At 61.2% G+C, this 56948-nt stretch carries 53 protein-coding genes (1 of these 53 running past the window's edge); 32 read left to right on the top strand and 21 right to left on the bottom strand.

Annotation, left to right across the window (positions count from 1 at the left end):
- From ABI546_RS09120 to ABI546_RS09030, 19 genes are all read left to right on the top strand, one after another.
- Positions 1-1000, top strand: partial view of an STAS domain-containing protein gene (locus tag ABI546_RS09120; protein ID WP_348046261.1) — the 3' portion only. Its footprint begins 836 nt before the window's first position; 1000 of the gene's 1836 nt are visible here — the last part of the coding sequence; its start codon lies beyond the left edge, outside the window; its stop codon occupies positions 998-1000.
- A 458-nt stretch (positions 1001-1458) separates the two neighbouring features.
- Positions 1459-1887, top strand: coding sequence for a division/cell wall cluster transcriptional repressor MraZ (gene mraZ, locus ABI546_RS09115; RefSeq protein WP_348046338.1), 429 nt, complete (start codon positions 1459-1461; stop codon positions 1885-1887).
- A gap of 9 nt (positions 1888-1896) precedes the next feature.
- A complete protein-coding gene (rsmH, locus tag ABI546_RS09110; RefSeq protein ID WP_348046259.1) occupies positions 1897-2814 on the top strand; it encodes a 16S rRNA (cytosine(1402)-N(4))-methyltransferase RsmH in 918 nt (305 codons plus the stop codon).
- 265 nt (positions 2815-3079) lie between these two features.
- Complete coding sequence (gene ftsL, locus ABI546_RS09105) at positions 3080-3388, top strand: cell division protein FtsL (protein ID WP_348046257.1); 309 nt, start codon at positions 3080-3082, stop codon at positions 3386-3388.
- Entirely contained in the window at positions 3385-5118 is a 1734-nt protein-coding gene (locus ABI546_RS09100) for a penicillin-binding protein 2 (RefSeq protein ID WP_348046255.1), read from the top strand. Before ftsL ends, ABI546_RS09100 begins: the two co-directional genes overlap by 4 nt.
- The gene (locus ABI546_RS09095) at positions 5115-6614 is read left to right on the top strand and encodes a UDP-N-acetylmuramoyl-L-alanyl-D-glutamate--2,6-diaminopimelate ligase (protein WP_348046253.1); all 1500 of its coding nucleotides are present in this window, start codon (positions 5115-5117) and stop codon (positions 6612-6614) included. The genes ABI546_RS09100 and ABI546_RS09095 overlap by 4 nt, the downstream gene beginning before the upstream one ends.
- On the top strand, positions 6611-8020 hold the full coding sequence (gene murF / locus ABI546_RS09090) for a UDP-N-acetylmuramoyl-tripeptide--D-alanyl-D-alanine ligase (protein WP_348046251.1): 1410 nt from the start codon (positions 6611-6613) through the stop codon (positions 8018-8020). The genes ABI546_RS09095 and murF overlap by 4 nt, the downstream gene beginning before the upstream one ends.
- Positions 8010-9188: a phospho-N-acetylmuramoyl-pentapeptide-transferase gene (mraY, locus tag ABI546_RS09085; RefSeq protein ID WP_348046250.1), complete on the top strand. Its 1179-nt coding sequence runs from the start codon at positions 8010-8012 to the stop codon at positions 9186-9188. The genes murF and mraY overlap by 11 nt, the downstream gene beginning before the upstream one ends.
- A 5-nt stretch (positions 9189-9193) precedes the next feature.
- Positions 9194-10996 carry a UDP-N-acetylmuramoyl-L-alanine--D-glutamate ligase gene (gene murD, locus ABI546_RS09080; RefSeq protein WP_348046248.1) on the top strand — a complete coding sequence of 601 codons (1803 nt, stop codon included), beginning with the start codon at positions 9194-9196 and terminating at the stop codon, positions 10994-10996.
- Positions 10993-12249, top strand: a complete 1257-nt coding sequence (ftsW, locus tag ABI546_RS09075; RefSeq protein WP_348046246.1) for a putative lipid II flippase FtsW — start codon at positions 10993-10995, stop codon at positions 12247-12249. Before murD ends, ftsW begins: the two co-directional genes overlap by 4 nt.
- Positions 12246-13328: an undecaprenyldiphospho-muramoylpentapeptide beta-N-acetylglucosaminyltransferase gene (gene murG / locus ABI546_RS09070; RefSeq protein WP_348046244.1), complete on the top strand. Its 1083-nt coding sequence runs from the start codon at positions 12246-12248 to the stop codon at positions 13326-13328. The genes ftsW and murG overlap by 4 nt, the downstream gene beginning before the upstream one ends.
- On the top strand, positions 13325-14731 hold the full coding sequence (gene murC, locus ABI546_RS09065) for a UDP-N-acetylmuramate--L-alanine ligase (RefSeq protein WP_348046242.1): 1407 nt from the start codon (positions 13325-13327) through the stop codon (positions 14729-14731). Before murG ends, murC begins: the two co-directional genes overlap by 4 nt.
- On the top strand, positions 14728-15705 hold the full coding sequence (locus ABI546_RS09060) for a D-alanine--D-alanine ligase (RefSeq protein WP_348046240.1): 978 nt from the start codon (positions 14728-14730) through the stop codon (positions 15703-15705). The genes murC and ABI546_RS09060 overlap by 4 nt, the downstream gene beginning before the upstream one ends.
- Before the next feature lie 8 nt (positions 15706-15713).
- A complete protein-coding gene (locus ABI546_RS09055; RefSeq protein ID WP_348046337.1) occupies positions 15714-16505 on the top strand; it encodes a cell division protein FtsQ/DivIB in 792 nt (263 codons plus the stop codon).
- 4 nt (positions 16506-16509) lie between these two features.
- Positions 16510-17739 carry a cell division protein FtsA gene (gene ftsA / locus ABI546_RS09050; protein WP_348046238.1) on the top strand — a complete coding sequence of 410 codons (1230 nt, stop codon included), beginning with the start codon at positions 16510-16512 and terminating at the stop codon, positions 17737-17739.
- Between the two features lie 145 nt (positions 17740-17884).
- The gene (gene ftsZ / locus ABI546_RS09045) at positions 17885-19111 is read left to right on the top strand and encodes a cell division protein FtsZ (protein ID WP_348046236.1); all 1227 of its coding nucleotides are present in this window, start codon (positions 17885-17887) and stop codon (positions 19109-19111) included.
- A gap of 235 nt (positions 19112-19346) precedes the next feature.
- Positions 19347-20270 carry a UDP-3-O-acyl-N-acetylglucosamine deacetylase gene (gene lpxC / locus ABI546_RS09040; RefSeq protein ID WP_348046234.1) on the top strand — a complete coding sequence of 308 codons (924 nt, stop codon included), beginning with the start codon at positions 19347-19349 and terminating at the stop codon, positions 20268-20270.
- A gap of 21 nt (positions 20271-20291) precedes the next feature.
- Positions 20292-20468 carry a hypothetical protein gene (locus ABI546_RS09035; protein ID WP_348046232.1) on the top strand — a complete coding sequence of 59 codons (177 nt, stop codon included), beginning with the start codon at positions 20292-20294 and terminating at the stop codon, positions 20466-20468.
- A gap of 141 nt (positions 20469-20609) precedes the next feature.
- On the top strand, positions 20610-21032 hold the full coding sequence (locus ABI546_RS09030) for a hypothetical protein (RefSeq protein ID WP_348046230.1): 423 nt from the start codon (positions 20610-20612) through the stop codon (positions 21030-21032).
- 80 nt (positions 21033-21112) lie between these two features.
- Here the strand turns inward: ABI546_RS09030 and ruvC are convergent, their stop codons facing one another.
- From ruvC to ABI546_RS08990, 8 genes are all read right to left on the bottom strand, one after another.
- Complete coding sequence (ruvC, locus tag ABI546_RS09025) at positions 21113-21661, bottom strand: crossover junction endodeoxyribonuclease RuvC (RefSeq protein WP_348046228.1); 549 nt, start codon at positions 21659-21661, stop codon at positions 21113-21115.
- Positions 21662-21703: 42 nt separating this feature from the next.
- On the bottom strand, positions 21704-22684 hold the full coding sequence (locus ABI546_RS09020; RefSeq protein WP_348046226.1) for a phosphatidate cytidylyltransferase: 981 nt from the start codon (positions 22682-22684) through the stop codon (positions 21704-21706).
- A complete protein-coding gene (locus ABI546_RS09015; RefSeq protein WP_348046224.1) occupies positions 22684-23316 on the bottom strand; it encodes a lysophospholipid acyltransferase family protein in 633 nt (210 codons plus the stop codon). Before ABI546_RS09015 ends, ABI546_RS09020 begins: the two co-directional genes overlap by 1 nt.
- Before the next feature lie 25 nt (positions 23317-23341).
- Positions 23342-24091 (bottom strand): transglycosylase domain-containing protein, encoded by a 750-nt coding sequence (locus ABI546_RS09010; protein WP_348046222.1) that lies wholly within the window; start codon positions 24089-24091, stop codon positions 23342-23344.
- On the bottom strand, positions 24088-24927 hold the full coding sequence (aroE, locus tag ABI546_RS09005; protein WP_348046220.1) for a shikimate dehydrogenase: 840 nt from the start codon (positions 24925-24927) through the stop codon (positions 24088-24090). The genes ABI546_RS09010 and aroE overlap by 4 nt, the downstream gene beginning before the upstream one ends.
- A gap of 49 nt (positions 24928-24976) precedes the next feature.
- A complete protein-coding gene (locus ABI546_RS09000; RefSeq protein WP_348046218.1) occupies positions 24977-25825 on the bottom strand; it encodes a TonB family protein in 849 nt (282 codons plus the stop codon).
- 38 nt (positions 25826-25863) lie between these two features.
- Complete coding sequence (locus ABI546_RS08995; protein WP_348046216.1) at positions 25864-27924, bottom strand: RNB domain-containing ribonuclease; 2061 nt, start codon at positions 27922-27924, stop codon at positions 25864-25866.
- A 68-nt stretch (positions 27925-27992) separates the two neighbouring features.
- Positions 27993-28589 carry a YqiA/YcfP family alpha/beta fold hydrolase gene (locus ABI546_RS08990; RefSeq protein ID WP_348046214.1) on the bottom strand — a complete coding sequence of 199 codons (597 nt, stop codon included), beginning with the start codon at positions 28587-28589 and terminating at the stop codon, positions 27993-27995.
- 196 nt (positions 28590-28785) lie between these two features.
- On the opposite strand from ABI546_RS08990, the gene rodA reads away from it, so the two are divergent.
- The 4 genes from rodA to ABI546_RS08970 all read left to right on the top strand — a co-directional run bounded on the left by rodA (position 28786) and on the right by ABI546_RS08970 (position 33832).
- Positions 28786-29940 (top strand): rod shape-determining protein RodA, encoded by a 1155-nt coding sequence (rodA, locus tag ABI546_RS08985; protein WP_348046212.1) that lies wholly within the window; start codon positions 28786-28788, stop codon positions 29938-29940.
- 162 nt (positions 29941-30102) lie between these two features.
- Positions 30103-31626: a metalloprotease TldD gene (gene tldD / locus ABI546_RS08980; protein WP_348046210.1), complete on the top strand. Its 1524-nt coding sequence runs from the start codon at positions 30103-30105 to the stop codon at positions 31624-31626.
- 261 nt (positions 31627-31887) lie between these two features.
- Positions 31888-33012 (top strand): 3-deoxy-7-phosphoheptulonate synthase, encoded by a 1125-nt coding sequence (locus tag ABI546_RS08975; protein ID WP_348046208.1) that lies wholly within the window; start codon positions 31888-31890, stop codon positions 33010-33012.
- Positions 33013-33121: 109 nt separating this feature from the next.
- A complete protein-coding gene (locus tag ABI546_RS08970) occupies positions 33122-33832 on the top strand; it encodes a hypothetical protein (RefSeq protein ID WP_348046206.1) in 711 nt (236 codons plus the stop codon).
- Between the two features lie 3 nt (positions 33833-33835).
- Here ABI546_RS08970 and ABI546_RS08965 read toward each other — a convergent pair whose 3' ends face one another.
- The gene (locus ABI546_RS08965; protein WP_348046204.1) at positions 33836-34444 is read right to left on the bottom strand and encodes a hypothetical protein; all 609 of its coding nucleotides are present in this window, start codon (positions 34442-34444) and stop codon (positions 33836-33838) included.
- Between the two features lie 132 nt (positions 34445-34576).
- On the opposite strand from ABI546_RS08965, the gene ABI546_RS08960 reads away from it, so the two are divergent.
- Positions 34577-34888 (top strand): hypothetical protein, encoded by a 312-nt coding sequence (locus ABI546_RS08960; RefSeq protein WP_348046202.1) that lies wholly within the window; start codon positions 34577-34579, stop codon positions 34886-34888.
- A gap of 107 nt (positions 34889-34995) precedes the next feature.
- Here ABI546_RS08960 and mpl read toward each other — a convergent pair whose 3' ends face one another.
- Positions 34996-36423, bottom strand: coding sequence for a UDP-N-acetylmuramate:L-alanyl-gamma-D-glutamyl-meso-diaminopimelate ligase (mpl, locus tag ABI546_RS08955; protein ID WP_348046200.1), 1428 nt, complete (start codon positions 36421-36423; stop codon positions 34996-34998).
- 277 nt (positions 36424-36700) lie between these two features.
- On the opposite strand from mpl, the gene ABI546_RS08950 reads away from it, so the two are divergent.
- The 7 genes from ABI546_RS08950 (at position 36701) to ABI546_RS08920 (ending at position 43171) form a co-directional block, all read left to right on the top strand.
- Entirely contained in the window at positions 36701-37288 is a 588-nt protein-coding gene (locus ABI546_RS08950; protein WP_348046198.1) for a hypothetical protein, read from the top strand.
- A gap of 17 nt (positions 37289-37305) precedes the next feature.
- Positions 37306-37866, top strand: coding sequence for a TlpA disulfide reductase family protein (locus ABI546_RS08945; RefSeq protein WP_348046196.1), 561 nt, complete (start codon positions 37306-37308; stop codon positions 37864-37866).
- 329 nt (positions 37867-38195) lie between these two features.
- The gene (gene accB, locus ABI546_RS08940) at positions 38196-38642 is read left to right on the top strand and encodes an acetyl-CoA carboxylase biotin carboxyl carrier protein (protein ID WP_348046194.1); all 447 of its coding nucleotides are present in this window, start codon (positions 38196-38198) and stop codon (positions 38640-38642) included.
- A gap of 41 nt (positions 38643-38683) precedes the next feature.
- Positions 38684-40033, top strand: a complete 1350-nt coding sequence (gene accC, locus ABI546_RS08935; protein WP_348046192.1) for an acetyl-CoA carboxylase biotin carboxylase subunit — start codon at positions 38684-38686, stop codon at positions 40031-40033.
- A 155-nt stretch (positions 40034-40188) separates the two neighbouring features.
- Positions 40189-41079, top strand: a complete 891-nt coding sequence (prmA, locus tag ABI546_RS08930) for a 50S ribosomal protein L11 methyltransferase (protein ID WP_348046190.1) — start codon at positions 40189-40191, stop codon at positions 41077-41079.
- A gap of 73 nt (positions 41080-41152) precedes the next feature.
- Complete coding sequence (locus ABI546_RS08925; protein ID WP_348046188.1) at positions 41153-42250, top strand: DUF3426 domain-containing protein; 1098 nt, start codon at positions 41153-41155, stop codon at positions 42248-42250.
- A gap of 18 nt (positions 42251-42268) precedes the next feature.
- On the top strand, positions 42269-43171 hold the full coding sequence (locus tag ABI546_RS08920) for a carbohydrate kinase family protein (protein WP_348046186.1): 903 nt from the start codon (positions 42269-42271) through the stop codon (positions 43169-43171).
- A gap of 90 nt (positions 43172-43261) precedes the next feature.
- Here ABI546_RS08920 and ABI546_RS08915 read toward each other — a convergent pair whose 3' ends face one another.
- The 10 genes from ABI546_RS08915 to ccsA form a co-directional block, all read right to left on the bottom strand.
- A complete protein-coding gene (locus tag ABI546_RS08915) occupies positions 43262-43603 on the bottom strand; it encodes a DUF167 domain-containing protein (protein WP_348046184.1) in 342 nt (113 codons plus the stop codon).
- A 115-nt stretch (positions 43604-43718) separates the two neighbouring features.
- Positions 43719-44183, bottom strand: a complete 465-nt coding sequence (locus ABI546_RS08910; protein WP_348046182.1) for a histone H1-like DNA-binding protein — start codon at positions 44181-44183, stop codon at positions 43719-43721.
- A 14-nt stretch (positions 44184-44197) separates the two neighbouring features.
- On the bottom strand, positions 44198-44350 hold the full coding sequence (locus ABI546_RS08905; protein ID WP_348046180.1) for a hypothetical protein: 153 nt from the start codon (positions 44348-44350) through the stop codon (positions 44198-44200).
- Positions 44351-44381: 31 nt separating this feature from the next.
- Positions 44382-45605 (bottom strand): ribonucleotide-diphosphate reductase subunit beta, encoded by a 1224-nt coding sequence (locus tag ABI546_RS08900; RefSeq protein ID WP_348046178.1) that lies wholly within the window; start codon positions 45603-45605, stop codon positions 44382-44384.
- 157 nt (positions 45606-45762) lie between these two features.
- Entirely contained in the window at positions 45763-48672 is a 2910-nt protein-coding gene (locus ABI546_RS08895; protein WP_348046176.1) for a ribonucleoside-diphosphate reductase subunit alpha, read from the bottom strand.
- A 438-nt stretch (positions 48673-49110) separates the two neighbouring features.
- Positions 49111-49710, bottom strand: a complete 600-nt coding sequence (gene ampD / locus ABI546_RS08890; protein WP_348046174.1) for a 1,6-anhydro-N-acetylmuramyl-L-alanine amidase AmpD — start codon at positions 49708-49710, stop codon at positions 49111-49113.
- Positions 49697-51154: a sigma-54 dependent transcriptional regulator gene (locus ABI546_RS08885; protein ID WP_348046173.1), complete on the bottom strand. Its 1458-nt coding sequence runs from the start codon at positions 51152-51154 to the stop codon at positions 49697-49699. Before ABI546_RS08885 ends, ampD begins: the two co-directional genes overlap by 14 nt.
- Positions 51151-52872 carry an ATP-binding protein gene (locus ABI546_RS08880; protein ID WP_348046172.1) on the bottom strand — a complete coding sequence of 574 codons (1722 nt, stop codon included), beginning with the start codon at positions 52870-52872 and terminating at the stop codon, positions 51151-51153. The genes ABI546_RS08885 and ABI546_RS08880 overlap by 4 nt, the downstream gene beginning before the upstream one ends.
- Complete coding sequence (locus ABI546_RS08875; protein ID WP_348046170.1) at positions 52869-53114, bottom strand: PP0621 family protein; 246 nt, start codon at positions 53112-53114, stop codon at positions 52869-52871. Before ABI546_RS08875 ends, ABI546_RS08880 begins: the two co-directional genes overlap by 4 nt.
- Complete coding sequence (gene ccsA, locus ABI546_RS08870; protein ID WP_348046169.1) at positions 53111-53911, bottom strand: cytochrome c biogenesis protein CcsA; 801 nt, start codon at positions 53909-53911, stop codon at positions 53111-53113. Before ccsA ends, ABI546_RS08875 begins: the two co-directional genes overlap by 4 nt.
- A gap of 89 nt (positions 53912-54000) precedes the next feature.
- Between ccsA and ffh the strand changes: the two genes are divergently transcribed.
- Positions 54001-55359: a signal recognition particle protein gene (gene ffh / locus ABI546_RS08865; protein WP_348046167.1), complete on the top strand. Its 1359-nt coding sequence runs from the start codon at positions 54001-54003 to the stop codon at positions 55357-55359.
- Positions 55360-55486: 127 nt separating this feature from the next.
- Here ffh and mdoH read toward each other — a convergent pair.
- Positions 55487-56948 (bottom strand): glucans biosynthesis glucosyltransferase MdoH (gene mdoH, locus ABI546_RS08860; RefSeq protein ID WP_348046165.1); only part of this gene is annotated, 1462 nt, incomplete at its 5' end.

Raw genomic sequence — 56948 nt, 5'->3', positions numbered from 1 at the left:
GCGCACCGGCCACGCGGATACCTGGCTGACCCTGTTCGATCTTTATCGCGCCACAGCCCAGCAGGACAAGTTCGAAACTGCGGCCATCCAGTTTGTGGAGCGGTTTGACCGTTCGGCGCCCCAGTGGTTTTCCATGCCGGACATGGTGAAGATGCTCACCGCGCCGGCCGGCAAGGCGGCAACCAATGGACCCGCTGTCGACTGGGTTTGCCCATCCGTGCTTGGTATCCAGACCGTGGCAGCCCTCAAGGCAGCCACGGCAAAGGCGCCCATGCCATGGCGCCTGGACTGGAACAATCTCAAAACTATCGAACCGGCTGCGGTTGAAGCCCTGTACAAGGTTTTCGGCGGATGGGCGACTCAGCCTGTTCAACTGCGTTTCATGGGCGATGCGCAACTGCAGAAGGTGCTTCAGAACGCCACTCCGTCCGGCAGCCGCGACACCGAGCAGCACTGGTGGCTTTTGCGCATGGAGGCGCTGCGCGTGACGCATCGTCCCGATGATTTTGAGCTCGCGGCCCTCGACTTCTGCGTCACCTACGAAGTTTCTCCACCGGCATGGGACAGCGCGCGTTGCGAATACAAGCCAATCGACGCACAAGGTGGCGTCATGGGCGGGCAGGCCATCATTGGCGACGTATACCGTGATTCCGTATCCTCGAGCGTGAGCGCGCTGGAAGGAGACACCCAGATGGATGCACCCAGTTCGCAGTTGAGCAATGTGCTGTCGGTAGAGCTCTCAGGTCAGATTCAGGGTGACGCCATAGAGATGCTGGACAAGCTGGAAGTCAAGCTGATGGGCGCGGACACGATGCTGATTTCCTGCGCCAAACTCATCCGGGTGGACTTTTCAGCGGCGGGAACGCTGTTGAACTGGGTGTCGGCCCGCGAAGAGGAAAACCGGTCGGTGCAGTTCACGGAGGTCAATCGCCTCGTGGCCGCCTTCTTCAATGTGATCGGCATTACCGAACACGCCAGGGTGACCGTCCGCATCGATTGAGCCCTGTACCCGTGGACGCCGGGCTCGGTCTGGCAACTCATGCGTATAATTTCTCCGGCGTTGGTGTACGTCAAGCTTCTTTCGACTTTGAGCGGGCTTCTTCCTCTTAAAGTTCTGCAAACACACTCCCTGTAGTGGTTTTCGGCAGTTATCAGCGCCATCCAGCTGCGCTAGTCGCGTTGAAGATGATCGCTAACGCTGTACGGGAGGGGAATAGTTCCCTTTCTCTCGCGCTGGGTGTGCCGCAACGGCAAACCCTTAAAGCAATACTTTCACTGCATCTTCTAAGTGCTTAATTTAGAACAAGTTTTGAAATTGTGCTTCATCCACATGTCTTCCTAAGTCCTTGATTTCATTGAAAAAATTTGTTTCAAATCCCTTGCTTGCAAATGGTTTCCTGCTAAAGTGGGAAGAAGTGCAATTTAGTGGTGAAAAGTGTTCTCCAAGGGTTTGTAGCAGTGTTTCAAGGTGCCTCATCATTAGCTCTCGATACGAAAGGTCGGCTCTCTGTGCCGACCCGGCATCGTGACGTCCTGAGCGCCACCGCTTCCGGCCAACTCACCATCACCAAACACCCGCACGGGTGCCTCATGATTTTCCCTCGCAATGAGTGGGAGAAGTTTCGCGAGCGTATTGCCTCGCTTCCCATGCAGGCACAGTGGTGGAAACGAATTTTCCTGGGCAACGCGATGGACGTTGAGATGGACGCCACTGGCCGTGTGCTGGTATCGCCCGAATTGCGCGCAGCAGCCGGCATCAGCAAAGACACCGTGCTGCTTGGCATGGGAAGTTACTTTGAGCTGTGGGACGCCGCCACCTACGCAGCCCAGGAGGCGGAGCAGATGAAGGGCGAGATGCCCGACGTCTTCAGAGATTTCTCGTTCTGAAAGAAGACGGTGAACGGTACATGGACACACCGCACCGTCTTGTTGAACGAAGCCATTGCGGCGCTTCTTGTCAACCCGGACGGCCACTACATCGACGCGACTTTCGGGCGCGGTGGGCACTCCCGTCTGCTGCTCTCGCGTCTGTCGGCGCAGGGCCGGCTGACCGCCTTCGACAAGGACCTCGACGCCATCGCCGAAGCGCAAACCATCGCCGACCCGCGGTTTTCCATCCGCCACGAAGGCTTCATGCATCTTGGGCAACTGCCTGCCGCAAGCGCGGCCGGCGTGCTGATGGACCTGGGCGTGAGTTCACCGCAGATCGACAATCCGGTACGCGGTTTTTCCTTTCGGCAAGAGGGCCCGCTGGACATGCGCATGGACACCACGCGCGGCCAGAGCGTGGCCGAATGGCTGGCAGATGCATCCATAGAAACCATGGCGGAGGTGATTCGTGAATATGGCGAAGAACGGTTTGCTCAACAGATTGCAAAGGCGATTGATCGTCGCCGACAGGAACGGGGCCCTCTTCGAACCACCGCTGAGCTGGCCGAAGTCGTGGCTGGTGCGGTCAAAACCCGCGAGCCGGGCAAGGACCCTGCAACGCGCACATTTCAGGCTCTTCGGATTTTCATCAACGCCGAGCTTGAAGAGCTGCAACAGGCGTTAGCCGCGTCGCTGAAAGTTCTCCAACCGGGAGGCCGTCTGGTGGTGATCAGTTTTCACTCGCTCGAAGACCGCATCGTCAAGCAATTCATTGCCACGCATTCCCGCGAGGTGTTCGACCGCCGCGCGCCTTTCGCTGAGCCCAAACTCATGCAGCTCAAAGCTCTGGGCCGCACCATGCCCAGCGAAGAAGAAGTGGCCGGCAATCCGCGCTCCCGCAGCGCTGTGATGCGAATCGCCGAACGCACCGAGGTGACCGCATGAGCAAATCGATGCGCAAAAAAGGGGGGATTCCTTGCAAGCGAGGGCCGCGGAACCGGTTTTGCCGGGCCGCAGGCGCAGCGACAAGCGTGGGCGCCATGTTTTCCCGCCGGGCCGCCCCGAGGAAAAACGCGACCCCCTCGGGGGGCAGCGCAGTACGCGCAGCGACAAGCGTGGGGGCCATGTTTTCCCGCCGGGCCGCCCCAAGGAAAAACGCGACCCCCTCGGGGGGCAGCGCAGTACGCGCAGCGACAAGCGTGGGGGCCATATGGCTCGCCTGAACCTGCTGCTGCTCCTCGCCGTATTGGCCAGCGCGCTGTATCTGGTGCGCACCCAGTATGAGTCGCGCCGTCTCTATGTCGAGCTGGAGAAGGCTGCGGCCGAGAGCCGGAAACTCGAAACAGACAACGAGCGGCTGCAGGTGGAAAAGCGTGCCCAGGCGACGCCCCTCAAGGTGGAAAAACTGGCGAAGGAGCGATTGCAGATGCGTATGGTCACGCCGGCTATTACGCAATACGTGACCTACAAGGACGCCACGGCAACACCGGCGTCGGCGCCAGAGGGCGTCACGCCATGAGCCGCAGCGTTCTTTACTCATCCAGCCCCTTGCTGGCGAGCAAGACGCCCGTCTGGCGCAGCAAATTCATTGTGGCCGGGATTGCCCTGGCTTTTATCGGGCTGGCGGGGCGTGCCGCATACATCCAGATTTTCGGCAATGAGTTCTTTCAGCGGCAGGGCGAGGTGCGTTTTGCGCGCACGCTGGAGTTGCCTGCCAACCGAGGCCGTATCCTGGATCGCAACGGCCTGATCCTGGCGTCCAGCGTGCCAGCACCCAGTATCTGGGCCATTCCGGAGGATGTTGAGGCCAGCAAATCCCAGCTGGCGGAGTTGGCCCGGCTGCTGGAAATGCCGCAGACTGAGCTGAGCAAAAAACTCGGTGACGAAGACAAGACTTTCGTTTGGCTCAAGCGCCAGGTCGATGAACCGGTGGCCCAGAAAATTCATGCACTGGGCATCAAGGGCATCTACCAGCGCAAAGAGTACAAACGCCAGTACCCCGAAGGCGAAACCGTGGCCCACGTCGTGGGATTCACCAACGTCGAAGACCGTGGCCAGGAAGGCATTGAACTGACCTTCAACAAGGACCTGGCCGGCAAGGCCGGTTCGCGCCGCGTGATCAAAGACCGCCTGGGCCGTGTCGTCGAGGATGTCGGCGAGCAAGTGCATCCCGTTGAAGGCAAGGACATCCAGCTGAGTATCGACAGCAAGGTGCAATTCTTCGCGTACCAGAAGCTGCGTGACGCGGTCATCGCGCGCAAAGCCCGGGCCGGCAGCGTCGTTGTGCTGGACTCCACCACCGGCGAAGTACTGGCGCTGGTGAACTACCCCAGCTATGTGCCCGACAAACGAAAAAACCTCACCGGCGAGCAGCTGCGCAACCGGGCTCTCACCGACACCTTCGAGCCGGGTTCGACCATGAAGCCGATCACGGTGGCCATGGCGCTCGAGGCGGGGCGCATCAAGCCCCAAACCATCATCGAAACCGGGCCCGGGCGCTACAACATCGGTGGCTTCACCATCAGTGACACCCACAATTACGGCACGCTGACGGTTGAAGGCGTGATCCAGAAATCCAGCAACGTCGGGGCATTGAAGATTGCCCAAAAGATGACCCCGCAGGAAATGTGGGACACCTATACCGCGCTGGGTTATGGGCAAAAACCGCAGATCCAGTTTCCCGGCGCTGTCACGGGGCGCGTCCGCCCCTGGAAAACCTGGCGCCCTGTCGAGCAGGCGACGATGGCCTATGGCTACGGTCTGTCAGCTTCACTGTTCCAGATGGCGCACTCCTATACCGCCTTCGCACACGACGGCCAGATTATTCCGGTCACCATGCTCAAGAGCAGCGAGCCCGCGGTGGGCGTGCAGGTTTTTTCCGCGCAGAACGCGCACGCCGTTCGCCGGATGCTGCAGATGGCCGCTGCTCCGGGCGGCACGGGTCCTCTGGCGCAAACAGTCGGCTATTCGGTAGGCGGCAAGTCGGGTACGGCACACAAGCAGGTCGGTAAGGGTTATGCCACCAACAAATACCGAGCCTGGTTTACCGGCATGGCGCCCATCGAGGCGCCGCGCATCATTGTCGGCGTCATGATCGACGAACCGAGCGACGGCAACTACTTCGGCGGCGTGGCCGCTGCGCCTGTTTTCAGCGAAGTAGTGCAGCAGACGCTGCGCATGATGGGCGTGCAGCCCGACATGAGCGTCAAGCCGCAAATCACCACCCAGGCCGTGGAGGAGTCGTTTTGAGCGCGCAGCTTCACACCCCGGTCCAGGCTGCAAGCTGGCTGCGTGACCGCGTCACCGGCAAGCTATGGACGGACAGCCGCAAGGTAACCACGGGCGATGGCTTCATTGCATGGCCTGGCGCCGCGACAGACGGTCGTCAATTTGTTGGTGCTGCCCTCGCTGCCGGTGTTACCGCCTGCCTGGTTGAACAAGACGGCGCGGCGGCGTATGCCTTCCCGGACGGAAAAATTGCCGAATACGCCGGACTCAAAGCCGCGACCGGGCCGATTGCCGCCGCCTATTTCAACGAGCCCAGCCGGCAGTTGAGAATTTCCGCCGTCACTGGTACCAATGGAAAAACTTCCACGGCCTGGTGGTTGGCACAGGCACTGGGTCGCCTGGGCCGCAGATGCGGACTGATCGGAACGCTCGGCATTGGTGAGCCCGATGCCATGGAGTCCAACGGCCTGACGACGCCTGATCCGGTGCTGTTGCAGCAGGCGTTGCGGCGCTTTGCCGACGAAGGCTTTGCTGCCTGTGCGATCGAAGCCTCCTCAATCGGTCTGGTTGAACATCGCCTGGATGCCACCGCCATTGAAGTGGCCATTTTTACCAATTTCACCCAGGACCACCTTGACTACCACGCCTCCATGGAGGGCTACTGGGCGGCCAAAGCGTCACTGTTTGGCTGGCCTGGTCTCAAGGCTGCGGTCATCAATATCGACGATGCCAGAGGCGCCGAACTCCACGACTCGCTCGCCAGCAGTGGCCTTGATGTCTGGACGGTATCGTGCGCAGAGCCTGCGCGGCTGCTGGCGCGCGACATTGAACACGGAGCGGATGCTGTGAGCTTCGATGTGGTCGAGGGCGTTGAGCGCCACAAGGTTCGCGCGCAGGTGGTGGGCCAGTACAACGTTTCCAATTTGCTCGGAGTCCTGGCCGCGCTTCGCGCAATGGGTATTTCCCTGACCGAAGCGGTGGGAGCTTGCACGGGTTTGCTGCCGGTTCCTGGGCGTGCCGAGACCCTTGCCGTACCAGGGAAGCCGTTGGTGGTGGTTGACTATGCCCACACCCCCGACGCGATGGAAAAAATATTGCTGGCACTCAGGCCGGTAGCGTCGCACCGTGGCGGCCAGCTCTGGTGCGTATTTGGTTGCGGCGGAGACCGGGACGCCACCAAGCGCCCCCTGATGGCGGCAGTGGCTGAAAAGAATGCGGACCAAGTGGTCGTGACCAGCGACAACCCGCGCAGTGAAAACCCGTTGGCCATCATTTGCCAGGTCTTGCTGGGTTTGAGCCATAGGGATGCGGTCCATGTCCAGGCCGACAGGGCTGCAGCCATCGCGCATGCCTTGAGTTTGGCTCAACCGCAAGATGTGGTGTTGCTTGCAGGCAAGGGACATGAGAGTTTTCAAGAGGTGGCGGGTGTGAAACTGCGGTTTTCTGACCGAGCCCATGCACAGGCGCTGCTTGACACCACTGCGGTCGGACACACATCGGGAGGAGGCGCGGCATGATGACACTGCAGCAGGCTCTGGGCTGGCTGCCTTCTGCCCGGCTGGTGGGTGACGGCGGCGTGAACGCTTTGCGGGTGAACACCGACACGCGCAGCTTGCAGGGCGGAGATCTATTCATTGCGCTAAAAGGCGAGCGCTTCGACGCCCACGCGTTCCTCGCGCAGGCCAAGGCGCAGGGCGCGGTTGCGGCCATCGCCCACCAAGGCCTGGTCGAAGCGAATTTGCCAGGCCTTGAAGTACCCGACACCCGCCTGGCGCTGGGGCGGTTGGCCGCCGGCTGGCGATCACAATTTCGCCTGCCTCTCATAGCGGTGACGGGCAGCAACGGAAAAACCACCGTCACCCAAATGATCGCGGCCATCCTGCGAGCCTGGAAGGCTGACAAGGCGTTCTCGACCGAAGGAAATCTCAACAACGATATCGGCGTGCCACTCACCTTGTTGCGCCTGTCGGCGGCGCACGAGGCCGGCGTGGTTGAGCTGGGCATGAACCACCCCGGCGAAATCGCCTACCTCGCCGAGTTGGCCAAGCCCACGGTCGCGTTGGTCAACAACGCGCAGCGTGAACACCTGGAATTCATGGCAACGGTCGAGGCGGTAGCCCGCGAGAACGGCTCGGTGTTCCAGTCGCTGGAAGCGGCCGGGACAGCGGTCTTCCCTGCAGATGATGATTACACCCCTCTCTGGCGAAGCCTCGCGGGGTCACGCAAGGTCCTTACTTTTGCGCTGGCAGGTCTTGCCGACGTCACGGGCACGGCGCAATGGGATGGCGGTTGCTGGAAGGTGGCAGCCACCACGCCGGCAGGCACGGTCGATTTCTCTTTGCATATCGCCGGCCGGCATAACGTTAAGAATGCGCTGGCAGCCACTGCCAGCGTACTGGCTGCGGGGGCTCCGCTGTCTGCCATCTCCACAGGCCTGTCCGCCTTTGTTCCCGTCAAGGGCCGTTCACGCGCTATCGCAGTGCCTTTGTCCGGCCGCGTGTTGACATTGGTCGATGACACCTACAACGCCAATCCGGATTCCATGCATGCCGCTCTGGAGGTTCTCGCTGAACTGCCCGGGCCGCGTCTGATGGTGATGGGTGACATGGGTGAGGTCGGCGACCAGGGCCCGCAGTTCCACGACGAAGCCGGGCGGCACGCGCGCGCTTCAGGAATTGAAAAGCTGTTTACCTTGGGTGAGCTGTCCAGGACCGCTGCAGCCGCTTTTGGACAGGGCCAGGCCTTCGACGACGTGGACGCACTTATCGCTGCCGTACTGGCCGAACTCCCCATCACCGGTAGCCTGTTGGTGAAGGGTTCCCGTTTCATGAAGATGGAGCGTGTGGTCCAGGCCGTCGCGGCCCACGCGCAAGATCCAATCCAACAAAATCAAAGTCCAAAGGAAGAGCCCCATGCTGCTTAGTCTGGCCCAGTGGCTCCAGTCAATCTCCCCCGAGTTCGGGTTCTTTCGGGTGTTTCAGTATTTGACATTTCGCGCCGTTATGGCCGCGCTCACGGCGCTGCTGATCGGTCTGCTGGCCGGACCGTTCGTGATCAGGCGGCTCATTTCGCTCAAGATCGGTCAGCCCATCCGCCAGTACGCGATGCAGACGCACCTGAGCAAGAGCGGCACGCCCACTATGGGCGGTGTGTTGATCTTGCTGGCCATCGGCATTTCTACGCTGCTGTGGTTCGATCTCTCCAACCGCTTTGTCTGGATCGTGCTCATCGTCACGCTGGGCTTTGGTGCAATCGGCTGGGCGGACGACTGGCGCAAGGTTGTGCACAAAGATCCCGAAGGCATGCGCTCCCGCGAAAAATACCTCTGGCAGTCCGTCATCGGTCTGATCGCGGCGTTGTATCTGGTGTTTAGCATTTCTGAAAGTTCCAACATGCGCGTGCTGGAGCTGTTCTTCAGCTGGGTGCAGTCAGGCTTTGACGTGAACCTGCCGCCCAAGGCCGGCTTGCTGGTTCCCTTCGTCAAGGAAGTCAGCTATCCGCTTGGCGTCTTCGGTTTCGTGATCCTGACTTATCTGGTGATCGTCGGCTCCAGCAATGCCGTCAACCTGACGGACGGGCTGGATGGCTTGGCCATCATGCCCGTGGTCATGGTGGGTTCAGCGCTTGGCGTGTTTGCGTATGTCACCGGCAGCTCCGTGTATTCCAAATACCTTTTCTTCCCGCATATCCCCGGCTCGGGTGAGTTGCTGATTTTTTGCTCTGCCATGGCGGGTGCCGGCTTGGCCTTTTTGTGGTTCAACACGCACCCGGCCCAGGTCTTCATGGGCGATGTCGGCGCGTTGGCGCTCGGCGCCGCCCTGGGCACCATCGCGGTCATCGTGCGCCAGGAAATCGTACTGGCCATCATGGGCGGCATCTTCGTCGTCGAGGCTCTCTCCGTGATGATGCAGGTGACCTGGTTCAAGTACACCAAGAAACGTTATGGCGAAGGCCGCCGCATCCTCAAGATGGCGCCGCTGCACCACCACTTCGAGAAAAGCGGTTGGAAGGAAACGCAGGTGGTCGTGCGTTTCTGGATCATCACCATGCTGCTGTGCCTCATCGGCCTTTCCACCTTGAAGCTCAGGTAACAGGCATGCGGCATTTACAAGACCAAACCGTGTTGATCCTGGGCCTGGGTGCGTCCGGCCTGGCCATGGCGCGATGGTGCGTTCGCCATGGGGCACACGTGACGGTTGCCGACACACGCGAAGCGCCGCCTTTGCTCGCCACGCTGCGCGAGGAGTTGCCGGGAGTGGAATTTGTGGGCGGCGCCTTCACGCCGGAACTGGTGCAGGGCACGGCGGTGCGTGCCGTCTACCGCTCGCCTGGCTTGACGCCCGAGACCATCGCGCCCGTGGCCGACGCCGCGCGCGCCATGAGCCTGCCTGTGGGCGGGGAGCTGGACCTGTTCTCGCAGGCTCTGGCTGACTTGCGCGAGCCGCCGGCTGCCGAGGCGGCTGAAGAGTCCGCCGAAATCACGGCATCTTCCGGGTTGCCGATCGAATTGCCTTTGCTCGATGTATCGGATGCTAATGACACGACCGACACCACGGATGAAGCCGCGGTAACCGATGCGTCCGGTCCGCCTGAGGCTGAAATCGCTGCGATGGTCGAAACTTCCGGCGAACTGCCAAAGGCATCCACAGAGGAGTCGGTGGGTGGTGAACCTGGTCCCGACGAAGCCGGTGAAGATGCTGCGCTGCCCGCCGCGTTGCTAGCCCTGGTTCAGGCCGAACGGGCCCCGGGCTATCGCCCGGCGGTGCTGGCTATTACGGGAACCAACGGCAAAACCACGGTGACTTCACTCTTAGGTCAGCTGGTGCAGCGGGCCGGAAAAACCGTGGCTGTAGCTGGCAATATCGGCCCCACACTGCTCGATACGCTGTCGGCCCACATGGACGCGCAAACCCTGCCGCAGGTCTGGGTGCTGGAGCTGTCCAGCTTCCAGCTGGCCGACGTGCAAGGCTTTGAACCAACGGCCGCCGTGGTGCTCAACATCACGCAGGACCACCTCGACTGGCACAGCGACATGGACGCCTATGTCGCCGCGAAAGCCAAAGTATTCGGCAGTAGCACCTTCATGCTGCTCAACCGTGACGACGCCCGCGTGATGGCCATGCTGCCACCGCCCGTCAAGGTGCGCCTCAAGCCGCCGCAGCTGCGCCCTCATGCCACCTTCGGTGCCGGCGAGCCGCAGCGTCCCGGCGACTACGGCATTGAAACCGTCAACGGCATGCCCTGGCTGGTGCGTGCTGCCGAGGCCGACGAAACCGTCAAGCGCCGCAAGGACGAAGAGGTGGAGCTGCATGTGCAGCGCTTGATGCCGATTGAAGCCCTGCGCATACGCGGCCGGCATAACGCCACCAACGTCCTGGCGGCGCTGGGCCTGGCTGTGGCTGCGGGGTGCAACCTGGCGCCGATGTTGCATGGTCTGCGCGAATACCGTGGTGAACCGCACCGCGTGGAATCGGTGGCAATCGTCGACGATGTCGAGTATTTCGACGACAGCAAGGGCACCAATGTGGGCGCCACCGTGGCGGCGCTGACGGGGTTGGGCCTGGAGCGCAAGCTGGTGCTGATTCTGGGCGGCGAAGGCAAGGGACAGGACTTCTCTCCTCTGGCAGATCCCGTGCAGCGCCATGTTCGGGCAGTGGTGTTGATAGGGCGCGATGCACCCCTGATCAAGGAAGCCTTGCCGCGCAATATTCCGATGCTCGACGCCGCATCGATGGAAGAGGCTGTGACTTTGGCGGCGCAACAAGCGACGACAGGGGATGCCGTATTGATGTCGCCTGCGTGCGCCAGCTTTGACATGTTCGACAACTACGAGCACCGCGCTAAAGTATTTTGCGAAGCTGTCCAGGCGTTGGCGCAGGAAAAGGGGAGCGTGCTGTGACCGCTGCCACACGCTTCTTTGGCTGGTTCTCCGGGGTGGGAAAAGCCGCATCGGAAGTGCTTCCCGTTCAGCTCGGTGGCCACAGCCGATCGCAAACGCTGGCTGCGCCCCCTGTGAAGATGGCCGGTTTTGACCAGGCGCTTCTCTGGGTCACCGTGGCCTTGCTGATGTGGGGCCTGGTGATGGTGTACTCGGCCTCTGTGGCCATGCCGGACAACCCGAAGTTCGCGCGTTATGCGCATACGCATTTCCTGATGCGCCACGTCCTGTCGCTCGTGGTGGCATTTATCGTTGCTGTTCTGGCATTCCAGGTGCCGCTGGCCACGTGGGAAAAATTGGCCCCCTGGTTGTTTGTGCTGTCTCTGCTCCTGTTGATATTGGTGCTGGTGCCTTTCATCGGGAAAGGTGTTAATGGTGCGCGCCGCTGGATCTCGCTGGGCATCATGAACTTCCAGCCTTCCGAGCTGGCGAAATTTGCGGTCCTCCTTTATGCCGCGGATTACATGGTCCGCAAGATGGAAGTGAAGGAGCGCTTCTTCCGCGCCGTGATGCCCATGGCCGTCGCCATAGCAATTGTCGGATTGTTGTTGCTGGCTGAGCCCGACATGGGCGCCTTCATGGTGATCTCGGTCATCGCCATGGGCATTCTCTTTCTCGGTGGCGTCAATGCACGCATGTTCTTCGTGATTGCGGCCGTCGTGGTCGTCGCCTTCGGGCTGATGGTCATGCTCAGTGAATGGCGGCGGGAACGGATTTTTGCCTACCTCGACCCCTGGAGCGACAAATACTCCATGGGCAAGGGTTACCAGCTTTCGCACTCCCTGATTGCTTTTGGTCGGGGGGAGATTTTTGGCGTGGGACTGGGCGGCAGCATTGAAAAACTGCACTGGCTGCCTGAAGCGCACACCGACTTCCTGATGGCTGTGATCGGGGAAGAGTTTGGTCTGATCGGTGTGCTGACCGTGATCGGCATGTTCATGTGGATGACCCGACGCATCATGCATATCGGCCGGCAGTCGATCGCGCTGGACCGGCTGTTCGCCGGCCTGGTAGCACAGGGTGTCGGCATCTGGATGGGTTTTCAGACCTTCATCAACATCGGCGTCAACCTGGGCGCGTTGCCGACCAAAGGCTTGACCCTGCCACTGATGAGCTACGGCGGCTCGGCGATCCTGATGAACCTCATTTCCCTGGCCGTGGTGCTACGGATCGACTATGAGAACCGCCTGCTCATGAGAGGGAGACGTGCATGAGCAAGCAGCACTGCGCTCTCGTGATGGCCGGCGGAACGGGCGGGCACATCTTTCCGGGCCTGGCCGTGGCTGAAGCCCTGCGTGAACGCGGCTGGCGTGTGCACTGGCTGGGCGGACGCGGAAGCAGCCAACGCCCCAGCATGGAAAGCCAGCTGGTGCCGCCGCGCGGTTTCCCCTTTGAGTCCATTGATTTTTCTGGAGTGCGGGGCAAAGGCCCGGCCACGCTGGTGTTGCTTCCGATGCGTCTGCTCAAGGCGTTCTGGCAAAGCATTCAGGCGGTGCGTCGCGTCAAGCCCGATGTGGTGGTCGGTCTGGGTGGCTACATTAGCTTTCCGGCCGGAATGATGAGCGTGCTGTTGGGCAAGCCCCTGGTGTTGCATGAGCAAAATTCGGTGGCCGGCATGGTCAACAAAGTGCTGGCGAGCGTGGCGGACCGTGTCTTTACCGCGTTCCCGAATGTGCTGCCCAAAGCCGAGTGGATAGGCAACCCGCTGCGCCCCGCGTTCACCCGGCAACCTGGCCCGGAAGCCCGCTTCGCCGGGCGCAGTGGTCCCCTGAAGCTGTTGGTGGTCGGGGGCAGCCTGGGTGCCCGGAGCTTGAACGAACTTGTGCCTCAGGCTCTGGCCTTGATTCCTGAAGCGAACCGGCCGCAGGTGATCCATCAAAGTGGTGCCCTGCAGATCGAGGCGCTTCGTGCAAATTACGCGGCGGCCGGTGTGCAGGCTGAACTCACGCCTTTTATTGAAGACACTGCGCAGGCTTTTGCTGATGCCGATCTGGTCATTTGCCGCGCAGGTGCCAGCACGGTGACCGAAATCGCGGCCGTAGGTGCTGCGGCATTGTTTGTTCCATTTCCTGCCGCGGTCGATGACCACCAGACGGCCAACGCGAAGTTCCTGGTGGACCAGGGCGGTGGCTGGCTGATTCAACAACGCGATCTCAGCCCCGCGACCTTGGCGCAAATGCTACAAAAAACAGAGCGCCCTGCGCTCGTCCAGTGCGCCCTACAGGCCAAAAACATGCAAAAAACAGAAGCTACGGCCTGTGTGGTCGCCGCCTGCGAGGAGCTGGCAACATGAAACACGCCATCAAGAACATTCACTTCATTGGGCTGGGCGGCGCCGGCATGTCCGGCATTGCCGAAGTGCTACACAACCTGGGTTATGCCATCTCAGGCTCCGATCTGTCGGACAGCCCGACGCTGCGTCGCCTGGCCAAGCTCGGCATCAAAACCTTTGTGGGCCACACGGCCGGCAACCTTGCCAAGGTTGATGCGGTGGTGACCTCTACCGCCGTGCAGGCGGACAACCCCGAAGTGCTGGCGGCGCGTGAAAAGCGCATTCCTGTGGTCCCGCGCGCGTTGATGCTGGCCGAGTTGATGCGCCTGAAGCAGGGCATTGCTATCGCGGGAACGCACGGCAAGACCACCACCACCAGTCTGGTGGCCAGTGTGCTGGCAGAAGGCGGCCTGGACCCGACCTTTGTCATTGGTGGGCGGCTCAACAGTGCCGGCGCCAACGCCAAGCTCGGTTCGGGCGACTACATCGTGGTCGAGGCAGACGAGTCAGACGCTTCCTTCCTGAACCTGCTGCCTGTGATGGCGGTTGTTACCAATATCGACGCCGATCACATGGAAACCTACGGCCACGATTTCGGCAATCTCAAGAAGGCCTTTGTCGACTTCCTGCACCGCATGCCCTTTTATGGCACGGCGATTTTGTGCACCGACGACCCAGCCGTGCGCGACATCGTGCCGCAAGTTTCTTGCCCCATCACCAGCTATGGCTTTGGCGAAGACGCACAAGTGCGCGCCGTCAATGTGCGGCCGGTGGGCGCGCAGATGCATTTCACGGCGCAACGCCGCAATGGCGTGACCCTGCCTGACATGGACGTCGTACTCAATCTGGCCGGCGAGCACAACGTGCTCAATGCGCTGTCAGCGATTGCCATCGCGGTCGAACTCAACATACCCGACGCGGCAGTGCAAAAAGCGCTGGCTGAGTTCAGCGGTGTGGGCCGGCGCTTCCAGAGTTACGGCGATTTGCCTGCCAAAGGTGGCGGGCATTTCACCGTGATTGAAGACTACGGCCACCATCCTGTCGAGGTGGCTGCGACATTGGCGGCTGCGCGCGGCGCCTTCCCCGGACGCCGGCTGGTGCTGGCCTTCCAGCCGCACCGCTATACCCGCACGCGCGATTGTTTTGAGGATTTCGTCAAGGTGATCGGCAACGCCGATGCGGTGCTGCTGTCCGAGGTGTACGCCGCCGGCGAAGCGCCTATCGTGGCGGCCGACGGGCGTTCACTGGCGCGCGCGTTGCGTGTGACCGGCAAGGTGGAACCTGTTTTCGTTGACGAGATCGACGCCATGCCGCAAGCCATTCTGGACAACGCACTGGCCGGCGATGTCGTGATGTGCATGGGCGCTGGGTCGATTGGACAGGTGCCCGCCAAAGTGGTTGAGATGCTGGAGTCCGCCGCATGAAAGAGAACACGGTGAAATTCGGAAAAGTCGCCGTCCTGATGGGCGGCATGTCGGCGGAGCGAGACGTCTCGCTGATGTCGGGCAGCGGCGTGCTGAAGGCGCTCCGCTCTCGCGGCGTAGACGCCCATGCCTTCGATCCGGCTGAGCGTGACCTCAGCGAGCTGAAGAACGAAGGATTCGAGCGCTGCTTCATTGCATTGCACGGGCGCTTTGGGGAAGACGGCACTGTCCAAGGCGCACTCGAGTTGCTGGGCATTCCCTATACCGGTTCAGGTGTCATGGCTTCCAGCATGGCCATCGACAAGGTCATGACCAAGCGCGTGCTGATTTCCGAAGGGTTGCCAACACCGCAATACCGTCTGTTGCGCCGTGGCGCGTATGGCGCTGCCGACATCGCTGCCTTGCCGGATGCGCTCGGCCTGCCGCTGATCGTCAAGCCGGCGCGCGAAGGCTCTTCCATCGGTCTGACCAAGGTGACGGAACGTCTAGGCATGGCCGATGCCGTGGCGCAGGCCGAAAAACTCGACGCCGATATTCTCTGCGAACAGTTCATCAGCGGTGACGAAGTGACCTGTCCCGTGCTGGGCACAGGTGCTGAGGCGCGTGCGCTGCCTGTCATCCGCATCGTCGCGCCGGACGGCAACTACGACTACCAGAACAAGTACTTCACCGACAGCACGCAGTACCTGGTGCCTTGCGGCTTGCCGGAAGGCGAAGAGGCCGTCATCCAGCAACTGGTGCTGGACACCTTTCGCGTCCTTAACTGTCGTGGGTGGGGTCGCGCCGACGTGATGATCGACAAGGTCACGCGCAAGCCGTACCTGCTGGAGATCAACACCTCACCCGGCATGACCAGCCATTCCCTGGTGCCCATGTCCGCCCGCGCGGCCGGCATCTCTTATGAAGACCTTTGCGTGCTGGTGCTGAAGACAGCTTCGCTCGACCACCAAAAGCACGGAGGAGGCGCCACTTGAGCCGAACCATGCCCCTGCCCACGCCTTTGCCGCTGGACGTCAAGCTCATGAACACCTTCTCGGTGGTTCTGGGCCTGGCGTTTGCCGCCATGGTCGTGGCTTTGGGCGTGACCTGGCTGATGCGGCAGTCCCTGTTCAGCCTGAGCGCCATTCGCGTACAAGGCGACCTGCTTCACAACAACGCAGTGACCCTGCGCGCCAACGTAGCGCCCCGTCTGGCGGGCAATTTCTTCACGGTCGACCTGGGCGCCACGCGCGCGGTGTTCGAGTCAGTGCCCTGGGTGCGCCGGGCGGTGGTGCAACGCGAATTTCCCAACCGGTTGAGGGTGGTATTGCAGGAACACAAACCGGCGGCTATTTGGGGTGCAGAAGGTGATGCCCGGCTGGTCAATACTTTTGGCGAGGTGTTTGAAGCCAACCAGGGTGAGGTAGAGGCCGAAGACCTTCCCGTCCTCAGTGGTCCGCAGGGACAGGCGCAGCAAGTGCTGCAGGCTTATCAAACGCTGGCGCCGATGTTCGATGAAACGGATGCCACGCTGGAGCAATTGCAGATGACCGGTCAGGGCGGTTGGCGAGCCCAGCTGGACAGCGGCGCCGTCATCGAGCTTGGGCACGGCACGTTGGATGAAATAAAGGCGCGCACGAGCCGCTTTATCGCCACCGTGACGCAGGTCTCATCCCGCTACGGACGGGACCTGGAGTCCGCCGACCTGCGTTACGGCAACGGATACGCGATCAGGCTCCGGGGTGTCACCACGGGAAGCCCTGCAGACAAAGACGACGGAAAGAAAAAAAGGTAAACATATGGCCAAGGAATACAAAGATCTGGTGGTCGGGTTGGACATCGGAACCAGCAAGGTCATGGCGGTGGTGGCCGAGGTCATGCCGGGCGGCGAGCTCAAGCTTGCCGGCCTGGGCATCGCGTCGAGCAACGGGCTCAAGCGAGGAGTGGTTGTCAACATTGATGCCACGGTGCAAAGCATCCAGCAGGCGCTTAAAGAGGCTGAGTTGATGGCCGACTGCAAGATCGCGCGCGTCTACACCGGCATTACCGGCAGCCATATCCGCGGCATCAACTCCAGCGGCATGGTCGCGGTCAAGGACAAGGAGGTCACCCAGGCCGATGTGGCGCGCGTGATTGAAACGGCTAAGGCAATCAACATCTCTACCGACCAGCGATTGCTGTTGGTCGAGCCGCAGGAGTTCGTGATTGACGGCCAGGACGTGCGCGAACCCATCGGCATGAGCGGCATCCGCCTGGAGGCCAAGGTGCACATCGTGACGGGCGCGCAGAGCGCTGCCGAAAACATCATCAAATGCGTGCGGCGCTGCGGGCTTGAGGTCGACCAGCTCATGCTCAATCCGCTTGCTTCAAGCCTGGCGGTGCTGACGCAGGACGAGCAGGAGCTGGGTGTGGCAATGGTCGACATCGGCGCCGGCACCACCGATGTCGCCATTTTCACGGGCGGCGCTATCCGGCACACCGCGGTGATCCCGATTGCAGGTGACCTGATCACCAGCGACATCGCCATGGCGCTGCGTACACCCACCAAGGACGCCGAAGACATCAAGGTCGAAAGCGGCTATGCCAAGCAGCTGCTGGCCGATCCGGACCAACAAGTGGAAGTGCCCGGCCTGGGCGACCGCGGCCCGCGCATGCTCAGCAAGCAGGCGTTGGCAGGCGTGATCGAGCCGCGCATCGAAGAAATTTTTTCACTGGTCCAGCAGGTGATTCGTGAATCCGGGTACGAAGAAGTGCTGTCCTCGGGCATCGTCATCACCGGAGGCAGCGCTGTCATGCCCGGCATGGTGGAGCTCGGCGAAGACATTTTTCTCAAACCGGTGCGCCGGGGCATGCCACGCTATTCCAGTGCGCTGTCGGACATGGTGGCTCAGGCCCGCGCTGCCACGGTAATGGGCTTGCTTGAAGAGGCCCGGCTGGCCCGCATGCGCGGCTATAAGGTGTCGCAAAAGGCGGGCAGTGTGCACAACGCATTCGGCCGGGTCAAAGACTGGTTTGTGGGGAATTTCTGATGAACATCTATTCCACTTTCATCGGCAGGCCATCACGTTGCATGCATTCCGGCGGGGCGGACCCTCCTGCGTAAATCTTTCGTGTCAAGCATAAATAAAACATCCCAATTTTGGCAACTGCAGTTTATTGATTAGGAGGCTCCCAATGAGCATCGAAATGATTGAAATTGAAGAATTCAACCAAGGCACACAGATCAAGGTGATCGGTGTCGGCGGCGGCGGCGGCAACGCTGTCGGGCACATGATTGATTGCGGCGTGCAAGGCGTCGAATTCATCTGCGCCAATACCGACGCGCAGGCACTCAGCCGTGGCAGCGCGCACAAGACCATCCAGCTGGGCGCCAGCGGACTGGGCGCAGGCAGCAAGCCCGACAAGGGCCGCGATGCGGCCGAACTGGCAGTGGACGACATTCGCAGCGCCATTGCCGGCGCGCACATGCTGTTCATCACGGCCGGCATGGGCGGTGGCACCGGCACCGGCGCCGCGCCGGTGATCGCGCGTGTGGCCAAGGAAATGGGCATCCTGACGGTCGGCGTGGTGACCAAGCCGTTTGACTTCGAAGGCGGCCGCCGCATGACCAATGCCGACCTCGGGCTGGCGGAACTCGAGGCGAATGTTGATTCACTGATCGTGGTGCTTAACGAAAAGCTGCTCGAAGTGCTGGGCGACGATGTGACGCAGGACGAAGCTTTCGCCCATGCCAACGACGTGTTGAAAAATGCCGTGGGCGGCATCGCCGAGATCATCAATGTTCCCGGCCACGTCAACGTTGACTTTGAAGACGTGCGCACCGTGATGGGTGAACCCGGCAAGGCCATGATGGGAACGGCCAAGGCCAACGGCCCTGATCGTGCGCGCATCGCCGCCGAGCAAGCCGTGGCCTGCCCGTTGCTTGAAGGTATCGACCTTTCCGGTGCCAAGGGCGTACTGGTGCTGATCACCGCAGCGAAGGGTTCGCTCAAGCTGAGCGAATCCAAGCTGGCGATGAACACCATTCGCGCTTATGCGTCGCCCGATGCGCATGTGATCTACGGCACGGCCTACGACGACGAGCTCGGTGACGACATCCGTGTGACCGTGGTTGCAACGGGTCTTTCCCGCCAGGGCGTGCGTCGCCATGCGCCGCCGCTGCAGGTGCTGCGCACCGGCACCGACAACGTGCCTTTCAATGTGCCTACCCTGAACACCACGGCGAACGTTGGCGCTCCACAGACGGCCATGGGTTCGGCCCAGCCGGACTACGGCAACATGTCGGTGCCCAGCGTGTGGCGTACCAACCGCACGCAGGCGGCGGCGAAGGTGGATGCCTTGGCATCCGGCGGCATGGACGACTTTGAGATCCCGGCTTTTCTGCGCAAGCAAGCCGATTAATCGATGTAAAGCTACTGCGCGGCCCGATCTTGAGGCTGTGGTGCTCACCGTACCTGAGTACGGTTCCGCTCCTCGCCTCAACCTCGGGTCGCTCGCTACGCTTTCCATTCGATTAATCGCCGTGGGGTGGTGAGCCGGGGGCACGTCGCTGGCGGCGGATCAATGAACTGTGGCTATGTGCGGCATTGCTATCCCCTACCCTTGAAATGGCCTTGCGCAAACTAAAATAGATAGCATGCTTGCTCAAAGAACCCTTAAATCCCTCACCAAGGCCGTCGGCGTGGGCCTGCACAGCGGGCAGCGGGTTGAGCTGACCCTGCGCCCCGCGGCGCCGGATACCGGCATCGTGTTTCGCCGGGTGGATCTGCCCCAGCCGGTGGATATTGCCATCTCGGCACAGGCAGTGACGGACACCCGGCTGGCCTCCACCATCTCGAGCGGCGGCGCCAAAGTGCATACGGTGGAGCATCTGATGTCGGCATGCGCCGGCCTGGGCATCGACAACCTGTATGTCGATATCACTGCGGAAGAAGTCCCCATTCTTGACGGTTCGGCCTCCTCCTTTGTATTTTTGCTGCAGTCTGCCGGCATTGCGCTGCAGGCCACACCCAAGCGTTTCATCCGCGTGATCAAACCGGTGGAAGTTCGGGAAGGCGAGGGCGTGACCGCCAAGTGGGCGCGCCTGAGTCCTTATGAAGGCTACAAGCTCAGTTTTGAAATTAATTTCGACCACCCCGCGGTGGACTCCACCGGCCAGCGCGTGGAGTTCGACATGGGCTCTGGCGCCTATACGCGCGACATCGCACGGGCTCGCACCTTCGGCTTCACCAAAGACGTTGAGATGATGCGCGCCAACGGCCTGGCACTGGGTGGCGGGCTGGACAACGCCATCGTCATGGACGACTACAAGGTACTCAACAGCGACGGGCTGCGCTACAACGACGAGTTCGTGAAGCACAAAATCCTCGACGCCATGGGTGACCTCTATTTGCTGGGCAAGCCGCTGCTGGCTGCCTATAGCGCGTTCCGCTCGGGCCATGCGATGAACAACAAGTTGCTGCGCGAGTTGCTGTCGCACAAGGACGCCTACGAAGTCGTCACCTTCGAGGACGAGAAAAAAGCACCGCAGGGTTTTGCAACTCTGGCGCGTGCCTGGTAAGCGACCGACCAAGTCCCGCCCATGCTGCTGTTTCGCTGGCTCATTCTGCTTTTCCTGCTGGCGGCTGTGGTGTCGTTCATGTTCTACGCCGGCACCGGACAGGTACGTTTCAAACGTTTCGGCCTCACCATTCTCAAATGGACGCTGATCGCTGCTTTTGGATTTTTCGCCGTACTGATATTGGAACGCCTGGCATAAGCGTGCCGACATCACAGTCGTTTGAACCCGTTCGATTTCTGCCAGCGAAGGCTGGCGCCTGGGGCCGGTTGTAAGCCTTGCCCGCTATAGTGGCCCAACGTCAACTTGCTACCCCACTGGCATGATCGCGGAGATGGATAAATGAACGTCATCAAAATTTTTATCGTTCTGGGCCTGGCTGGTTTCGGTTATCAGTACTGGACCAAGCACCGTGAGGGCCAGCCCCCGGTGGCCTCAACCAGCTCCGCCAGAAGCTCAAATGGATTTGTCCTGTTGCCTGGTACGAGCGGGGGAGGCTCCGGCACGGTTCAGGTCATTGCCGCTGAGGATTGCCCGGAGGATGCGGCCCGTCGGGCTGACAGTCTGGCCGAACAGCTCTCCAGCAAAGGAATTCCTGTTAGCCGTACCCACAGTGTCAGTTTCACGGTGGCCAGTGGTGATCCCGCCGACGCCCAACGCATCACGGCCATCATGAACGGCGAACTGCCCATTGTGTTGGTGCGCGGAAAGGCCAAGTCGAACCCTTCCTTTGAAGACGTGATGGCCGAATACAGCGGTCGCTAATCTGCGTTGATCTGACGGTTGGCGCGTGCGAACGCTGCGGTATGCCGGTCGTGGGGGGGCTTACCGGCTTTCACCGTCGCCTAGCGGCTTCGCCCATCCCTGTAGCTTCCCGTTGTCTTGATGGTCGTGCCCGCAGCATTGGCCAGCCTTTGCATGGCGGTGCCAACATGGGCATGGGTGATCGCGAGCCCCAGTGCATCGGCAGCGTCCTTGCCTGGCAGGGAAGGCAATTTCAGCAACCGCATGACCATTTCCTGCATTTCGGCCTTGCCTGCCTTGCCGTAGCCTGCCACCGCTTTCTTCAGCTGCAGGGCAGTGTATTCGGCTACAGACAGCTGACGTGAGACCAAGGCCGTGATGCAGGCTCCACGCGCTTGCCCGAGCAGTAGCGTGGCCTGCGGGTTGACGTTGACAAAGACAATCTCGACTGACGCCGCGTCGGGCTGGTAGCGCTCCACCACTTCGCAGACGCCTTCAAACAGCACTTTCAGGCGGCCCGGCAGATCGCTGCGTTCCATGTGCGTGGTCTTGATGGTGCCGCTGGCCACATAGCGCAGGTGTTGGCCGTCCATGTCAATTACGCCAAAACCCGCAATTTGCAGGCCAGGGTCGATTCCGAGGATTCTCATTTGCTATGCATTTGGTAGCTGCTTGCGCTCGTGTTCATTGGGCTACAGGCCAAAATACCATCGAACCGAGTGAAAGAATATCGGCGCGCCGAAACACAGCGCATCGACCCGGTCCAGCAGCCCGCTGGCGCCGGTGACGCCCACGCCGCGGTTGCCCCAGTTGGGAATGCCGCGGTCTCGCTTGAGGGCTTTCATCACCAAGTGCCCCAGCGAGCCTGATACGCAGGCAATGAAGGCCATGGCCACCGCTTGCGCGGGCTTGAAGGGCGTAAGGCCCGCCAGCAGGCCGCCCAGCAGGCTGGCCACAACGACGGCGATGAGCCAGCTGGTCCAGTTAAAGCTTTTGCTGACATTGGGCGCGCTGCCCGGCCGCCTGAGTTTGCGGCCCACCAAGTGCTGAACAATCATGCAGCTTTGCACCACAAACACCAGGAAGAACACGAGAAAGGCATTCTTGCCCTGGTAATTGGGAAACTTCAGCAGCAGCAGGGCGGGCACGTGGCTGATGCCGTAGACGCAGACCATGATGCCCCATTGCAGCTTGGCGTTGCGTTCGAGGAAACGGTGCGGGTCATCGGCCAGTGCGCTGACCACCGGAATCGCCAGGAACACGTACACGGGAATGAACACGGTCACCAGGTCAAAGTGCCGCGTAATGACCAGCGCAAATTGCACCGGCAGCACCACAAAAAAGGCCAGCACCAGGCTGCGGTGGTCGCCCTGCCGGGTGGGAGACAAGGTGATGAACTCGCGCAGCGCAAAAAAGGCCACCATGCCGAACAGCACGGTCGCTACGGTTTCGCCCAGCGTCCAGCCGATCCAGAACACCGTGGACATGAACCACGAAGTACGCAGCAGGCCGTTGAACTCCTTGAGCTTCTGGGTGTGCAAGTCGTCCTCTTGTGTGTCCTTGAGCGACATCACGAACGCGGTCATGCTGATGAGGGTCAGGATGCCGAACACCAGCAGGAACAGCAGGCCTACCTGGTGCGAGGGCGAAAGGTTGCGCAAAAAAGTGTTCATCAGGATTCCCGCAGGTCCATGACTGCCTGGCGTGCGCGCGCCAGGAATTCGCCGCGGTCTTCACCATCGCCCAGCGCAATCGGCGCGCCGAAGGTGACCGAACACAGGATGGGCACAGGCACGACTTCGCCCTTGGGCATGACGCGCTGCACGTTGTTGATCCAGGCCGGCACCAGCACCACGTGGGGAAACTTGAGCGCTAGGTTGTACAGGCCGGCCTTGAATTTCTGGGGTTCTTCGTGGTTGCCGCGCGTGCCTTCAGGGAACAGGATGATGGAGTCGCCGTTGGTGAGCGCCTCGATCAACGGCTCCAGCGGATCCTGGTCGCCGGTTTTTGCGCGGTCCACATAGATGGCGTTGAATACCGCCGTGGTGATCCATTTCCTGAACGGCGTCTTGGTCCAGTAATCTTTCGCCGCAATAGGGCGGGTGATACCGCGCAGCTCCTCGGGGAGCGCTGCCCACATCAGCACCAGGTCGGCGTGGCTCTGGTGGTTGGCAAAATAAATACGCTGCTCGGCCTTGGGCGGGCAGCCCTGCCAGCGAGCTTGCGCACCCGTCAGGGTGCGGATCAACCCCAGCAGGAAAAGACCCACCAGCTTGGCCAGCAGAGGAGAGAGGTTGTCGCTCATACGCTGATTGTGGCCGGGTGATGTGTCATGGCAGTTCGACGCCGCCCATGCGGGCCACGATGGTGCCGGCGCGCGACGCCAGATAGCCTGAGGCGGGCCGGGTTTCAAAATACTTGGGCCGCGGCAGCATAACGGCCAGGCGTGCGGCCTCATAAGCACTGAGACGGGCGGCTGGCTTGCGGTAGTAGTGTTGCGCGGCGGCTTCGGCGCCGAAGATGCCTTCGCCCCACTCGACGCTGTTGAGGTAAATCTCCAGGATGCGTTCCTTGCTGAGCAGGGCTTCCAGCAGTAGCGTCAGGACCAGCTCCTGGCCTTTGCGCAGCAAGGTGCGCTCACCCGACAAAAAGAGGTTTTTGGCCAGCTGCTGCGTGATGGTGGACCCTCCCACGATCTTCACGGGCCTGAGCGGGGTTGCCGCGGCCTTGGCGGGCGCCAGCCGGCTGGCCGACTGCGCGGCGCGTTGTTCGGCCTTGGCGTTCTTGTCCCAGGCTTTTTCCAGCGCCTCCATATCCACGCCGTCGTGTTCGGCAAAGCCGGCATCTTCCGAAGCGATGACGGCGCGCTTGAGGTATGCCGGCAACTCGGAGTAAGGCACCCACTGCTGGCGCCATTTCAGGGAGCCGGTGTTTCGCACGACCAGATAAGCCTCTGAGCGCTGGAAGGCGGTGGACTCCGGGTTCACCACAGCCATCATGGCGATGCGCGCCACAAAAAAGAGCTGCAGCGCCAGGCCTGCGATCAGCCCGAGACCGAGCAACCTGAGCAGCGCCTTCATGGCAGCCGCGCCCGCATTTCCTGCAGAACCTGCAGGGAAGGCGGGCGAACCCCGCGCCACAGTTCGAAAGCCTCGGCGGCCTGCTCCACCAGCATGCCCAGTCCGTCGCGCGGCGTGGCGCCGTTCTCCTGGGCCCACGCCATGAAGCCCGCTGCGGCAGGGCCATACATCATGTCGCAGGCGAGCGCGCCAGGCTTGAGTACGCTGGCCGCGACCGGTACGCCGACACCTGCCAGGCTGCTGGCGCTGGCATTGATGATGACGTCGAAATTGCCCTGCAGCCCTTGCAGGTCGTGCGCCAGCAGCTCTGTTTTTTGTAGCAAGCCTTGCATGGAAGCATGTGCGCGGTGGCGCTCCACCAGGGCGTCGGCTTTCGCCCGCGTGCGGTTGACCAGCACCAGACGGCGTGGCCCGGCCGCCAGCAGGGTGGCCAGCGCGCCGGCGCCGGCGCCGCCCGCGCCGATCAGCAGCACATCGCGTCCGGCCAGTGAAACGCCGGCATTGTTCTGGATGTCGTTGACCAACCCGACGCCGTCGGTGTTGTCGGCGTGAACGGCGCCAGCTTGCAGCACCAGTGTGTTCGCGGCCTGGGCCAGTTGAGCCCTGTCGGTGTGCGTGGCCGCAGCCTCAAACGCCTGCAGCTTGAAGGGTACGGTGACGTTGCATCCCTTGGTGCCTTCCTGTAGCAGCCGCGTCAGGGTCGCGTTGAACGCCTCCATCGGCACCAGCAGGCGCTCATACTGCAGGGCCTGGCCCGTGAGTTCGGCAAATCGCGCGTGTATGAGCGGGGATTTGCTGTGCGCGATCGGGTTGCCGAGGACATAGTATTTATCCATGACGGTACGGGTATGCGTGGTGAGGCCGGGCGGACAAGCAGCGATCGGGTCAGCGGCTGGTGAGCTTGGTTTCCAGCGTGTCGTCGCGTGTGAACTTGAAGCGCGACACCACCACGATCTGATCCGCTTTGCGGCGCATCGCATCGCTGAATTTCCCGAACGGCCCTGTGCCGCGCACGATGGTCTGTGCGCGCCTGTCCAGCGTCAGGTTGCCTGATGTCTGCACTACCTCGGTGTCCAGCACGTTGCCGTCAAAGTTCACGGTGACGATCATGGTGAGCTCGCCATAGAGCTTTTTGCCGGCTTGCTCTGGGAAGTTCACCGTGCCCTTTTCTTCAATCTTGCGGCGCAGCTCGTCGTAATAGACCGCGTAGACCTCTTCGCGCGTGGCCGGGCTGATGTAGCGCTTTTTGGGCCGTGCGTTCTCTTCATTGATGCGGCGCTCGATCTCGGCCAGTATCTTGACCAGCTGTTTGCGCTTTTCTTCGCGCTCGGCTTGGGCCGGGCTGTTGGCCGGCTGTGTCAGGTCGGGTGGTGGCATGGACGCCAACTGCTTTTTGATCTGCGCCAGCAACTGGGTCTGTTGCTCTTGCAGCGACTCGACTTTGCGCTGCGCGTCTTCGGTGGCGTCGCCCAGTTCCATCAGGGCCGAAGGGGGCAGGGGCGACGTGGCCCGCCCTTTTTCGGCTTCACCGCCGCCGGCAAGCGAGGCTTGTGCAATGGCCTTGGCAAAGTCGGGCTTTTCGTTGGACTTGGCGTTGACCAGGATCACTTCCAGCGGGGTGTCCTGAAAGACGCGGTTAAAACGTTCCGGATCAACAAAACGCACCGTCAGCAATACCACGTGAAAGGCGATCGAGGCGCCGAGAGCGATTTGCAGTGTGCTGGGTGACTTCACAGAAAGAGATTATCGGTGTTTATGCGCGCATTTCGATGTCAACCGGCCACCGGAGCTGTGGCTGCAGCATCGGTTTGTGGCTCGTTAACATCGACCGCGATCGAGATTGGCCCAGCGGTCATCTCGGATTCGCCGTCTTCTTCACCCAGCGGGTCTGGCGACTCGTCCATTTCCACGTCAAGCCGCTCGATCACCGTGCCGGAAATATCCAGCGTGATCTCGTCAATCTCGCCCAGCCTCACACGCACTTTGGCGCCGCGCGGCAAGCCCTGTGCACCCACGGCGGGCAGCACCAGCGGCAATTCGTCGGCGCGCACCAGGTTGTCCTTGAAAGCCGTGGCCGTCAGTTCGGTGATGCCGTTTTGCTGCAGGTATTTGAGTGTCCAGTAGCGTTCAATGCCGGCCTGAAAGCCGTTGTAGGCGCTGTAGGCCGCGTCAAAGCCCGAGATGATGGAAAAGAGTTCGGCGTCCTTTGGTTTGAAGGGCGCAGCCAGGGCGGCGGTGCGGCCATGGCGCACGCAGGCAATGATTTGCCATTGGTTGACCAGGTCGGTGTAGCGGCGTAGCGGTGAGGTGCTCCAGGCGTAGCTTTTCACGCCAATGCCCGCATGCGGCAGCGCCTTGGTCCCCATGCGCACTTTCACGCCGGGCGCCAGGCTCGCCTGGCTGCGATAAATGCCCGGCACGCCATGCTCGGCCAGCCATTGGCCCCAGGTGCTGTTGGCCAGGATCATGGCCTCAGCCACGATCAGATCCAGCGGTGCACCGCGCTGGCGCGTGCTGATGCTGACGGCCTCGTTGCCCTGGGGCTCGGCGCCCGTGGGGTTGTCCAGCCTGAAGTTGTAGTCAGGCCGGTTGAAGTTCTCGGGCTTGCCACGCACGACTTCGCGCTGCGCCTTGAGGTGTTTGGCCAGCCGGTGCAAAAAGGTCAGCTCCACGCCCCATTGCACGCCGGTGGGCGGGCTGGTTTGCGCGGTTTCAAAAAAAGCCTCGGTGAAGGTGCTGTCCAGCATGTCATGGCGCAGGTTGCTCACAATGGGTACCTGCTCCAGCCGGGTCGCGCTTTCCTTGATCTCCAGCGTGGCTTCGTCGAGTGTGAGGTACAGCGACAGGGCAGGGCAGTTGCGGCCTTCCTGCAGTGTGTAGCTCTTGACGATCTCGTCGGGCAGCATGGTCAGCTTGTAGCCGGGCATGTACACGGTGGAAAGCCGCGCGCGGCCCACGGTGTCGATCGGGCTGCCAGGCAATACCGCCAGGCCGGGTGCAGCGATGTGGATGCCCAGCGTGACAGTGCCACTGCCCAAACCTTGCACGGAAAGTGCGTCGTCGATTTCTGTGGTGGCCGAGTCGTCGATGGAAAAAGCTTTGACATCGGCAAGCGGCAACTCGTCCTTGATTGGCGGCGCTTGCAAGGTCGGAAAGCCTGTGCCCTTGGGGAAGTTTTCAAACAAAAAGCGCTTCCAGTGAAACTGGTAGGGCGATGCGATGGCGCCGGCCTTTTGCAGCAAATCCAGCGGCGCGGTGTGCGTGGCGCGCGAGGCTTCGACCACGGCCTTGTATTCCGCGCTGTTCTTGTCGGGCTTGAAGAGGATTTTGTAGAGCTGTTCGCGCACTGGCGCCGGGCATTCGCCGCGGCCCAGCTCTTCGGCCCAGGCGGTGATTTGTGCCGCGACCTGTTTCTTCTTCTCGATGGCGGCCAGTGCCTGCTGCAAAATTTCTGCGGGCGCCTTTTTAAAGCGGCCCTTGCCGGCGCGGCGAAAGTAATGCGGGGCGTCGTACAGGCGAAACAGCGCGGCGGCCTGCTGCTCCAGCGAGGCGGCCTTGCCGTCGGCACTGAAGTAATCGCGGGCCAGGTCGGCAAAGCCAAATTCGTCTTCGCCGGCAAATTCCCAGGCCAGGTCCAGCTCGATGTCGGTGCTTAGTTTCTGGCCCGTGGCCACCATCTCGGCAGGAGACGGTTTTTCAAACTTCAGGAGGGCGTTGACGCCCTTGACCTTGACGCGCTTGCCCGAGTCGAGCTCCACTTGCAGCGACGCGTCGCTCTCGGACAAAATGCGGCCGGCCAGAAACTTGCCGGCTTCTTCAAACAATACAAACAAAACGGGATCCCTTTGGTGTCTTAGATGACTTGCGGCTAGTGTAATCAGCCCGGTTTGGGAGGGTCAGGTCAGGCCAACGCCAGGAAATCGAGAATCGACGGCAGGTGACGATCAAAGTCGCTGAGGGCGTGGTCGCCCCCTTCGAGCAGCTGTACAGAAGCACCCGCGTAGCGGGCGGTCATTTCCCGCCAGTCCAGCACTTCATCACCCTTGGCAATGATCGCCAGGTAATTCTGCGGCATCTTCAGCGGCCCGGCTCGCTGTGCTTTCAGCTCATCCACAAAGCGTGGCTCAAAGAAAAACCGCTCTTGCGGGTCATGCCAGGCGCTTTGTTCACCGATGTGGCGTGCCAGGTCGCGCGCCGGTTCCACGGCAGGATTCAGCAGCACCGCCTTGCAGCCGGTCTGTTCGGCCACCGCAGTGGCGTAAAAGCCGCCCAGCGAGGAGCCGATCACGCCCATGCCCCCATAGCCGGCTTGGGCGGGCCAGCCGGCAATTTCGTCTTGCACCATCTGCAGCGCGGCGCGCGGCGACGGCGCAAGCTGCGGACACCACCAGTGAACGGCGGGATGGCGCTCTTGCACGGCCGTCGCCGTTTTTCGGGCCTTCACCGACTGCGGCGAAGAACGGAACCCGTGGAGATAAAGCAGGTGGGTGATGCGCATACCCGATGTTAGACGGACGGCCGGGTCGAACCCATTTTCAGGCCGGTGCGGTGCAGCTTGCTCGGTTTATACGTAAAACAGTGCTCCACGCCAATAAGGACGAGCGCAAGCAGCTATGTAATTGATAGCGTCGTGGCTTTGGTCTGCATGCCCCTGGGTACCGCAGCCTGCCGCACGGCTGGCGGATAATCGCCGGATGGCTGCCGTTTTCGACAAACCTTCTCTTTATCAGCGAACCCTCCCTTTGCTCCAGGGTTTCGACGGTCTTCTGGCGTTTGCCGTATTTTTGCTGGCCTGCGCGGGCCTCCTGATCATGTATTCGTCGGGGTACGACCACGGCACCCGGTTCGTTGATCATGGCCGCAACATGCTGATCGCCGGTGCCATCATGTTTGTGGTGGCCCAGGTTCCGCCCCAACGCCTGATGGCCTTTGCCGTGCCGCTGTACATAGCAGGCGTCGCGCTGCTGGTGGCCGTCGCGGTTTTTGGCATCACCAAAAAGGGCGCACGCCGCTGGCTCAACGTGGGCGTGGTGATCCAGCCCAGCGAGATTTTGAAAATCGCCATGCCGCTGATGCTGGCCTGGTGGTTCCAGAAGCGCGAAGGCCAGCTGCGGCCGCTCGACTTCCTGGCCGCGCTGGTGCTGCTGGCCATGCCTGTCGGGTTGATCATGAAGCAGCCTGACCTGGGGACTTCGCTGCTGGTGCTGGCTGCTGGCCTGGCCGTGATTTTTTTCGCCGGCCTGAGCTGGAAGCTGATTATTCCGCCGGTGCTGCTGGGTCTGGTCTGCGTGTTCCTGGTCGTGTGGTTCGAACCGAAGATCTGCGCCGATGGCGTGCGTTGGCCCATCCTGCACGACTACCAGCAGCAGCGCATCTGTACGCTGCTGGACCCTTCGCGCGACCCGCTGGGCAAAGGCTTTCACATCATTCAGGGCATGATCGCCATCGGCTCGGGCGGCATTACCGGCAAGGGTTTTATGGCCGGTACCCAGACGCACCTGGAGTTCATTCCCGAGCGCACCACCGACTTCATTTTTGCGGCCTATTCCGAAGAGTTCGGCCTGCTGGGCAACCTGCTGTTGATCGCCGCCTTCATCTTCCTGATCCTGCGCGGGCTGGCCATTGCACTGGAAGCTTCCACCCTGTTTTCGCGCCTGCTGGCCGGCGCGCTGACCATGATTTTTTTCACCTATGCCTTTGTCAATATGGGCATGGTGAGTGGCATCTTGCCCGTGGTGGGCGTGCCTTTGCCCTTTATCAGCTATGGCGGCACCGCCATGGTGACACTGGGGCTGGCCATCGGCATGCTGATGTCAATTGCCAAGGCCAAACGGTTGGTGCAGACCTGACGCCCTGGATGACGCGGCCGTCTTTACTGTCTTTGAATACCTGAGCAGGCGAAATCCCTGGGCGGCAGGGTTGCTAACAGGTCTTTCGCGCAAGACCCCATAGCCCGAGGGCGGCCCCGCCGGTTTCACCCCTGAAGCGGGCAGACTGCCTACAATGGCCAAATGACTTCACTTCGCTCCACGCCCGCCTCCGCCGCTAACAAATCCACTGTGTCGTCCGCTGCGCGGCCGACCGTGGAGTCCACTTCGGGGCGGCTTGCAGTGGCCGAAAAGCTCTTGCTGGCGCCGTTTGGCCTGACGCCTGCACACCTGTCGCGGGCGCTGGGAGAAATCACCTCCCACGGCGCGGACGATGCCGATCTGTATTTTCAGTACACCCGCAGCGAAGGCTGGAGCCTGGAAGAGGGCATCGTGAAAACGGGCTCCTTCAGTATTGACCAGGGCGTGGGCGTGCGCGCCGTGAGCGGCGAGAAAACCGCCTTTGCCTATTCCGACGACATCTCAGAGGCGTCGCTGCTGGATGCAGCGCGCACCGTGCGCAGCATCTCGGCGGGCGGCAAGTCGGCCCGCGTCAAGACACCCGTCCGCAAGATTGCCGGCAGCCGTTCGCTCTACCAGGGCCTGGACCCAATCGCCACGCTGGGCAGCACAGCCAAGGTCAAGCTGCTCGAGAAAGTGGAAAAACTCGCCAAAGCCAAAGACCCGCGCATCGTGCAGGTCATGGCCGGCCTGGCCAGTGAATACGACGTGGTGATGGTTGCGCGCGCCGACGGCACGCTGGCCGCCGACGTGCGACCGCTGGTGCGCCTGAGCGTCACGGTGATTGCCGAGCAAAAAGGCCGCCGCGAAGTCGGTTCAGGTGGCGGCGGTGGGCGTTTCGGCTTGGCCTATTTTGACGACGCGCAGATCGCTGAATATGTGAACGACGCGGTGAAAGCCGCGCTGACCAACCTGGATGCACGCCCCGCGCCGGCCGGCGAAATGACGGTGGTGCTGGGCTCGGGCTGGCCCGGCATTTTGCTGCACGAAGCCATCGGCCACGGCCTGGAAGGCGACTTCAACCGCAAGGGTTCCAGCGCGTTTTCCGGCAAGATCGGCCAGCGCGTGGCTGCCAAGGGCGTCACGGTGCTCGACGACGGCACGATTGCCGACCGCCGCGGCTCGCTCAATGTAGATGACGAAGGCAATGCCAGCCAGCGCAATGTACTGATTGAAGACGGCATCTTGAAGGGCTACATCCAGGACTCGCTGAACGCGCGCCTGATGAAGGTCAAGCCCACGGGCAACGGCCGCCGCGAAAGCTACGCCCATGTGCCCATGCCGCGCATGACCAACACCTACATGCTGGGTGGCGACAAGCCGCCTGAAGAAATCGTGGCCAGCATCAAGAAGGGCCTCTACGCCACCAACTTCGGTGGCGGCCAGGTCGACATCACGTCGGGCAAGTTTGTGTTTTCGGCCAGCGAAGCCTTCTGGGTGGAAAACGGCAAGATTTTGTACCCCGTCAAGGGCGCGACGATTGTCGGCAACGGCCCCGACGCGCTGACCCGCATCACCATGATGGGCAACGACATGGCGCTCGACAGCGGCGTGGGCACCTGCGGCAAGGAAGGCCAAAGCGTGCCGGTCGGCGTAGGCCAGCCGACACTTCGCATTGATGGCCTGACTGTTGGCGGAACAGCCTGAAAAAGGCAAATTCCGGGCCTTTTCGGACCTGTGCTACATTCCAGATCATGAATTCGGCCAAGTTTTACTTCGGTTACTTTTGGTTCTCAAGCGCTTCCGGCGGTAGAGAGATCATGGCGTGACCCGATAAAACGCACCGATTCTCCAGAAACCGCCGGACCCCGGCGGTTTTTTTTTGCCCATTATTTTTTGTTGATGCCTCCACCCTGAATTTGCCGACCGGCCCCTCGAAAAAGATACTCGAAAGAAAAGGACACCGCGATGAATGCCAAGCCCACCTCCGCCAGTGACAACTGGTATGCGACCGTCGAAAAGACCAGCCAGACCGACGACGAACGCATCAAGGACATCACCGTGTTACCCCCTCCCGAGCATCTCATCCGTTTTTTCCCGATCCGCGGCACCGCCGTTGAGACGCTGATCAGCAAAACCCGCAAAAGCATCCACAATATCATCCAGGGCAAAGACGACCGCCTGCTCGTCGTCGTCGGGCCCTGCTCCATTCATGACCCGATGGCCGCGCTGGAATACGCCCACAAGCTGGCCCTGCAGCGCAAGAAGTACGAAGGCACACTGGAAATCGTGATGCGCGTGTACTTTGAAAAACCGCGTACCACCGTCGGCTGGAAGGGCCTGATCAACGACCCCTACCTTGACGAGACCTTCCGCATCGACGAAGGCCTGCGCATCGCCCGCCAGCTGCTGATCGACATCAACCGCCTCGGTTTGCCGGCTGGCAGCGAGTTCCTCGACGTGATCTCCCCGCAGTACATCGGCGACCTGATTTCCTGGGGCGCCATCGGCGCGCGCACCACCGAAAGCCAGGTGCACCGCGAGCTGGCGTCGGGCCTGTCGGCGCCTATCGGCTTCAAAAACGGCACCGACGGCAATATCCGCATCGCGACCGACGCCATTCAGGCGGCGGCGCGCGGCCACCATTTTTTGTCGGTGCACAAGAACGGACAGGTCGCCATTGTGCAGACCAACGGCAACAAGGACTGCCACGTGATCTTGCGCGGCGGCAAGGCGCCCAACTACGATGCGGCCAGCGTCGCGGCGGCCTGCAAGGAGCTCGAAGCCTCCAAACTGCCGGCCACGCTGATGGTCGACTGCAGCCACGCCAACAGCTCCAAGCAGCATGAAAAGCAGGTCGAAGTGGCGCGCGACATCGCAGGCCAGGTGGCTGGCGGCTCGCGCAGCGTGTTCGGCCTGATGGTGGAAAGCCACCTCAACCCCGGCGCGCAAAAATTCACCCCCGGCAAGGACGACTCGAAAGCGCTGGAATACGGCAAGAGCATCACCGACGCCTGCCTGGGCTGGGACGATTCGCTCAAAGTGCTGGATACGCTCTCAAGTGCTGTGAAGACCCGCCGCGAGAAGATGTAGGCGAGGGCAGGTCTGTTCTCGGGTTTCTGGCGGAGCCGCCGGTGTGTGCCTGCGTGCCGCCGCGTCTGTGAAACAATCCAACGAGATCAATTACTACGGGGAGTCCACGATGAGCACAGTCCATGAACGCATGAATTCGCCACGCACTCGTGTGCACGCTGGTCAAAGTCTGGCCCGTCTTGTGAAGGTTGCGCGCAACAGCATGGGGTTGGTTTTATTGACAGCCAGTGCAGCGGGTTTTGCGCAAACAGGCGCTGCGGTACCTGAAGCGCAATTAAAGGCGTGCCCATTTTCCAAGGGTGACTCCATCACCAAAGTAAAGGCTTTTTACGCGCTGCAGACAGAGCCCACGCGCTTTAACAGCAGTGCAGGCTTGGCCAGCGCCACGGCCTATCAATATCATTTGCCAGATCGCGGCGTGTGGATCTTTTTCGATAGCAGTCTGCAGGTCGGCAGCCTGCGATTTGAGCCCCCATTTGCCGGCACCATAGGCGGCATCGCCCCGGGTGCGATGCTTGAGGAACTCAAGCGCGTCAAAGGCGAACCTGCTCGTCCGGCGTTTCAGGGCTTTCTGGATGCTGAAGATATGGCCCGGCGCAAAGACCTGCCCAAACAGCGGGTGGCGGAGTTGCCAGAGATGGTGCCAAAGGCGAAAGTGGCCGATCTGGTAGATGAGGTGGTCAAGTTGTACACCGCCTCGCCGAAATGGACACAGGCTTACACCTACGGCTCCGCTCAAAGTGGCACGTTCAACCGGTACGACGTGGGAAGCAATAACAGGGTACAGGTGATGCTGTCGTCCAGCTGCGCGGCAATCTGAGCTTCACCGCTTCAAAAAACCTTTGGTACTCAGGTCATCTGCGAGCGCGTTGGCAAAGGAGCTGAACAGCATGTCATCGATTTTCGCGCCCACAATCGGTTGCCCGACCTTGGTGGTGAAGGTCATGGCAGGCGCTGAACTTGCAGGTGCACGCAGCATGCCCTTGATATCAAAAGTGGCGACGCAGCCAAGGCCGTTGCAGCCTACCGCCATGTCTTCGACGTCGATAAACAGCTGATAACGGCCTTCCACCGGGTTAGGCAATCGCTGTTGCGGAACGGAAATGACCTCAACGGTTTTGACCCCTGACGCCTTCATTTTTTCACTGAAGAGGGTTCTGAAGCCCCCATCAAATGTCCGGCTCAAGGCCACCAGAGAGTCTGCGGCGACCTTGCGGTCAGCGTCGGTGATCATCGGCTTATAGCCTTGGGCGCTCTTTGTCAGTTTGTAGTTTGCCGGCAGTTTGGGGCTCCAGTACACATCCAGAATCCGGATCGGTGTTTGCGCCGTCTCCATCGCTGTCGATGTAAACGACTTCACCGCGCACGCTGTCAATGCCATCGCCGCCAGCAGGCACGACAGGACTCTTGCGGTTGCGTGGAAAATAGTCATGGGTGAAGTTTCACAGGTGGTGTTAATGGGCAGGGACCCGAGTTTAAGTCCCGCTCGCGGGTTTCCGCGAATTGCCGCCGGCACTTCAGGTCGCGACCATGGGGTCACCCTATCCTTTGCCGGGAGCCCCTCATGCGCAGCGAAGTCAGTGTGACCTTCAAGGACAGCCCGCCCGTGCGGCTGGACCTCAACGAAGTGCAGCCCATGCCGCACGATGTGGCGCGTTGGTGGCTGGACGACCAGTTCACGCAGATGGGTTGCGAGCCGCTGCGGCCTACTGGCAAGTTGCTGACCGCCGACAAGGTGGTCGTGGTGGCCCAGGCGGCGGGGCCGGCGAAATTTGCCGAGGCCAAATGGGCTCAGGAATTTGCCCGGGCGTCCAGTGCGGCGCTGGGTAAACCCGTCGTGCACGTGGATGTCTCCACGCTCAGTATCAGCTTTTAGAGTTTCCTGTTTTTTCTCAAGCGATTTATGCCTCTAGCCCATACAGATCAAGCGCCATAAGCTATTAAATTGATAGCAAACGGGCTTGAGGTACCTGGCGCTTGTCGTTACGCTTCAAGCGCCTGCAGCAGCCTGGCGTGAATCCCGCCGAACCCGCCATTGCTCATGCACAGCAAATGGTCGCCCGGCCGCACCGCAGCCATCACCTGCTCCATGAGCTGCTCGATCGTGCCCGCCACTTGCGCCCGGTCGCCCATGGGTGCCAGCGCGGCGCGTGCGTCCCAGTCCAGCCCGCCGGCGTGGCAAAAGGCCAGGTCGGCCTGCTCCAGGCTCCAGGGCAGCTGGGCTGTCATGGCGCCCAGTTTCATGGTGTTGCTGCGTGGCTCGAAGACCGCCAGGATGCGTTCGGCGCCCTTGCCGGTGGCCGTGAGTTGGCGGCGCAGGCCGTCCACGGTGGTGTGGATTGCCGTCGGGTGGTGGGCAAAGTCGTCATACACCGTGATGTTGCCGCCGCGTTGCACCACCACGCCGCGCACTTCCATGCGGCGCTTGACGTTCTGGAACCCGGCCAATGCCTGGGCGGCAGCCTCGGGCGCCACACCTACATGCTCGGCCGCGGCAATGGCCGCCAGCGCATTGAGCTGGTTGTGCACACCGCTGATGTCCCAGCGGACATGGGTCACAGCCAGCCCGGCCTTGAGCACCTGAAAGTCGTGCGGCTCGCCCTGGGCGGTAAAACCGTCCTTATTGAGTGCGCCACCGCCAAAAAGCATCTGCTCACTCCAGCAGCCCTTGGCCAGCACGCGCTGCAGGCTGGCTTCAGCCGCGTTGACGACCACCCGGCCTTGGGAAGGCACGGTGCGCACCAGATGGTGAAACTGCCGCTCGATGGCCGCCAGGTCGTCAAAGATGTCGGCGTGGTCGAACTCGAGGTTGTTCAGGATGGCGGTGCGCGGGTGGTAGTGAACGAACTTGCTGCGCTTGTCAAAAAATGCCGTGTCGTACTCGTCGGCCTCAATCACAAAGGTGTTGCCGTCGCCCAGCCGGGCCGACACGCCGAAGTTGAGCGGCACGCCGCCCACCAAAAAGCCCGGTTTGAGCCCGGCGTGCTCCAGAATCCAGCCCAGCATGGCTGTGGTGGTGGTCTTGCCGTGCGTGCCAGCCACGGCCAGCACGTGGCGCGGCCCGGTGGCGTGGTGTGTCGGATGGTGCAGCACATGGCCCGACAGCCATTGCGGGCCGCTCGTGTAGGGCTTTCCGCTGTTCAAAATGGCTTCCATTAGCGGGTATTTGGGGCTGCCGTCCGCCAGGCGCGCGCGGGACACCACGTTGCCCACCACAAACACGTCGGGCTCAAAAGCCATCTGGTCGGCGCCGTAGCCTTCGATCAATTCAATGCCCAGGCCGCGCAGCTGGTCGCTCATGGGCGGGTAGACGCCGGTGTCGCAGCCCGTCACTTTGTGGCCCGCCTCCCGCGCCAGGGCGGCCAGGCCGCCCATGAAAGTGCCGCAGATTCCCAGAATATGTATGTGCATGGCCTGTATTCTAGGCAGGGCTTTTGCCGGAGCCTGCAGCGCCGGACCTGGTGTGCGGCCTAATTTTCAAGCAAAAAATGTCTGTAGCCCAATGCTAACCAGCGCAAGCAGCTCCTGATTTCATAGCAAGCCAATGTGCTGTGAGGAACGATGAACTTTCGGTTTCGACCGGAACCCAACCCAAAGGCACAATCGCTTTGCCAGTGCCGTTTTTCTGCACTTATCCTCCTGACCTTTCCCCGATCCTTGCCATTTCTTGGGTCAAAGCCAGCTGATCTTGACACCTCATACCCTCAAATCCGAAATCGCCGCTACGGCCGCCGCGCTGGTGGTGGAAGAGGGGCTGGAATACGGTCCCGCCAAGCGCCGCGCCGTCAAGCAGATGGCATTGCCCGCCCGTACCGAATTACCCGGCAATGACGAGCTGGAGGACGCTGTCCGCGAATACATCGCGCTTTTTTGCGCCGACACCCAGCCCGCCGAGCTGATGGCGCTGCGCGAACTGGCGCTGGTCTGGATGGAGCGACTCGTGCAATTCCGGCCTTATCTGGGGGGCGCCGTCTGGCACGGTACGGCCACACGGTTGTCAGATATTTATATCCAGCTGTTCTGCGATGACCCCAAATCAGCCGAGATTGCGCTGATTGAACACAATGTGGACTATGAGCCGCGCACGGTGACCGGTTTCACCGGGGATAGCGTGGAGGCGCTCAGCCTGCGAAGTGTGTGCAAACCTTTGAATGAAACCGTCGGCGTTCATTTGATGGTTTATGACCATGATGACCTGCGCGGCGCCCTGCGGCCCGATGCCAAAGGCCGAACGCCCCGCGGCGACTTGGCGGCGGTGCAAAAATTATTGATTTAACCCGGAGCTTCAGTCACGTGAAACGCAGAAACATGCTTTATGGGGCTGCCGCGGCAGTCGCCGGGTTGGCCGGTGCTTCCGTTGCCTGGTGGAAGTTTCAACCGCACCAGCTTGCACCCTCCGCGCCGGCCGATACGGGCCTGTTGGGGGCGGCGGGAAGTGCGTCAGACGCGTTCTGGCGACTGAACTTTGACACGCCGGATGGTAAAAACCTGTCGATGAGCAGTTTTCGCGGCAAGGTGTTGCTGGTGAATTTTTGGGCCACCTGGTGCCCTCCGTGCGTCGAAGAGCTTCCGCTGCTGGACTACTTCTTCCAGGAAAACAAAGACAAAAACCTGCAAGTGGTGGGATTGGCCGTTGACCAGCCCAGCGCTGTGCGAACCTGGTTGCAAACCAAGCCCCTGAATTTCCCCGTCGGCATGGCCGGCCTGGCGGGCACGGAACTGAGCAAGTCGCTCGGTAACCTGTCGGGCGGTCTTCCCTTTTCCGTGGTGTTCAGTGCAGCCGGCGAGCTGATCCATCGCAAGATGGGCAAGGTTCTGCCTGAAGAGCTCGCGCAGTGGGCTGCGCTGAAATAGGTTTTCACGGAGTACCGGAGCAAATACGCGCTAACATCCGTCAAAAAGCCCTTAACGGCGCTCTTCGAAGCGCTTTCTGGGTTTCGGTATTCGGAAATTTTCAGGCTGAATCCTGCCTGGCTTGATGTACACTCTGCGCTTTCACAGGCCAGCCCGCACGGCTGCCATCCTGGAATAATTAACTGATAAGCGCTTTAGAGCGTAAAAAGCAGAAGTAAGTCAAAAAAGAAAGAAGATCGTTACCGCCTCGCGATAGCGCTATTTCAAGACTTTCGTTCAAAGCTGCGTGCCGACTCTGTCGCCCAGCATCTACCGCTGTTGGAGAAACCATGGATTTACGAAAACTCAAGACCCTGATCGACCTTGTCTCGGAGTCCAACGTATCTGAACTCGAAATCACTGAAGCCGAAGGCAAGGTGCGTATCGTCAAATCCAGCGGTGCTCCCCTGGTCATGCAGCAGCCGGTTGCCATGGTAGCAGCTCCTGCCGCAGCTCCGGTTGCCGGCGTCCCCGCCGCAGCGGCTGCCGAAGCACCACCGGCCGGCCACGCCGTCAAGTCGCCCATGGTGGGCACTTTCTACCGCTCTGCCAGCCCCGGCGCCAAGCCTTTTGTCGAGCTGGGCAGCGTCATCAAGGAAGGCGACACCATCTGCATCATCGAGGCCATGAAAATCCTCAACGAGATCGAGGCCGACAAATCGGGCACGGTCACCAAGATCCTTTCAGAAAATGGCCAGGCTGTCGAATACGGCCAACCCCTCTTCATCATTGAGTAAGCGGGCGCTTTGCCTCCTTTTCAAACCAGGCTTACCGACGCATGTTCAAGAAAATATTGATCGCCAACAGGGGTGAGATTGCCCTGCGCATCCAGCGCGCCTGCCGCGAGCTCGGCGTGAAGGCCGTGATGGTCTATTCAGAAGCCGACCGCGAGGCCAAATACATCAAGCTGGCGGATGAGTCTGTCTGCATCGGCCCGGCGCCTTCCAAAGACAGCTACCTCAACATGCCGGCCATCATCTCGGCGGCCGAGGTGACGGACGCCGAAGCCATCCACCCCGGCTACGGTTTCCTGAGCGAAAACGCCGACTTCGCCGAACGCGTGGAAAAAAGCGGCTTCAAGTTCATCGGCCCTTCGCCCGAGTCGATCCGCATCATGGGCGACAAGGTTTCGGCCAAACAGACCATGATCAAGGCCGGTGTGCCCTGTGTGCCCGGCTCCGAAGGCGCTTTGCCCGACGATCCGGTCGTCATCAAGCGCACCGCCAAGCAGGTGGGGTACCCCGTCATCATCAAGGCGGCGGGCGGCGGTGGCGGGCGCGGCATGCGCGTGGTACACACCGAGGCGGCTTTGCTGCATGCGGTGCAGACCACCAAGGCCGAAGCCGGCGCTGCGTTTGGCAATCCCGAGGTCTATATGGAGAAGTTTCTCCAGAACCCGCGGCACATCGAAATCCAGATCCTGGCCGACCAGCACAAAAATGCGGTCTGGCTGGGTGAGCGCGACTGCTCCATGCAGCGCCGCCACCAGAAAGTCATTGAAGAAGCGCCGGCGCCCGGCATTCCGCGCAAGCTGATCGAGCGCATCGGCGAGCGTTGTGTTGCAGCCGTCAAGAAGATCGGCTACCGGGGCGCGGGCACTTTTGAGTTTCTCTACGAAAACGGCGAGTTCTACTTTATCGAGATGAACACCCGCGTGCAGGTGGAGCACCCAGTCACCGAGTGGATCACCGGCGTCGACATCGTGCGCACCCAGATCATGGTGGCGGCCGGTGAAAAACTGCCTTTTGCCCAGCGCGACATCGAGCTCAAGGGCCACTCCATCGAATGCCGCATCAACGCGGAAGACCCGTACAAGTTCATCCCCTCGCCGGGCCGCATCACGACCTGGCACACGCCGGGCGGGCCGGGCGTGCGCGTGGATTCGCACATTTACGCCAACTATTTTGTGCCGCCCAACTACGACTCGATGATCGGCAAGATCATTGTTCACGGCGACACGCGTGAGCAGGCGCTGGCTCGCATGAGCACGGCGCTGGCTGAAACCGTGGTCGAAGGCATCAACACCAATATCCCACTGCATCGTGAATTGATGGTGGACGCCAAGTTCATGGATGGCGGCACCAACATCCATTACCTGGAAGAGTGGCTGTCAAAGCGAGAGCGTTAGCCCCCCACGGTGAGGGTGGCCCCCACGGTCGCTCACTTCGTGTAGCTCCCTGCCCCCCGAGGGGGTCGCTGCGCCTGCGGTCTGGCTAAGCCAGTCCCGCGGCCCCTGCTTGAACGGATGCCTGCATACATTGGGCGTACAACTGGTGATAAACAATGTTTGAACTGATCCTGCTGGCTCCCGTCGACGAAGTCGAAACTCTGAGCGAGGCGCTGGACGCGCTCGATGCGCTCAGCGTGTCGGTGGAAGATGCCGACGCGCAGACGCCGGCTGAGCAGGCCTTGTTCGGTGAACCTGGCATGCCGCCGCCCAAGCCAGGCTGGGAGCGTTCGCGCGTTGTGTCGCTGTTTGCCACCGAAGCTCTGGCGCGCGACGCGGCCGGCGTGCTGGCGGCGCAGGATTTCTTTGCGGGCTGCAGCGTGGTTGCTGTTCAGCCAGTGCCCGAGCAGGACTGGGTGCGCCTGACGCAATCGCAGTTCACGCCGGTGGACATCACGCCTGAGTTCTGGATCGTGCCGACCTGGCATGAGCCGCCTGTCGAGGCAAAACAGGTGATTCGCCTGGACCCTGGCCTGGCCTTCGGCACGGGGACCCATCCAACAACACGCATGTGCCTGCGCTGGATTGCCAGCCAGGGCTCGGCGGGAAAAGATCTGGGCCGCGTCCTGGACTACGGCTGCGGCTCCGGCATCCTGGCCATTGGCGCAGCGAAGTTCGGCGCGCTGGACATCGACGCTGTCGATATCGACCCGGCCGCCGTGGAGTCGACGCGCGCCAATGCCGAAGCCAACCACGTGGCGCTCAATGCGGGCTTGCCCGACAAGGCGTCCGGCCGATATCAGACCGTGCTGGCCAACATCCTCGCCACGCCGCTCAAAGTGTTGGCGCCTTTGCTGTGCGCGCATGTCGAAAAGGGCGGCCACCTTGTGCTCGCCGGCATTCTGGACCGTCAGGCCGAAGAGCTGAAAGAAGCCTACGCGCCCTATTGCCAGCTCACGGTGCACGATGCGCAAGAAGGCTGGATCCTGATGACCGCCAGCTTCTAGGCTGGCCGGCCGCCGCGCATGGCGGTTTTTACCGGCCATCACGTGTGTCGCGACCCCTACAATACAGCGCTAAATGAGCCTGATTACGCGCTGCCCCGCATGTGGCACGATGTTCAAAGTCGTGACCGACCAACTCAAAGTCTCACAAGGCTGGGTGCGATGCGGGCATTGTGCCAATGTCTTCGATGCGTCCGCGCATCTGTTGCCGCGAGACATGGCATCGCTCGACCTCCCCCTGCCGACTCCGGTGGCCGACACCGAGCCGATGCCTTTGCCGGCATCCATGCCGCCCAGCCCGCCGCCACAGGTCGCGGCCGCGCCGGACCCGCAGGAGTGGGCGCCAGCCAGATCGTTTGCCGACAGGGTCCCGCTGCGGCCTTCCAGTGCGGGTTTTGCCGAAGCGCAGGACAGTGCGGCTGACTTTGACCCGGGACGATGGAAGCGCGCGCAACAGGAGCGGCAGCACGATCCGCTGGAACTGCCCGACAGCGTGTTGCCGCAAGAATCTTCAGCCCGCCGTTCTGCGGTGATGCGCCCCGCGGTCGAGGACGATTCCAGCTTTGCCTATTCGGACGTGGATTCGGACATGCCGGATTCACGCGTGGAACACGATGTTTCTTTTGTGCGCGAAGCCAAGCGCAAGGCTTTCTGGCGGAGACCGCTGACCCGATGGGCCCTGGCGCTGTCGTCTCTGGTGTTGCTGGCCGTGCTGGTATTGCAATGGGCTGTCCAGCAAAGAGATACATTGGCCGCGCTGGAGCCCCGACTCGTGCCGGGGCTTCAGGCCATTTGCGGCCAGCTGCACTGCGACATCCGCGCGCCGAGGCATATTGAGTCCGTGGTCATTGACAGCTCGACGTTCAACCGCATCGGGCCAGATGCGTATCGTCTGAGCTTCACGCTCAAAAACACGGGGGTAACGCCTCTCGAAATACCTTCCCTGGAAGTGACCCTGACCGATACCCAGGACCAGGCCGTGGTGCGCCGCATTCTGGCGCCGGCACAATTCGGCGCCAAGTCACCGACCCTTGCCGTCCGTGCAGAGCTGCCCGCCATGGTCATCATGAAAATATCCGCAGACGCGGGGCTTTCCCCAGCGTCTTCACCGTCTTCCGCGCCGGCTGCTCCCTTGCGGGTTGCGGGTTACCGTGTCCTGGTTTTTTACCCCTGATTGAAACGAGAGAACTGAATGTCTGCTGTTATTTGTGGCTCTTTGGCGTTTGACACCATCATGACCTTTGAGGGCCGTTTTTCGGAGCAGATTCTGCCCGATCAGCTGCATATCCTGAACGTGTCATTTCTGGTCCCGGCTTTGCGCCGTGAATTCGGCGGCTGTGCCGGCAACATCGCCTACAGCCTGCAGCAGCTTGGCGGCAAGCCCTTGCCTATGGCCACGGTCGGCAGCGACGGCGCCGAGTATGTGGAACGCATGAAGACCCTGGGCGTCAGTACCGAGTTTGTGCGGCAGGTGGGCGACACCTATACCGCCCAGGCGATGATCATGACCGACCGCGACAACAACCAGATCACGGCCTTCCACCCAGGCGCCATGATGCAAGCCCACATCACCCGCATTGAGGCGCGTGATGACATCAAGCTGGGCATCATTTCGCCCGACGGCCGCGATGCCATGCTGCAGCACGCCGAGCAATTCAAGGCGGCCGGCATTCCGTTTGTCTTTGATCCAGGCCAGGGTCTGCCGATGTTTGACGGCAAGGAGCTCTCGCATTTTGTCGAGTTGGCGACCTGGGTCACCGTCAATGATTACGAAGCCAAAATGCTGTGCGACCGCACGGGCCTGTCTTGCGCTGAATTGTCGCGGCGGGTGCAGGGCCTGGTGGTGACGCTGGGCGCCGAAGGCTGCGAAGTCTGGATAGGCGGTGAGAAGACCCTGGTGCCACCGGTGAAGGCCGAAGCGGTGGTCGACCCGACAGGATGTGGCGATGCTTTCCGGGGTGCCTTGCTGTTTGGCTTGGAAAAAGGATGGGCGCTTGACCGCTGCGCCGCGCTGGGTAACCGCGTGGGCGCACACAAGATCGCAACACGCGGCGGCCAGAACTACACGCTGAGTTCCAAGCAAATTAACGGCTAGCCTAAGCCGGACGGGCGCAAGCAGCTATTAAATCAATAGCGGTCCGTGTTTTGCCCGCGCGATGTTTTGGTGTCGCGCCCATGGCAGCGACTACGCAAGGGCTTTCAGCAGTTCACTCCACCTAGCCTGGCTTGCCGCTGCGGCGCTGATGCGTAACTGCTTGCGTCTTGAAGTGTCGCCGCGAGCCAGTGTGACCGCATGCTGTGGAACGCCAAGGTAGCCGGCCAGCCATTTCAACAGCGCCTGATTGGCTTTGCCATCTACTGGCGGGGCGTGCAACCGCAATCGCAGCGCCAACTGGCCCGTTTCGCCATACAGACCCGTCACCATGGTTCTGGCGGCGTTGGGTACCACGTGAATGTCCATCAGGACATCACCATTCTTTTCCCGATGCAAAAAGGGTTGCTCGGGTAATGCGGAAAGCGGATTCATGACGGGGGATGACTCAAGGCAGGGGCGCAGCAAGGGGCTGGTCATTATTCGACTCAGGCATGAAAAAAGCCCGACATCTTTCGATATCGGGCTCTAAGCAGAAATACCTTACTGCTTACGGCTTGCTGGCTGTTGGAAACGGCCAGGCAGCTTGCGGGTTCAGAGTAGTCTGAGCCGCAGGGGCAGCCGGTGCAGCAGGTGCTTTGGCAGCGGGTTTTTTCGCGGCTTTCTTCGCAGCGGGCTTTTTCGCTGCTTTCTTGGCGGCAGGCTTCTTCGCAGCGGCTTTCTTGGCCGCTGGTTTCTTCGCTACCTTCTTCGCTACCTTCTTGGCAGCCGGCTTCTTCGCGGCAGCTTTTTTCGCAGCTGGCTTTTTGGCCGCTACTTTTTTCGCTGGGGCCTTTTTAGCTGGCGATTTTTTCGCAGCTGGCTTCTTAGCCGCTACTTTTTTCGCTGGAGCTTTTTTAGCCGGCGCTTTTTTCGCTGCTGCCTTTTTCGCAGGAGCCTTCTTAGCCGCTACTTTTTTAGCAGGGGCTTTCTTTGGAGCAGCTTTTTTAGCCGCAGTTTTTTTCGCAGTTGCCATAGTTTTCTCCTTGATCACGTTGCAAAGAGCACTTCACGGTTGGAGTACGTAAAGCGATTCACGGCGTTGGGCTGCGGATAAACCGGGCCCAGCGCCGCGAACACAGGAGCAAAGCCCAACGCGCACTCTTCGGTAGCGTCACTGGTCTTTGCAATTCTTGAAATCATTGTTGCTTGTCTCGCGTATTTTTCTGGTCAATCAATCCCAGGAAAGGGCACCACCGGATTGGTACTCGATCACACGGGTTTCAAAAAAGTTACGCTCTTTTTTCAGGTCGATCATTTCGCTCATCCATGGGAACGGATTCTCCTCGTTGGGGAAGAGAGTTTCAAGTCCGATCTGCGTGGCGCGGCGATTGGCGATGTAACGGAGGTAGCCCTTGAACATGGAGGCATTGAGGCCGAGCACGCCGCGGGGCATGGTGTCTTCGGCGTAACGGTACTCGAGTTCAACGGCTTTCATGAACAAGGCCTTGATCTCTGCCTTGAACTCGGCGGTCCAGAGATGGGGATTTTCGAGCTTGAGCTGGTTGATCAGGTCGATGCCGAAGTTGCAGTGCATCGACTCGTCGCGCAGGATGTACTGGTATTGCTCGGCGGCGCCGGTCATCTTGTTCTGGCGGCCCAGTGCCAGAATCTGTGTGAAGCCCACATAGAAGAACAGGCCTTCCATCAGGCAGGCAAAAACGATCAGCGACTTGAGCAGGGTTTGGTCGGTCTCGGTGGTGCCGGTCTTGAAGTGCGGATCGGAGATCGCTTCAATGAAGGGGATCAGGAACTGGTCCTTGTCCCTGATGGACTGGACTTCGTTGTAGGCGTTGAAGATCTCGGCCTCGTCCAGGCCCAGCGACTCAGTGATGTACTGGTAAGCATGGGTGTGGATGGCTTCCTCAAAAGCCTGGCGCAGCAGAAACTGGCGGCATTCAGGCGCCGTGATGTGGCGGTAGGTGCCCAGCACGATGTTGTTGGCAGCCAGGGAGTCGGCGGTCACGAAGAAACCCAGGTTGCGCTTCACCAGACGGCGTTCGTCTTCGGTCAAGCCGTTCGGGTCTTTCCAGAGCGCGATGTCGCGCGTCATGTTCACTTCCTGCGGCATCCAGTGGTTGGCGCAGGTGGCAAGGTATTTCTCCCAGGCCCATTTGTATTTAAACGGCACCAGCTGGTTGACGTCGGTCTGGCCGTTGATGATTCGCTTGTCGGAGGCCTTGACGCGCTGCGCCTTGGCGGGTGCGGCGGCAGGAGCCGAAGGGGCTGCAGCTTGCGCAGGTGTGAACGCGCCGTCGTTGAGCATGCGCACTTGCGCTTGGGGTTGCTCGGCGGTGTTTAAAGAAAGAGGCGGAAGTTCCATCGAGCGGCCTTCAGGCAGGCCGCTGTTGTGAGATGTTTGCAAAGATGGTTTGACTTCTTCGTCCCAGGTCAACATGTGAGGTTTCCAATACTTTGGGATTATGAAAGCAGCGATGAAAAATGAAAAGTGTTCATTCACATCACCGTGAATTTTGTTGCTCAATTACATCGAGTTCTGCATGGGTTTTGCCATGAATCGCGCGAGAAATTTTCATCGCGCGATTCATTGTTTTTTATTGGCAGGCCTCGCAGCCAGGATCGTCAATCGCGCAGAACTTGATGTCGGTCGCCGGGACTGAATTCATCTGTGCACGCGCGACAGCTGCGGCTGCATCCAGGGCGTTCATGCTCCCGGTGTCACTGGTGTTCCCGGACGCAACCGAGTTGAGCTTGCCGGCCTGAACCGTTGACTTCTCTGCATGTGTCGCGCTCTGCGTGCGCAGGTAATAGGTGGTTTTCAGGCCGCGAATCCAGGCCAGTTTGTAGGTGTCGTCAAGCTTCTTGCCCGATGCGCCCGCCATGTAGATATTGAGTGACTGTGCCTGGTCAATCCACTTCTGGCGTCGCGCCGCGGCTTCGACCAGCCAGGACGTTTCCACCTCGAACGCGGTGGCGTACAAAGCCTTGATGTCGTTCGGTACACGATCGATGGGGCGCAGCGAGCCGTCAAAGTGCTTGAGATCCACCACCATGACTTCATCCCACAAGCCGAGCCGCTTCAGGTCTTCGACCAGATAATGGTTGATCACCGTGAACTCGCCGGACAGGTTGGATTTGACCGAGAGGTTGCCAAAGCAGGGCTCGATGCAGGCGTCCACGCCAATGATGTTGGAGATGGTCGCGGTTGGTGCAATGGCCACGCAGTTGGAGTTGCGCATGCCGTCCCTGGCAATCTTGCTGCGCAGGGAATTCCAGTCGAGGGTGGCGGAGCGGTCAACTTCAACGTAGCCGCCGCGCTCTTTGGCCAGCATGTCCAGGGTGTCCAGCGGCAAGATGCCCTGGTCCCACAGCGAGCCTTTGTAGCTCGCGTACTGGCCGCGTTCTTTGGCCAGTTCGGTGGAGGCCCAGTAGGCGTAGTAGCAGATGGCTTCCATGGAGGTGTCGGCAAATTCGACGGCAGCCTGGGACGCGTAAGGCACGCGCAGCTCATACAGGCAATCCTGAAAGCCCATCAGGCCCAGGCCGACCGGGCGATGCCGCAGGTTGGAGTCGCGCGCCTTCTGCACGGCGTAGTAGTTGATGTCGATCACGTTGTCCAGCATGCGCATGGCCGTGGTGATGGTTTTCTTGAGCTTCTCGTGGTCGACTGCGCCGTCCTTCAAGTGCTGGACGAGGTTGACTGAGCCGAGGTTGCAGACGGCGGTTTCGGTGTCGCTGGTGTTGAGCGTGATTTCGGTGCACAGGTTGGACGAGTGCACGACACCGGCGTGCTGCTGCGGAGAGCGCACATTGCAGGCATCCTTGAAGGTGATCCAGGGATGGCCGGTTTCAAACAGCATCGACAGCATCTTGCGCCACATGTCGGTGGCCTGCAGCTTGCGGGAAGGCTTGATCTCGCCGCGCTCGGCCTTGGCTTCGTAGGCGGTGTAGATTTTCTCGAAGTCCTTGCCGAACTTGTCGTGCAGGTCGGGCGTGTCGGACGGCGAGAACAGCGTCCAGCTGCCCTTTTCCATCACGCGACGCATAAAGAGGTCGGGAATCCAGTTGGCGGTGTTCATGTCGTGCGTGCGGCGGCGGTCGTCGCCGGTGTTCTTGCGCAGTTCCAGGAACTCTTCAATATCCAGGTGCCAGGTTTCCAGGTAGGCGCAGACAGCGCCCTTGCGCTTGCCGCCCTGGTTGACGGCAACTGCCGTGTCATTGACCACCTTCAGGAAAGGCACGACGCCTTGCGATTCGCCGTTGGTGCCCTTGATATGGGCGCCCAGGGCGCGCACAGGCGTCCAGTCATTGCCCAGACCGCCGGCAAATTTGGACAGCAGGGCGTTTTCCTTGATGGCGTCGTAAATGCCGCCCAGGTCGTCGGCGACCGTGGTCAGGTAGCAGGACGACAGCTGCGAACGCAGGGTGCCGGCGTTGAACAGGGTCGGCGTGCTCGACATGAAGTCGAAGGACGACAGGATTTCGTAGAACTCGATCGCGCGCTCTTCGCGATTGATTTCGTTCAGCGACAAGCCCATGGCCACGCGCATGAAGAAAGCCTGGGGCAGCTCGATGCGCTGCTTGCGCACGTGCAGGAAGTAGCGGTCAAACAGCGTCTGCAGGCCGAGGTAGTCAAATTTCAGGTCGCGCTCGGGTTTGAGCGCAGCGCCCAGACGGGCCAGGTCGAACTGCTGCAGCTTTTCGTCGAGCAATTCGTTTTGCACGCCTTTGGCGATGAACTGCGGGAAGTATTCGGCATAGCGGATCGCCATGTCTTCCTGGCTGACTTCCTCGCCCAGCACTTCCCGGCGGATGGTGTGCATCAGCAGGCGTGCGGTGGCGTAGGTGTAGTCAGGGTCTTTTTCGATCAGGGTGCGCGCCGCCAGGATGGACGCCTTGTAGACCTCGTCGATGGGCACGCCGTCGTAGAGGTTGCGCATCGTTTCCGCAACGATCGGGTCCGGCTTGATGTCGGCACCCAGGTTGGCGCAGGAGGCTTCGATCAGGGCCTGCAGGTTACGAACGTCCAGGGCAACGCGATTGCCGCGGTCAGTGACGTGCAGCAGCGGCGCTGCGGGCGTCTGGGTTTGCGGCTGGCGCGCACGCTCTTGCGTTCGTTTTTCGCGGTACAGCACATAGGCACGGGCAATCTCGTGGTGGCCGCCGCGCATCAGGCCGAGTTCGACCTGGTCCTGCACGTCTTCTATATGAAAGGTTCCACCGCCAGGACGCGAACGCATCAGCGCGCGGATGACCGCCTGGGTCAGGCCGTCAACCGTTTCGCGGACGCTGGCCGAAGCTGCGCCCTGCGTGCCGTGCACGGCCAGGAAGGCTTTCATCATGGCCACGGCAATTTTGTTAGGCTCGAAAGGCACCACGCCGCCATTGCGACGGATGATCTGGTAGTGAGCGAGCGGGTTGCTTTGCGCGTTGGTATCGCCGGTTGCTGGGCTGCTTGCCAGAACGCTCGACGTGACGGGCACCGCGTGTTGTGCTGTTTGCATGACTTCCTCTTTGCTTGTTTTGTGGGTGGTTTGACGTGCTGTTCGGGGTCTCTGGACATCTTGAGGTATTGCACAGGCCTATCAACCTGCTCCTTCATTTCCTGACCCGAATTACGTCAAACTGAATTAGGGCTTAGACACTATACCTAGGGTACTGGGGGAATACAAGCCACTACAGGTAGTGTATCGCTGTCTTAATTGACCGTTACGTTTTGTGGCTTTTTTATGCGCCATTTCGATGCATGGGCACGGCATTGACGACGGTGCATTTGCCATGCGAAGCCGCGAAGCATGAAGGCTTGCGGCCGCTGATGAGGTGCTGCGGCGGATGTCACACAGGCACGCGGCTTGAGCTGCCGCACATTCCAGTGCGGTAAAAATAACCAGAATATTTAAAGCCAGACGTACGGTGTGAAAGAGCCTGGCGGCTTCAATCGCCTAAGTGTTTTGGGGAAAACACCTAGCCGGTAATGACAATGGGTTTTTCAGCAATGGCCAGTCAAAGCCAGGACCCGGATCCTGCTTTCGTCCGGGTGCGATGTGCTCATGTCCCGCAATGTGCGCGATGGGATAGGCCTGGAGCAAAGTGGCGCACAGCCCACCGAGGGTTTCATACTGGGGCGCCTCAAAGGTATTTCCTTCAAGGCCTTCCAGCTCGATACCGATCGAGTCGTCGTTGCAATTGGCGCGGCCGCGGTAACTGGATTCTCCGGCATGCCACGCGCGGTCGTCGCAGCTCACAAACTGCCACAGCGCGCCGGTACGGGTGATAAAGAAGTGCGAAGAAACCTGCAGGCCGCGAATGCCCTGGAAGTAAGGGTGTGCCTCCCAGTCAAGCTCATTGGTAAAAAGGCGCTGGACGTTGCCGTTGCCAAACTCGCCGGGCGGCAGGCTGATCGAATGAATGACGACCAGGTCGATTTGCGCGCCGTGGGGGCGTGAACCGAAATTGGGCGAGGCCAGCGCACGCGCGTAACGGTACCAGCCGTTTTGCCATAAAGGCGGCGTAAGGGCGTGGCTGCTGTCAGGCTGGATCATCGGCAGCGTCAAGCCCCTCGGCAAGGTCGTCGTTGCCGGGGGTTGCAATATTCAGGCGGGCAATGCGATAGCGGATCTGACGAAGGCTCAGGCCCAATTTGGCGGCCGCCGCCGTACGGTTGAACCCGGTTTCCAGCAACACCTTGGTCAGGATGTTTCTCTCCTGTCCGTCCAGGTAGTCTTGCAGGTTTTCTGGAATAGCAACGTGGGCTTCGGCCGGTGCGTCGAAATGCAGGGCGTTTCCTTCACCGAGCGCCACGGCCCGATGCAGGATGTTCTCCAGCTCCCGGACATTGCCGTTGAAAGGCCGGCATTGCAGCTGTTCCATCACGGACTCAGTCAGTTCGGGCATCTTGAACCCCGATTCCTGGCAGATTCTGGAAAGCAGGGCGTTGCACAGGGCTGGCAGATCTTCCCTTCGTTCGCGCAGCGCAGGCACGGCAATTTCAATCACGTTGAGCCGGTAATAAAGATCCTGGCGAAAGGTCCCCTCCTGGGCTTCTGCCGCCAGGTTTTTGTGCGTCGCGCTGACGATGCGTACGTCTACCGTATCTTCCTGCGGCGAGCCCAGGGGCCTGACGGTGCGCTCCTGAATGGCTCGCAGAAGCTTGGACTGCATGGCCAGCGGCAGATCACCGATTTCATCGAGAAACAGGGTCCCGCCCTTGGCCGCCTGGAAATAGCCTTGCCGGTCCTGTGCTGATCCGGTGTAGGCGCCTTTGCGGGCACCAAAAAATTCCGCTTCAAGAAGGTTCTCCGGGATGGCGCTGCAATTGACGGCGACAAAAGGCCCGGCTGCGCGGTGGCTGCACGCATGCACGGCCCGTGCAACGAGCTCTTTGCCTGTGCCCGACTCGCCCTGAATGAGGACAGGAGCCATGCTCCCGGCCACTTTGACGATGCGCGACTTCACAGCGCGCATGACGGCTGATTCGCCCACCAGCCGCTGCAGGATCAAGGCTCCGTCCCCGTTTTTTTGTTGCGCATGCGCAGAAGAAAATGCCATGCCCGGCTCGGAGGCGTTCCGGTCACTTCTGGGGGCGGCGGCGGGTTGCCTGCTGCCTTGCACGGCAGATGCCACAACGCTGCGGAACTGCTTCAGATCCACCGGTTTGGTGAGGTAGTCAAAGGCACCAGCCTTGAGGGCTTCCACCGCATTTTCGGCCGAGCCGTGGGCCGTAATCACTACGCACCGTTCGGGCCTCTGCTGGTCGACCATATCGCGCAGCAACTCGAGACCCAGACCGTCGGGAAGACGCATGTCGGTGATCACCGCGTCGAAGCGGTGCGCCTTGAGCTGTTCGCGGGCTTGCAGAAGATCGCCCGCCGCCTCTACCCGATACCCCTCCCTGAGCAGCGTCAGCTCATACAGGGTGCGCAGGTCCGGCTCGTCGTCGATCACGAGGATGCGGGCTTGTTGGGGAACGGGGCCGGGGGTGCTCATGGTTCAGAGGCCATTGTGGCAAAAGAAGCGGCGGGCAAGCTCAGCGGCACGCCGGATGGCCCGAATATGACAAAAAATTCATTGCCGTCAACGCCGCCGCGTTGCACGCGCTGATAGCCAATCAAGGCGCCGTAGCGTTCGCATAACTCGCGGCAGATGTACAGGCCCAGTCCGCTGGAACGGCTTTCAGACGAGAAAAACGGCTCGAACAGATGCGTCTGCACGGTTTGCTCCATGGGCTGGCCATCACTCCAGACCGACAGACGCGCTTGGCCGGGCGTAACGAGTTGGGTCGACACTTCAATAGCCCGTTCGGACATGCTGGCATAGCGCAAGGCGTTGTCCAGCAGATTGATCATCAAGCGCCGCAGGTGCTCGGGTTCAAAACACACCACGGCATTGCCGGAGTCCGCGGCGATCTGCATGCGCCCGGTCGCCGCGGCCTGCTCTGCCCAGTCCGTCGCAATCCTTTGTGCGGTGTCATCCAGCGCCAGCGTGGTGGTTTGCGGTGAGGGCAGGTGTGCCTGGGCGCGTGAGATATTCAGTACCTCATCGACGATTCTGGCCAGGCGCTGCGCGTTTTGGCGGATCATGGCCGTGAGCTGGCGGTGCGTTTCGTCCTGCAAATCCTCTTCCAGCAAAGCGTTGGCCTGTGAGATGGCGGCCAGGGGGTTCCTGATTTCGTGTGCCACGGCGGCCGACATGCGGCCCATGGCCGCCATTTTTTCGGTCCTCACGCGGGCTTCCATTTCACGCAGATCTTCCAGGAACATCACACAAAGGCTTTCATGGTTGCCGCTGCGGGAGGACGCAAGGCGTGTGCGGACGTGAAGCCTTCGAGTATTGCTGTTTGCGTATTTAAGGCCGACATCTGCTTCCTGGGGAGCTTGTGTGCTGAACGTGCTGTGCATCATCTCGGCCAGGGGCAGCCAGGCTGTCTCCATGACAAGAATGAACGGTGCGCTGCGAACCACGTCCCTGGCTCCGAGAAGGCGCCTGGCGGCAGGATTGGCGGAGCGGACTATGCCATTGATATCGACAACCAGCACACCGTCAGCCAATGTTTCAATGACCAGCTCGTTCACCTGCGTCTGCATGCGTGCAGCGGATTGGCTGCGTTTTGCGAGTTGTTCTTCACGTGCCAGGCGCAGCGCCAGATGGTTGGCCAGCAGCGCGACCAGGAAAAATCCGGAACCACTCAGCCCTGCCTGGAGAAAGCGTGCATTCAAGTCGCCCATCAGCTGCAGCGAGGTCCACCAGGCGTCGACCAGCAACAGCAGGGTCACGCTGGCAGCCGTTCCGAAGGCCAGCAAAATCGGCCCGAGGATGGACGCGAGAAGCACCGGCAGCGCAAACAAGGGCGTGTAGTTGATGCCGCTCGATTGCAGCGCATTGAGTGCGGAGAACGTGATGACGTCTACGCCAATGGTCAGAGCCCACTGGGCGTCAAAGGTGCTTCCAGGGGGCCGCGGCTTGGCCCAGACCCGCACGGCCAGCGTGGCACAGAGGTAGGCCAGGCACACAGCGATGGACCAGCGGTTGGTGATACTGCCCAATGCATAAATGACCGCTTGCAGAATGACGAGCACCGTGGCGATGGTCACGCGGGCCGTCATGAAGACGCGCCACAGGCGCCCAAAAGAGCCTGTCTCGGAAGCGGTTTCCCATACCCCTGAGTTCTTGTCTCCCGACTCAAACCAGTGGGATGGGGTGCTCACTTGACCCCCGCCTGCCGGCGATGTGCCTCACTGCAATAGATGCCCTTGCCGCTTGTCAGCGCGTCGGGCTTGGGCAGGTGCACATGGCAAATGTCGCATGCGACCATCTCCGCAACGGCGGTTTCACGGGTCGGCGCCGCAAAGGGGCGGGCGGCGGCCGCGTCATTTCTCTCGGCATCGCGGTTGTGGCGCCAAAGCCAGAACACCACCAGAACAAGCGCAGCAACCAGCAAATATTTCATGCGCGCCTCAGGATGACTTCAAGCACGAAGCGGGATCCGGCATAGCCGAGCAACAGCAGGCCGGAACCCAGGTACAGGACACGGACCGCTTTGCGGCCGCGCCAGCCCAGTCGGGCCCTGCCAATCAGCAGGCCGGCAAAGGTCAGCCAGGCCAACACCGAAAACACGGTTTTATGGTTCCACTTCCAGGCCAGGCCCGGCCCGTAAAGCGTTTCGGCGAACAGCCAACCCACAAAAAGCGTGGCGGACAGCAACACAAAGCCCGCCTCCACAAAACGGAAGGTGAGCCGCTCCAGCGTCAGCAGCGGCACGCCCGCGTCGGTTTGTGCGGCCAGCCGGATAGACCGCTCGGAGCGCGTCATCAACCAGCCGTGCACCACAGCGGCGGCAAACAGCCCATAGGACGCGATGCCGAGGGCCCAGTGCAGCGGCAGCCACGGGGACGCGATGGCGTGGTAAGTGGTGCCGGGGAAAATGACGGTCAGGACGACCGCGGCGCTGCCCAGGCCGGCCAGCGCCCAATGGGCCTGCAGCTGGGGAAACAGGCGGCTTTCGATGGCGTAGACGGTCAGGACCAGCCAGACCGTCATGGAAAGCGCGGGTGCAAAGCCAAAGCGCGGCGGCTCGCCCAGAAGTCCGTCAGCCAGCGCAAGAGCATGCAGCAGCCAGGCGGCCAGCAGCAGACCGCGGACAGTGGCGGCGCCCAGGCGCGGGGAAGCCAGCGCCAATGCTGCGTAGGCGATGGCGGCGCTGGCTGCTGCCGCAAGACCCCACCAGTCGCTCAAAGCTAAAATCATGGCTAGAGTTTAGCCTTTACCGCCTTTCTGGCAGCCTTTGCGGCTCTCTTCTTTTCCACCTAACTGCGCCACGCTCGTGGAGCCCTCTCATGGCCTCAGCCCTTACCGACAAGTTATCCCGCCTCGTCAAGGAAATGCGAGGCCAGGCCCGCATCACCGAATCCAATGTGCAGGACATGCTGCGCGAGGTGCGCATGGCGCTGCTGGAGGCCGACGTGGCCCTGCCCGTGGTGCGCGACTTCATTGCCCGCGTCAAGGACAAGGCCCTCGGCCAGGAGGTGATGGGATCGCTGTCGCCCGGGCAGGCGCTGGTCGGCATCGTCAACCGCGAATTGGCGGCGACCATGGGCGAAGGCGTGAGCGACATCAACCTGGCGGCCCAGCCGCCCGCGGTCATCCTGATGGCAGGCCTGCAGGGCGCAGGTAAAACCACCACGACCGCCAAGCTGGCCAAGCACCTGATTGAAAAGCGCAAGAAGAAAGTGCTGACCGTGTCCGGCGACGTTTACCGCCCGGCGGCCATCGAGCAGCTCAAAACCGTGACCAAACAGGCCGGTGCCGAATGGTTCCCCAGCACGCCCGATCAGAAACCGGCCGACATCGCCCGCGCCGCCATTGACTACGCCCGCAAGCATTTCTTCGACGTGCTGCTGGTCGACACGGCCGGCCGGCTGGCCATCGACGAAGCCCTGATGGCCGAGATCAAGGAGCTGCATGCCATCCTGAACCCGGTCGAAACCCTCTTCGTGGTCGACGCCATGCAGGGACAGGACGCGGTCAACACCGCCAAGGCATTCAAGGAGGCGTTGCCTCTTACCGGCATCATCCTGACCAAGACCGACGGCGATTCGCGCGGCGGCGCGGCGCTGAGCGTGCGGCAAATTACCGGTGCCCCCATCAAGTTCTCGGGCACCAGCGAGAAGATTGATGGGCTGGAAGTGTTCGATGCCGAGCGCCACGCCGGGCGCATCCTCGGCATGGGCGACATCGTGGCACTGGTCGAGCAGGTGGCCGCCGGGGTGGACATGGCTTCCGCCCAGAAGCTCGCGGCCAAGATCAAGTCCGGCGACGGCTTTGACCTCAATGATTTCCTGAGCCAGCTGCAGCAGATGAAAAACATGGGTGGATTGTCCAGCTTGCTCGATAAATTGCCCGCGCAGATGGCCGCCAAGGCCGGCCAGGTCGACATGGACAAAGCCGAGAAAGACATCAAGCGCAAGGAAGGCATCATCCAGAGCATGACACCGCTGGAGCGACGCAAGCCCGAACTCATCAAAGCCACCCGCAAGCGGCGCATTGCCGCCGGGTCCGGCGTGCACGTTCAGGAGGTCAACCGCCTGCTCAACGAGTTTGAGCAGATGCAGGGCATGATGAAAAAGATGAAGGGCAGCGGCATGATGAAGATGATGAAGCGCATGGGCGGCATGAAGGGCATGCCCAAGTTCTGATAAAGGCGTTTTAAGAAAAAAAGGCCTGCAGCCCAATATTGATGGGCGCAACCAGCTATTGAATCAATAGCAAGTCCAACATAAAAAAGCCGCATTGAGCGGCTTTTTTTGTGGGTTTTGAAGCTCCTCAGGCTGCTTTCAGTCGCGGCTTGGCCAGCCGGCTCGCATGCAGCCAGGCGCGCCGCAACACCGCAGGCGAGCGGGTTTCTTCCGGAATCAGCAGGTAGTTTTGCGCGCGCAGGGCCGTGCCCACGCCGACCTTGCTGGTGAGCACCGTCATCGGAATCGCCAGAAGCAGCGGCAGGCCCACAGGGATCAGCCAGACCAGCGCGCGTGCGTCGATCATGGCAATGCCGATGGCCAGCAGCACGATCACACCTGACATGGGTGCCAGCTGCGCCAGCGCATGACGCCAGGGCACAGCGGCCGCTTCGCGCGGGGGCGACTTCCATTCGAGCTTCAGGCCGGTGAGGGCCACCACCACAAACAGCGAATGCGCCAGCATGCGGATAGGCGCCTGCAGCAGGGCGATCAGGGTTTCGAGCAAGGCGCTGCGCAGCAGGCTGCCGGTGCCGCCGTAGGCCTGTTGCTGGCGGTTCACCAGCACGGCCACGATCCCCAGGACACGCGGCAAGAACAGCATGCACAGCGTCCATCCCCAGAGCGCCATTAACTCGCCGGGCAGCAGCATCCAGTCAGCAATCATGGGTGAGCCCGACAGCCACAGCGCCGTACCCAGCGTGAGAAAGCACAGCCACAGCGGCGCCGACAGATAAGCCATGGCGCCGGTGCCAAACATGGAGCGGTGCACCGGGTGGATGCCTGGCTCGGCAATGAGGCGGGAGTTTTGCAGGTTGCCCTGGCACCAGCGGCGATCGCGTTGCAGCTCGGCCAGCAAATCAGGTGGCTGCTGTTCATAGCTGCCTACCAGGTCGCCGACCAGCCAGACGTGGTAGCCGGCGCGGCGCATCAACGCGGCTTCCACAAAGTCGTGCGACATGATGCTGCCGGCCATGCCGCCCGTGCCCTTGATGTGCGCCAGCGCGCAGTGCTTCATGAAGGGCTCAAGGCGGATGATGGCGTTGTGGCCCCAGTAGTGCGACTCGCCCATCTGCCAGAACTGCATGCCCAGCGTGAACAGGCGGCCGGTGACTCGCGAGCCGAACTGCTGCGCGCGCGCATGCAGCGTGACATGGCCGATGGCCTGGGTGGCGGTCTGGATGATGCCGGCCTTGGGGTTGGCTTCCATCAGCTTGACCATGGAGACCAGGCAGTCGCCGCTCATCACGCTGTCGGCGTCCAGCACCACCATGTAGCGGTAGTCATTGCCCCAGCGGCGGCAAAAGTCGGCCACATTGCCGGCCTTGCGGTCGGTGCGGCGTTTGCGAAGGCGGTAGTACACCTCGATTTGCGGCTGGTCAGTGTGTCCGGCCAGTTGCGTGCGCAGGTCTTCCCACGCGGCGCGCTCGGCCTTGATGATGGCCGGGTTGTTGCTGTCCGACAGCACGAACACGTCAAAGTTCTGCACATGGCCGGTCATCGCGACCGACTCGCAGGTGGCGCGCAGGCCGGCGAACACGGTGCGCACG

Origin of the sequence: Polaromonas sp., from assembly GCF_039932935.1 — a bacterium.
Classification (GTDB): domain Bacteria; phylum Pseudomonadota; class Gammaproteobacteria; order Burkholderiales; family Burkholderiaceae_C; genus Polaromonas.
Note: the sequence above shows the minus strand (reverse complement) of the source record. Positions and strands in the feature narration are given on the sequence as shown.

What these genes read in the sequence shown, in the direction of transcription:
- lpxC (WP_348046234.1), top strand. Translation starts at nt 19,347, where the DNA reads ATGCTTGCTCAAAGAACCCTTAAATCCCTCACCAAGGCCGTCGGCGTG.
- murF (WP_348046251.1), top strand. Translation starts at nt 6,611, where the DNA reads ATGATGACACTGCAGCAGGCTCTGGGCTGGCTGCCTTCTGCCCGGCTG.
- ABI546_RS08965 (WP_348046204.1), bottom strand. Translation starts at nt 34,444, where the DNA reads ATGACTATTTTCCACGCAACCGCAAGAGTCCTGTCGTGCCTGCTGGCG.
- ABI546_RS09030 (WP_348046230.1), top strand. Translation starts at nt 20,610, where the DNA reads ATGAACGTCATCAAAATTTTTATCGTTCTGGGCCTGGCTGGTTTCGGT.
- rodA (WP_348046212.1), top strand. Translation starts at nt 28,786, where the DNA reads ATGGCTGCCGTTTTCGACAAACCTTCTCTTTATCAGCGAACCCTCCCT.
- tldD (WP_348046210.1), top strand. Translation starts at nt 30,103, where the DNA reads ATGACTTCACTTCGCTCCACGCCCGCCTCCGCCGCTAACAAATCCACT.
- ccsA (WP_348046169.1), bottom strand. Translation starts at nt 53,911, where the DNA reads ATGATTTTAGCTTTGAGCGACTGGTGGGGTCTTGCGGCAGCAGCCAGC.
- ABI546_RS08900 (WP_348046178.1), bottom strand. Translation starts at nt 45,605, where the DNA reads ATGTTGACCTGGGACGAAGAAGTCAAACCATCTTTGCAAACATCTCAC.
- murC (WP_348046242.1), top strand. Translation starts at nt 13,325, where the DNA reads ATGAAACACGCCATCAAGAACATTCACTTCATTGGGCTGGGCGGCGCC.
- ABI546_RS09060 (WP_348046240.1), top strand. Translation starts at nt 14,728, where the DNA reads ATGAAAGAGAACACGGTGAAATTCGGAAAAGTCGCCGTCCTGATGGGC.
- ftsL (WP_348046257.1), top strand. Translation starts at nt 3,080, where the DNA reads ATGGCTCGCCTGAACCTGCTGCTGCTCCTCGCCGTATTGGCCAGCGCG.
- ABI546_RS08920 (WP_348046186.1), top strand. Translation starts at nt 42,269, where the DNA reads ATGTCTGCTGTTATTTGTGGCTCTTTGGCGTTTGACACCATCATGACC.
- ABI546_RS08960 (WP_348046202.1), top strand. Translation starts at nt 34,577, where the DNA reads ATGCGCAGCGAAGTCAGTGTGACCTTCAAGGACAGCCCGCCCGTGCGG.
- accB (WP_348046194.1), top strand. Translation starts at nt 38,196, where the DNA reads ATGGATTTACGAAAACTCAAGACCCTGATCGACCTTGTCTCGGAGTCC.
- ABI546_RS09035 (WP_348046232.1), top strand. Translation starts at nt 20,292, where the DNA reads ATGCTGCTGTTTCGCTGGCTCATTCTGCTTTTCCTGCTGGCGGCTGTG.
- ABI546_RS09010 (WP_348046222.1), bottom strand. Translation starts at nt 24,091, where the DNA reads ATGAAGGCGCTGCTCAGGTTGCTCGGTCTCGGGCTGATCGCAGGCCTG.
- accC (WP_348046192.1), top strand. Translation starts at nt 38,684, where the DNA reads ATGTTCAAGAAAATATTGATCGCCAACAGGGGTGAGATTGCCCTGCGC.
- ABI546_RS08905 (WP_348046180.1), bottom strand. Translation starts at nt 44,350, where the DNA reads ATGATTTCAAGAATTGCAAAGACCAGTGACGCTACCGAAGAGTGCGCG.
- ABI546_RS08925 (WP_348046188.1), top strand. Translation starts at nt 41,153, where the DNA reads ATGAGCCTGATTACGCGCTGCCCCGCATGTGGCACGATGTTCAAAGTC.
- ABI546_RS08885 (WP_348046173.1), bottom strand. Translation starts at nt 51,154, where the DNA reads ATGAGCACCCCCGGCCCCGTTCCCCAACAAGCCCGCATCCTCGTGATC.
- ftsA (WP_348046238.1), top strand. Translation starts at nt 16,510, where the DNA reads ATGGCCAAGGAATACAAAGATCTGGTGGTCGGGTTGGACATCGGAACC.
- ABI546_RS08970 (WP_348046206.1), top strand. Translation starts at nt 33,122, where the DNA reads ATGAGCACAGTCCATGAACGCATGAATTCGCCACGCACTCGTGTGCAC.
- ABI546_RS08910 (WP_348046182.1), bottom strand. Translation starts at nt 44,183, where the DNA reads ATGGCAACTGCGAAAAAAACTGCGGCTAAAAAAGCTGCTCCAAAGAAA.
- ftsZ (WP_348046236.1), top strand. Translation starts at nt 17,885, where the DNA reads ATGAGCATCGAAATGATTGAAATTGAAGAATTCAACCAAGGCACACAG.
- aroE (WP_348046220.1), bottom strand. Translation starts at nt 24,927, where the DNA reads ATGGATAAATACTATGTCCTCGGCAACCCGATCGCGCACAGCAAATCC.
- ABI546_RS09055 (WP_348046337.1), top strand. Translation starts at nt 15,714, where the DNA reads ATGCCCCTGCCCACGCCTTTGCCGCTGGACGTCAAGCTCATGAACACC.
- ruvC (WP_348046228.1), bottom strand. Translation starts at nt 21,661, where the DNA reads ATGAGAATCCTCGGAATCGACCCTGGCCTGCAAATTGCGGGTTTTGGC.
- ABI546_RS09015 (WP_348046224.1), bottom strand. Translation starts at nt 23,316, where the DNA reads ATGAGCGACAACCTCTCTCCTCTGCTGGCCAAGCTGGTGGGTCTTTTC.
- ABI546_RS09100 (WP_348046255.1), top strand. Translation starts at nt 3,385, where the DNA reads ATGAGCCGCAGCGTTCTTTACTCATCCAGCCCCTTGCTGGCGAGCAAG.
- ampD (WP_348046174.1), bottom strand. Translation starts at nt 49,710, where the DNA reads ATGATCCAGCCTGACAGCAGCCACGCCCTTACGCCGCCTTTATGGCAA.
- murG (WP_348046244.1), top strand. Translation starts at nt 12,246, where the DNA reads ATGAGCAAGCAGCACTGCGCTCTCGTGATGGCCGGCGGAACGGGCGGG.
- mpl (WP_348046200.1), bottom strand. Translation starts at nt 36,423, where the DNA reads ATGCACATACATATTCTGGGAATCTGCGGCACTTTCATGGGCGGCCTG.
- murD (WP_348046248.1), top strand. Translation starts at nt 9,194, where the DNA reads ATGCGGCATTTACAAGACCAAACCGTGTTGATCCTGGGCCTGGGTGCG.
- prmA (WP_348046190.1), top strand. Translation starts at nt 40,189, where the DNA reads ATGTTTGAACTGATCCTGCTGGCTCCCGTCGACGAAGTCGAAACTCTG.
- ABI546_RS08895 (WP_348046176.1), bottom strand. Translation starts at nt 48,672, where the DNA reads ATGCAAACAGCACAACACGCGGTGCCCGTCACGTCGAGCGTTCTGGCA.
- ABI546_RS09020 (WP_348046226.1), bottom strand. Translation starts at nt 22,684, where the DNA reads ATGAACACTTTTTTGCGCAACCTTTCGCCCTCGCACCAGGTAGGCCTG.
- ffh (WP_348046167.1), top strand. Translation starts at nt 54,001, where the DNA reads ATGGCCTCAGCCCTTACCGACAAGTTATCCCGCCTCGTCAAGGAAATG.
- ABI546_RS08915 (WP_348046184.1), bottom strand. Translation starts at nt 43,603, where the DNA reads ATGAATCCGCTTTCCGCATTACCCGAGCAACCCTTTTTGCATCGGGAA.
- ABI546_RS08975 (WP_348046208.1), top strand. Translation starts at nt 31,888, where the DNA reads ATGAATGCCAAGCCCACCTCCGCCAGTGACAACTGGTATGCGACCGTC.
- mraY (WP_348046250.1), top strand. Translation starts at nt 8,010, where the DNA reads ATGCTGCTTAGTCTGGCCCAGTGGCTCCAGTCAATCTCCCCCGAGTTC.
- ABI546_RS08990 (WP_348046214.1), bottom strand. Translation starts at nt 28,589, where the DNA reads ATGCGCATCACCCACCTGCTTTATCTCCACGGGTTCCGTTCTTCGCCG.
- ABI546_RS08875 (WP_348046170.1), bottom strand. Translation starts at nt 53,114, where the DNA reads ATGAAATATTTGCTGGTTGCTGCGCTTGTTCTGGTGGTGTTCTGGCTT.